The sequence below is a fragment of the Gilliamella sp. X-57 genome (assembly GCF_057063565.1).
Window position 1 is genome coordinate 1 of the sequence record NZ_JBXSQI010000002.1, and the last position, 57,671, is coordinate 57,671.

General features: G+C 36.1%; 52 protein-coding genes and 5 tRNA genes (1 of these 57 running past the window's edge). 36 read left to right on the forward strand and 21 right to left on the reverse strand.

Annotated features, from left to right (window positions below; genetic code table 11):
- The 8 genes from ACYIAL_RS01225 to ACYIAL_RS01260 form a co-directional block, all read left to right on the forward strand.
- Positions 1–554: DUF2345 domain-containing protein (locus ACYIAL_RS01225; RefSeq protein WP_483750757.1), on the forward strand; the 554-nt coding region annotated here is incomplete at its 5' end.
- A 2-nt stretch (positions 555–556) separates the two neighbouring features.
- Positions 557–1,486 (forward strand): hypothetical protein, encoded by a 930-nt coding sequence (locus ACYIAL_RS01230; protein ID WP_483750758.1) that lies wholly within the window; start codon positions 557–559, stop codon positions 1,484–1,486.
- 29 nt (positions 1,487–1,515) lie between these two features.
- Entirely contained in the window at positions 1,516–5,469 is a 3,954-nt protein-coding gene (locus ACYIAL_RS01235) for a toxin VasX (protein WP_483750759.1), read from the forward strand.
- Between the two features lie 17 nt (positions 5,470–5,486).
- The gene (locus ACYIAL_RS01240; RefSeq protein ID WP_483750760.1) at positions 5,487–6,311 is read left to right on the forward strand and encodes a DUF6708 domain-containing protein; all 825 of its coding nucleotides are present in this window, start codon (positions 5,487–5,489) and stop codon (positions 6,309–6,311) included.
- Positions 6,312–6,649: 338 nt separating this feature from the next.
- Entirely contained in the window at positions 6,650–7,465 is an 816-nt protein-coding gene (locus ACYIAL_RS01245; protein WP_483750761.1) for a DUF6708 domain-containing protein, read from the forward strand.
- A 338-nt stretch (positions 7,466–7,803) separates the two neighbouring features.
- On the forward strand, positions 7,804–8,637 hold the full coding sequence (locus tag ACYIAL_RS01250; RefSeq protein WP_483750762.1) for a DUF6708 domain-containing protein: 834 nt from the start codon (positions 7,804–7,806) through the stop codon (positions 8,635–8,637).
- A 342-nt stretch (positions 8,638–8,979) separates the two neighbouring features.
- Positions 8,980–9,819: a DUF6708 domain-containing protein gene (locus ACYIAL_RS01255; protein WP_483750763.1), complete on the forward strand. Its 840-nt coding sequence runs from the start codon at positions 8,980–8,982 to the stop codon at positions 9,817–9,819.
- Between the two features lie 516 nt (positions 9,820–10,335).
- On the forward strand, positions 10,336–12,054 hold the full coding sequence (locus ACYIAL_RS01260; protein WP_483750764.1) for a carbohydrate porin: 1,719 nt from the start codon (positions 10,336–10,338) through the stop codon (positions 12,052–12,054).
- A gap of 126 nt (positions 12,055–12,180) precedes the next feature.
- Here ACYIAL_RS01260 and ACYIAL_RS01265 read toward each other — a convergent pair whose 3' ends face one another.
- Positions 12,181–12,402: a hypothetical protein gene (locus ACYIAL_RS01265; protein ID WP_483750765.1), complete on the reverse strand. Its 222-nt coding sequence runs from the start codon at positions 12,400–12,402 to the stop codon at positions 12,181–12,183.
- Positions 12,403–12,515: 113 nt separating this feature from the next.
- Between ACYIAL_RS01265 and ACYIAL_RS01270 the strand changes: the two genes are divergently transcribed.
- The 6 genes from ACYIAL_RS01270 to ACYIAL_RS01295 all read left to right on the forward strand — a co-directional run bounded on the left by ACYIAL_RS01270 (position 12,516) and on the right by ACYIAL_RS01295 (position 14,903).
- Positions 12,516–13,127, forward strand: a complete 612-nt coding sequence (locus tag ACYIAL_RS01270) for a TIGR04211 family SH3 domain-containing protein (RefSeq protein WP_483750766.1) — start codon at positions 12,516–12,518, stop codon at positions 13,125–13,127.
- Between the two features lie 2 nt (positions 13,128–13,129).
- Entirely contained in the window at positions 13,130–14,227 is a 1,098-nt protein-coding gene (locus tag ACYIAL_RS01275; RefSeq protein ID WP_483750767.1) for a multifunctional CCA addition/repair protein, read from the forward strand.
- A gap of 116 nt (positions 14,228–14,343) precedes the next feature.
- Positions 14,344–14,420: transfer RNA gene (locus ACYIAL_RS01280), tRNA-Met, on the forward strand.
- Positions 14,421–14,457: 37 nt separating this feature from the next.
- Positions 14,458–14,542: transfer RNA gene (locus ACYIAL_RS01285), tRNA-Leu, on the forward strand.
- 25 nt (positions 14,543–14,567) lie between these two features.
- Positions 14,568–14,642, forward strand: a tRNA-Gln gene (locus ACYIAL_RS01290).
- A 186-nt stretch (positions 14,643–14,828) separates the two neighbouring features.
- A tRNA-Gln gene (locus tag ACYIAL_RS01295) sits at positions 14,829–14,903 on the forward strand.
- Positions 14,904–15,195: 292 nt separating this feature from the next.
- On the opposite strand, the gene ACYIAL_RS01300 is transcribed toward ACYIAL_RS01295, so the two are convergent.
- Together ACYIAL_RS01300 and ACYIAL_RS01305 are read right to left on the reverse strand one after the other, a co-directional pair.
- A complete protein-coding gene (locus ACYIAL_RS01300) occupies positions 15,196–15,996 on the reverse strand; it encodes a YdgH/BhsA/McbA-like domain containing protein (RefSeq protein WP_483747957.1) in 801 nt (266 codons plus the stop codon).
- Positions 15,997–16,349: 353 nt separating this feature from the next.
- Positions 16,350–16,964 (reverse strand): NUDIX hydrolase, encoded by a 615-nt coding sequence (locus tag ACYIAL_RS01305; protein WP_483750768.1) that lies wholly within the window; start codon positions 16,962–16,964, stop codon positions 16,350–16,352.
- An 89-nt stretch (positions 16,965–17,053) separates the two neighbouring features.
- Here ACYIAL_RS01305 and ACYIAL_RS01310 point away from each other — a divergent pair, with 89 nt between their 5' ends.
- The 9 genes from ACYIAL_RS01310 (at position 17,054) to ACYIAL_RS01350 (ending at position 28,290) form a co-directional block, all read left to right on the forward strand.
- Positions 17,054–19,558, forward strand: a complete 2,505-nt coding sequence (locus ACYIAL_RS01310) for a class I adenylate cyclase (RefSeq protein ID WP_483750769.1) — start codon at positions 17,054–17,056, stop codon at positions 19,556–19,558.
- A gap of 220 nt (positions 19,559–19,778) precedes the next feature.
- Positions 19,779–20,351 (forward strand): RNA polymerase sigma factor RpoE, encoded by a 573-nt coding sequence (gene rpoE / locus ACYIAL_RS01315; protein ID WP_174797574.1) that lies wholly within the window; start codon positions 19,779–19,781, stop codon positions 20,349–20,351.
- A gap of 50 nt (positions 20,352–20,401) precedes the next feature.
- A complete protein-coding gene (locus tag ACYIAL_RS01320; protein WP_483750770.1) occupies positions 20,402–20,962 on the forward strand; it encodes an RseA family anti-sigma factor in 561 nt (186 codons plus the stop codon).
- A 6-nt stretch (positions 20,963–20,968) separates the two neighbouring features.
- A complete protein-coding gene (locus ACYIAL_RS01325) occupies positions 20,969–21,952 on the forward strand; it encodes a MucB/RseB C-terminal domain-containing protein (RefSeq protein ID WP_483750771.1) in 984 nt (327 codons plus the stop codon).
- A gap of 167 nt (positions 21,953–22,119) precedes the next feature.
- Complete coding sequence (gene lepA / locus ACYIAL_RS01330; protein WP_085247418.1) at positions 22,120–23,916, forward strand: translation elongation factor 4; 1,797 nt, start codon at positions 22,120–22,122, stop codon at positions 23,914–23,916.
- A gap of 47 nt (positions 23,917–23,963) precedes the next feature.
- Positions 23,964–24,965 carry a signal peptidase I gene (lepB, locus tag ACYIAL_RS01335; RefSeq protein WP_174797577.1) on the forward strand — a complete coding sequence of 334 codons (1,002 nt, stop codon included), beginning with the start codon at positions 23,964–23,966 and terminating at the stop codon, positions 24,963–24,965.
- Positions 24,966–24,973: 8 nt separating this feature from the next.
- Positions 24,974–25,651: a ribonuclease III gene (gene rnc / locus ACYIAL_RS01340; protein ID WP_446718901.1), complete on the forward strand. Its 678-nt coding sequence runs from the start codon at positions 24,974–24,976 to the stop codon at positions 25,649–25,651.
- Positions 25,648–26,553 (forward strand): GTPase Era, encoded by a 906-nt coding sequence (era, locus tag ACYIAL_RS01345; RefSeq protein WP_483750772.1) that lies wholly within the window; start codon positions 25,648–25,650, stop codon positions 26,551–26,553. Before rnc ends, era begins: the two co-directional genes overlap by 4 nt.
- A 798-nt stretch (positions 26,554–27,351) precedes the next feature.
- Positions 27,352–28,290, forward strand: a complete 939-nt coding sequence (locus tag ACYIAL_RS01350; RefSeq protein ID WP_483750773.1) for a hypothetical protein — start codon at positions 27,352–27,354, stop codon at positions 28,288–28,290.
- Positions 28,291–28,709: 419 nt separating this feature from the next.
- Here the strand turns inward: ACYIAL_RS01350 and ACYIAL_RS01355 are convergent.
- Positions 28,710–28,797: transfer RNA gene (locus tag ACYIAL_RS01355), tRNA-Ser, on the reverse strand.
- 193 nt (positions 28,798–28,990) lie between these two features.
- Between ACYIAL_RS01355 and ACYIAL_RS01360 the strand changes: the two genes are divergently transcribed.
- The 6 genes from ACYIAL_RS01360 to ACYIAL_RS01385 are packed head-to-tail and all read left to right on the forward strand — an operon-like array spanning position 28,991 to position 32,505.
- Positions 28,991–29,308, forward strand: a complete 318-nt coding sequence (locus tag ACYIAL_RS01360; RefSeq protein WP_174797581.1) for a TusE/DsrC/DsvC family sulfur relay protein — start codon at positions 28,991–28,993, stop codon at positions 29,306–29,308.
- 21 nt (positions 29,309–29,329) lie between these two features.
- Positions 29,330–29,626 carry a cell division protein FtsB gene (gene ftsB / locus ACYIAL_RS01365; RefSeq protein WP_174797582.1) on the forward strand — a complete coding sequence of 99 codons (297 nt, stop codon included), beginning with the start codon at positions 29,330–29,332 and terminating at the stop codon, positions 29,624–29,626.
- The gene (ispD, locus tag ACYIAL_RS01370; RefSeq protein WP_174797583.1) at positions 29,626–30,339 is read left to right on the forward strand and encodes a 2-C-methyl-D-erythritol 4-phosphate cytidylyltransferase; all 714 of its coding nucleotides are present in this window, start codon (positions 29,626–29,628) and stop codon (positions 30,337–30,339) included. The genes ftsB and ispD overlap by 1 nt, the downstream gene beginning before the upstream one ends.
- Positions 30,340–30,343: 4 nt before the next feature.
- A complete protein-coding gene (gene ispF, locus ACYIAL_RS01375) occupies positions 30,344–30,829 on the forward strand; it encodes a 2-C-methyl-D-erythritol 2,4-cyclodiphosphate synthase (protein WP_483750774.1) in 486 nt (161 codons plus the stop codon).
- A gap of 21 nt (positions 30,830–30,850) precedes the next feature.
- Positions 30,851–31,873: a tRNA pseudouridine(13) synthase TruD gene (gene truD, locus ACYIAL_RS01380; protein WP_483750775.1), complete on the forward strand. Its 1,023-nt coding sequence runs from the start codon at positions 30,851–30,853 to the stop codon at positions 31,871–31,873.
- Between the two features lie 5 nt (positions 31,874–31,878).
- Positions 31,879–32,505: a protein-L-isoaspartate(D-aspartate) O-methyltransferase gene (locus tag ACYIAL_RS01385; RefSeq protein ID WP_174797585.1), complete on the forward strand. Its 627-nt coding sequence runs from the start codon at positions 31,879–31,881 to the stop codon at positions 32,503–32,505.
- Positions 32,506–32,608: 103 nt separating this feature from the next.
- On the opposite strand, the gene pnuC is transcribed toward ACYIAL_RS01385, so the two are convergent.
- Both pnuC and nadR read right to left on the reverse strand, forming a co-directional pair.
- The gene (pnuC, locus tag ACYIAL_RS01390) at positions 32,609–33,298 is read right to left on the reverse strand and encodes a nicotinamide riboside transporter PnuC (protein ID WP_483750776.1); all 690 of its coding nucleotides are present in this window, start codon (positions 33,296–33,298) and stop codon (positions 32,609–32,611) included.
- Positions 33,299–33,304: 6 nt separating this feature from the next.
- Positions 33,305–34,537 carry a multifunctional transcriptional regulator/nicotinamide-nucleotide adenylyltransferase/ribosylnicotinamide kinase NadR gene (nadR, locus tag ACYIAL_RS01395; protein ID WP_174797587.1) on the reverse strand — a complete coding sequence of 411 codons (1,233 nt, stop codon included), beginning with the start codon at positions 34,535–34,537 and terminating at the stop codon, positions 33,305–33,307.
- Between the two features lie 244 nt (positions 34,538–34,781).
- Here nadR and ACYIAL_RS01400 point away from each other — a divergent pair, with 244 nt between their 5' ends.
- Together ACYIAL_RS01400 and recD are read left to right on the forward strand one after the other, a co-directional pair.
- Entirely contained in the window at positions 34,782–36,365 is a 1,584-nt protein-coding gene (locus tag ACYIAL_RS01400) for a DUF4139 domain-containing protein (protein ID WP_483750777.1), read from the forward strand.
- 25 nt (positions 36,366–36,390) lie between these two features.
- Positions 36,391–38,241: an exodeoxyribonuclease V subunit alpha gene (gene recD / locus ACYIAL_RS01405; RefSeq protein ID WP_483750778.1), complete on the forward strand. Its 1,851-nt coding sequence runs from the start codon at positions 36,391–36,393 to the stop codon at positions 38,239–38,241.
- A 102-nt stretch (positions 38,242–38,343) separates the two neighbouring features.
- Here the strand turns inward: recD and ACYIAL_RS01410 are convergent, their stop codons facing one another.
- The 9 genes from ACYIAL_RS01410 to rsfS all read right to left on the reverse strand — a co-directional run bounded on the left by ACYIAL_RS01410 (position 38,344) and on the right by rsfS (position 45,569).
- Positions 38,344–39,069 carry an amino acid ABC transporter ATP-binding protein gene (locus ACYIAL_RS01410; RefSeq protein WP_174797590.1) on the reverse strand — a complete coding sequence of 242 codons (726 nt, stop codon included), beginning with the start codon at positions 39,067–39,069 and terminating at the stop codon, positions 38,344–38,346.
- Positions 39,066–39,767, reverse strand: a complete 702-nt coding sequence (locus ACYIAL_RS01415; protein WP_174797591.1) for an ABC transporter permease subunit — start codon at positions 39,765–39,767, stop codon at positions 39,066–39,068. Before ACYIAL_RS01415 ends, ACYIAL_RS01410 begins: the two co-directional genes overlap by 4 nt.
- A 1-nt stretch (position 39,768) precedes the next feature.
- Complete coding sequence (locus ACYIAL_RS01420; RefSeq protein WP_174797592.1) at positions 39,769–40,503, reverse strand: amino acid ABC transporter permease; 735 nt, start codon at positions 40,501–40,503, stop codon at positions 39,769–39,771.
- A 149-nt stretch (positions 40,504–40,652) separates the two neighbouring features.
- Positions 40,653–41,561: a glutamate/aspartate ABC transporter substrate-binding protein gene (locus tag ACYIAL_RS01425; protein WP_174797593.1), complete on the reverse strand. Its 909-nt coding sequence runs from the start codon at positions 41,559–41,561 to the stop codon at positions 40,653–40,655.
- Positions 41,562–41,788: 227 nt separating this feature from the next.
- Entirely contained in the window at positions 41,789–43,330 is a 1,542-nt protein-coding gene (gene lnt, locus ACYIAL_RS01430) for an apolipoprotein N-acyltransferase (RefSeq protein WP_483750779.1), read from the reverse strand.
- Positions 43,323–44,195, reverse strand: coding sequence for a CNNM family magnesium/cobalt transport protein CorC (gene corC / locus ACYIAL_RS01435; RefSeq protein WP_174797595.1), 873 nt, complete (start codon positions 44,193–44,195; stop codon positions 43,323–43,325). The genes lnt and corC overlap by 8 nt, the downstream gene beginning before the upstream one ends.
- Before the next feature lie 100 nt (positions 44,196–44,295).
- On the reverse strand, positions 44,296–44,763 hold the full coding sequence (gene ybeY / locus ACYIAL_RS01440; RefSeq protein ID WP_174797596.1) for an rRNA maturation RNase YbeY: 468 nt from the start codon (positions 44,761–44,763) through the stop codon (positions 44,296–44,298).
- 13 nt (positions 44,764–44,776) lie between these two features.
- The gene (rlmH, locus tag ACYIAL_RS01445; RefSeq protein WP_174797597.1) at positions 44,777–45,247 is read right to left on the reverse strand and encodes a 23S rRNA (pseudouridine(1915)-N(3))-methyltransferase RlmH; all 471 of its coding nucleotides are present in this window, start codon (positions 45,245–45,247) and stop codon (positions 44,777–44,779) included.
- 4 nt (positions 45,248–45,251) lie between these two features.
- Positions 45,252–45,569 (reverse strand): ribosome silencing factor, encoded by a 318-nt coding sequence (gene rsfS / locus ACYIAL_RS01450; protein ID WP_065585972.1) that lies wholly within the window; start codon positions 45,567–45,569, stop codon positions 45,252–45,254.
- 1,100 nt (positions 45,570–46,669) lie between these two features.
- Between rsfS and ACYIAL_RS01455 the strand changes: the two genes are divergently transcribed.
- Entirely contained in the window at positions 46,670–47,653 is a 984-nt protein-coding gene (locus tag ACYIAL_RS01455; protein WP_483750780.1) for a hypothetical protein, read from the forward strand.
- Positions 47,654–48,055: 402 nt separating this feature from the next.
- Here ACYIAL_RS01455 and ACYIAL_RS01460 read toward each other — a convergent pair whose 3' ends face one another.
- Positions 48,056–49,087 (reverse strand): AI-2E family transporter, encoded by a 1,032-nt coding sequence (locus tag ACYIAL_RS01460; protein ID WP_483747938.1) that lies wholly within the window; start codon positions 49,085–49,087, stop codon positions 48,056–48,058.
- Positions 49,088–49,740: 653 nt separating this feature from the next.
- Between ACYIAL_RS01460 and ACYIAL_RS01465 the strand changes: the two genes are divergently transcribed.
- Positions 49,741–51,219, forward strand: a complete 1,479-nt coding sequence (locus tag ACYIAL_RS01465; RefSeq protein WP_483750781.1) for a hypothetical protein — start codon at positions 49,741–49,743, stop codon at positions 51,217–51,219.
- Between the two features lie 1,465 nt (positions 51,220–52,684).
- Here the strand turns inward: ACYIAL_RS01465 and ACYIAL_RS01470 are convergent.
- Positions 52,685–53,623 (reverse strand): hypothetical protein, encoded by a 939-nt coding sequence (locus ACYIAL_RS01470; protein WP_483750782.1) that lies wholly within the window; start codon positions 53,621–53,623, stop codon positions 52,685–52,687.
- 143 nt (positions 53,624–53,766) lie between these two features.
- On the opposite strand from ACYIAL_RS01470, the gene ACYIAL_RS01475 reads away from it, so the two are divergent.
- Together ACYIAL_RS01475 and ACYIAL_RS01480 are read left to right on the forward strand one after the other, a co-directional pair.
- Positions 53,767–53,970 carry a heavy-metal-associated domain-containing protein gene (locus ACYIAL_RS01475; RefSeq protein ID WP_483750783.1) on the forward strand — a complete coding sequence of 68 codons (204 nt, stop codon included), beginning with the start codon at positions 53,767–53,769 and terminating at the stop codon, positions 53,968–53,970.
- A gap of 177 nt (positions 53,971–54,147) precedes the next feature.
- Positions 54,148–54,606 carry an STY0301 family protein gene (locus ACYIAL_RS01480; protein ID WP_483750784.1) on the forward strand — a complete coding sequence of 153 codons (459 nt, stop codon included), beginning with the start codon at positions 54,148–54,150 and terminating at the stop codon, positions 54,604–54,606.
- Between the two features lie 178 nt (positions 54,607–54,784).
- Here the strand turns inward: ACYIAL_RS01480 and ACYIAL_RS01485 are convergent, their stop codons facing one another.
- Positions 54,785–54,928: a hypothetical protein gene (locus ACYIAL_RS01485; RefSeq protein WP_483750785.1), complete on the reverse strand. Its 144-nt coding sequence runs from the start codon at positions 54,926–54,928 to the stop codon at positions 54,785–54,787.
- 307 nt (positions 54,929–55,235) lie between these two features.
- Here ACYIAL_RS01485 and ACYIAL_RS01490 point away from each other — a divergent pair, with 307 nt between their 5' ends.
- Positions 55,236–55,694: an STY0301 family protein gene (locus ACYIAL_RS01490; RefSeq protein ID WP_483750786.1), complete on the forward strand. Its 459-nt coding sequence runs from the start codon at positions 55,236–55,238 to the stop codon at positions 55,692–55,694.
- A 72-nt stretch (positions 55,695–55,766) separates the two neighbouring features.
- Here ACYIAL_RS01490 and thiD read toward each other — a convergent pair whose 3' ends face one another.
- The 3 genes in view from thiD to thiM are tightly spaced (at most 12 nt apart) and all read right to left on the reverse strand, a layout consistent with a single transcriptional unit that may run on beyond the window.
- Positions 55,767–56,561 (reverse strand): bifunctional hydroxymethylpyrimidine kinase/phosphomethylpyrimidine kinase, encoded by a 795-nt coding sequence (gene thiD, locus ACYIAL_RS01495; RefSeq protein ID WP_483747934.1) that lies wholly within the window; start codon positions 56,559–56,561, stop codon positions 55,767–55,769.
- Positions 56,562–56,572: 11 nt separating this feature from the next.
- Entirely contained in the window at positions 56,573–57,214 is a 642-nt protein-coding gene (thiE, locus tag ACYIAL_RS01500) for a thiamine phosphate synthase (protein ID WP_483747933.1), read from the reverse strand.
- Positions 57,215–57,226: 12 nt separating this feature from the next.
- Positions 57,227–57,671 carry the 3' portion of a hydroxyethylthiazole kinase gene (thiM, locus tag ACYIAL_RS01505; protein ID WP_483747932.1) on the reverse strand. 341 nt of this gene lie beyond the right edge of the window, so 445 of the gene's 786 nt are visible here — the last part of the coding sequence; its start codon lies off the right edge, out of view — the gene reads right to left on this strand; its stop codon occupies positions 57,227–57,229.

Here is a 57,671-nt window from a genome sequence, read left to right on the forward strand (position 1 = left end):
AGGCACACAGCGCCGATACCGACAGCCAAGACCAACTTAAAGCCAACTTAACTCAGCTAACCCAAAGTGGCATTTTAGCCTATGCGCAAGAAGGCATAGCTCTAACCAGCCCTGAAAATATTCAACTGACAACAGCGAGCAGCCTGACCTTAACCAGCGAACATCAAACCGATATTAACGCTTTAAAAAATGTCACTGTTTCATCGGGCGAGGCGATTGGCTTATTTGCCCAAAAAGCGGGCATGAAGCTGTTTGCCAACCAAGGTGATATTGAAGTGCAAGCCCAAAATGCTAACCTCAATATGGCCGCCAAGCAAGATATTAAAGTGGATAGCGTGGATGGTGAGATAACTATCACAGCGAGCGATGAACTAACGCTAATCTGCGGTGGCTCTTATATCAAAATCAGCAGTGAAGGCATCGAACTTGGCACACAGGATAATATCTATCTTAAATGCAATGTGTTGCAAAAAATGGGGCCGGCAAGCCAATCTAAAACAATTAGATTAAATTCAAGTGAACTGAATGTAAAACGCTGCGCAGAAACGGATTGAAAATGATTACTGAATTAAATAATCAAAATAACTTTAACAAATATCGCTATTTATTAGTTGATAATTTAGTCGTGCTTAATTCAATAAGCCCATTGTCACACGACTCATTAGTAAATTTATTTGGTGAAGAAAAACTATTTGGTGAACAGAAACTCACTCAGGTATTACGTACCGATTTAGATTATGATCCAAGCATATGCCCAACCCTGATTAAACTGGCAGAGCCCAATGAATTTTTAGACAGTCCCATCCTTGATGAAATTGGTAAACAGGCCGAAATCGAATGTTTTTGGTCAAAGCGTTATATTTGCGCTTATATTGTTAGCCCCCTTAAACCATCGATATTGGCAAAGCAGCTGATAACTATAGGTAATAACATCGCTAAAATATTGCAACAGCCTTATTATCCTTTCTTTGAACCGTTTCGTATGCAATTTTTGCACGAAGTTGCTACCAACCAAGACACCGCATGGCTAAAATCGCAATTAGCTCAAATTGAAAACTATTATTATCCGTCTATTTATGCTGGGCCGTTTATTCGTTTCACGGCCGATAGTGAACTGGAAACGCCAGACCGTTGGAGTACTCAGTATTGTCAGCGCTTAAAAAAACTGAGAATGATTCGAACCCTTGTTAAGGCATGGGCAAATAATCGAACGCAATTTGATGAGCAAAAAAATTTACCACTCCATAACCAAGTCATTTTGCAATCAACGCAACTGGTTGAGCAAGCGTATCAATTAGGTTTAACTGAGGCTACCGATATCTTATTTTGGGGATTAAATGGCTTAAGGTACCAAACTGCTTTTACTCAGCATCCTAAAGTACTTGAGCAAATTGTCAAAGCGCAAAAAGCGCCGAGCACATTGTCAAAACAGGTTATTGACGCCCATATTAACCTTGAAAGCCCATCACTTTCTATTAACGAATAACAAATAAGACAAGCATTAAAGAGTGTAAGATGAAGAAAACAGCAAACATCGCCATAGAAAATAAAAATGAAGCTGCCGGTCGTTGCCTTGCCTGTGAACGAACAGGATTACCGGTCTTTTTATTGCGTCAAGCCGTGATAAAAACAAAATTCAATAAAATTGAAAATGTTAACCAGACTTATCAAGAACTGGCGAATTATACTAAAACATTAGATTTTAAACAACGCATGCCAGATGAAGCTTTAGAATATTATGACTATGTGCTTCGCACTTTGCGTAACGGCTATGTTTATGTAATGCAACAACAAGGTGATGATATTGAGAGCCGAATACTCCATGTGTATGAATGCATTGACGGCGTACTACGTTTAAAAAACTTCCTTGAACTAACTAATACCGAGCCAAGACCGATATCAAAAGCGTGTAAAGATGCCTGCCACACCATTCCAGCATCGTTTATTAATCTTAATAATAAGGACTTTACGCAAGCTTGGGTGGCTTATTCTTCACAACCTTGGCCCAAAAAGACCCTCGACGATTACCTAAAAGAACAAAATAGCCAAGTGTTATCGCGTTTTACCAAAATTGATATACAAAAACTCAAAGACTCACCGTCTAAGGCAACGGGCAAACGAGCGGTGCCGTTTAAAGATATTTTTGGTTATAGTCATGAAAATGATGATAATGATAAAAGCAAAGTGCTCGAGTTTCGTTTTGGAGAGCGAGGTCTGGAGAATTTTAAATCGGCCCATCCCTTTACCAGTTTAAAAAGCCAAAGGCAAAAATTTGCCAATCACGCAAACCTTCTATATCAGGGGAATGGACCAATATCTTGTGGCGTAGTATTAGAAGACACCTTCGGTATCGCCGAAGAGCTTAACTCGCAACGGGTATCAGAGCTACATATTTTTTGCAGTGAGGCACCAAAACAAGACAAACCATTATCACCTTTTGATGGTGACGAAGCCAAAGTCTATCAACAGCGTGGTGAACAGATGTATAACCATGTTAATCCTACGTTAAAGCGTTGGTTTAAGTATTATCAAGCTGATATGTTTAAAAAGCGCACGATTTTACAGTTTATAGAAAATTATCGAACTTCAATTGAAGATGCTTACGACACCGAAATTGCACGGTTACAAGAACACTATGACTACCTAAAAGATATTGATGCTGCCTATGACTCAGGTGAAGAATTTTTACGAAAAGTCGAATATGAGATTAAAGAAGCAGAATCAGAAAAGGCAAAAAAAATTGAAAAAATAAACCAACATATTAATCATGGTGAAGTTGAGAAATTTAAAGGTGAATTAGAAACCGAATTTGAAGAAATAACTCGATATTATAAAGAGTGGTCACAAGACTATTTTACTTATGTTCGTTGGTTATTTGGCGATGCAAAATTTATCTCGCAATACAGCAAAATAAAACCGACTTCTTTTAATCAAAATCATTTTTGGCAGAAAGAGTTTGATTTTTCAAACGATACAAGCGCGCTCATTCATATAAAAGAAATTACCCAAATCCTGATTGATTCAACCCATGCAGAAGTGTGCCTTGACGAAGATAACGCCCTATGGGACGAGTTATTAAGTAACCCTGCCAGTATTTTTTATGTAATAGAGCATAAAAATAACCAAGGGATCGATCTTGATGCACCAGCATTTATCGATTTAGACACCGATACACCAGTAAAATGGCGTGATATTATCAACAAATCAATGGGTTTTGCTTCTGCTTATAATACGCATCAAGCGCAAAAGACCCAAAACACGCCAACCGATAAAGAAAAAGAACTGCAAAAGGCAAAAGAGCGTGTTGAGCTAGATATTGAAAAAAAACAGCAAGAGATTAATGCCAAACAAGAGGAGTTAAACAAAAATCGACAATATAACCCACAAGAGCATAGCAGGCTACAAAAAATAAGAGACCAAAAAATTAAAGAGCTCAAGCAATTAAAAGCGTTTTTGGCCTCGATTGACCGCAAACTTGCTGAAATGGCAAATGCCCCCAGTGCTGTGACCCATGTCGACAAAAATCGATACTTGCATCAACTTGCACTCAAAAAATACACCGTATTAAAAACCAATAAACAGCACCAACCGATTAAACCACGTTTAAAACTGCTTGATACGCTATCTTACTTGGGTGATTTTGGTGGGCATCCCGTTGAGTTTTCGATGCAAGTTAGGCAAGATAAAATCCGACAGGTTTATGCACTATTAACCCAATTACAAGGAAGTTTTTTCCGTGAAAATAGTTTAACCAGCCAAGAAGTGGCGTTTTTAGAAAAATTTGATGTCACCGATCCAAAATATGAAGTTGGGTCAAAAAAAACAACAACCAAAAAGCTTAAATTTACGCTTTGCTTTCCCGACGAGGCAAGTAAAGCGCTGGTTGTCAATTTTCTAAAAAATAAAGAGATACTTAACCCTTATGATTTTAAAAACTTTTTAACCAGTAAAATGGCGGATTATGTCACGTTAGTCAACCGTACTACCGTATTACAAGACAAAATTGACAAAGTCAATCAACAAAAATCTAGCAACGACGAAGCGATCAACGAATCGAACGAAAAGAAAAGAGAAGATAAAATCAAAGAGCGCGAGATAAACCGCGAAACCGAAGCGATGAATCAAAGCGAAATGGAAAAAGCGAAAATTGAGGAAAAAATTAAAATTGGCGAACAAGCAAAAGATACCCGTCAAAGTGCAAAAGCTGCTAAACTTAGCTATGGTGCCAATGCAATATCGGGCGTTGTTACCCTGCTAAGTATTTACGATAACCTAAAAGAGTGGAACACCGTTAAAGAAGGCGAAAGCCAAGATAAAAAAATGCGCCAACTGGCGATTGACTTGGGTTCGTTAGCATTATTAAGTGTTGATAGCGTTGCCCTATACCGTGACATCAAATTAAAAATGCAGTTAGTTAAAGCTATGCGATCGCGGGTTGCAACGACATTAGTACCCGAAATCGAAGCTAAACTGACATTAAATACCTTGATTTCTAAAACCGTAGCCAAAGCCTTTGCTGCCATAACTATTTTGGATGCATTAGGTGAGTTAAAAAGTGCCTTTGGTATGTGGAATATGGAGGATAAAAGTTATTTTATGGCTAGAGCTGGTGGAGCTGTATTATTAGGTGCTGGCGCTATATTTTTATTAGCCAGTTCAGGCTTTGTAATAGGATTGGGTGTTATATTATCATTGTGGGGCTTATATTTAATTGCATATAGCAAAAAATACGATAATTTTGCCCCTATCGATCACTGGTTAAACCGTTGTTATTTTGGGGTGCAAAAAGAGTTTGCTTTTTTGGGGTATGATGCTTATCACGAAGAGCAGCACTCATTTGTCGGTTTTGGTCATTCGGTGAATGATTATTTGGTTGCCTTGTCGGGCATTGAAACTTTTATCATCTTTAAAAAACCAAGTTCATTTAGTGGGATGAAGCTATATCACCGCCACCTCTATTTTTATTTAACATACCCAAACTGCGCTACTATTGCCCAAAAGCCGTTACAGGCTTCGGTTAAATTAGTTGGCAAAAATGGGCAAAGCGATGAGGATTTGATTGAATCTCGCTTTAGTATTAGTTCAACAGGGGTAAATAATGGCTCAGTAGAGGCGCATCCCCCAATCCACCTAAACGAAGATAAAGCCAAAGAAACCCTAAAAATCACAGAATATGTGACCCTCGACAAAGGTTATTTTATGGATCACTATGAAGCAAAAACCTTTAAAAACCTCACTCAGGGCAAAGCGGTATGGAAATCTAATTTTACCGATATTGAAAAAATCGAAGTGAAAAAAACCGATCCTAATCAGTCAGATAGCGACCTAACGGTGATAACATGGGTAGCGGGCACCTTTGCTTATGATCTAGTAAATAGCTATCAAATCAATATCAGCCCTAATGCACAAGATGATGACGAAATCCCACTCATCATAAATCGCAGCAGTAACCAATTTCACGATGAATAAATAAAAGGAGAGTCATCATGCCATCAAAATACCGTCCACAAATCTTTGGTTGGTTCGGCGATCTAGATAAAGGTCCACGTTTAGTGCCCCTGCATGATCGTCGCTTAAGCTATGCCAATAATAACTACTGTGCCTTTATTCGTAAGATTCCTTCTGATCAAGCTTTTTATTTATGTATTTACATTATTGCTGTTATTCTTTTATGCTCTGCAGTAGTTCTATTGTCTATATTGACTTATTTATGTAACCCAATTTTAGAAACCCATATATTTTTAGTTGCGTTAAGTGGTGTCATTTTATGCTTTGTTGCTATGTATCTTGTTATTCCAGAAATTTATCAGAATCTATTTTCCCGTCGTGGCAGTCCCATTATATTTAACCGTAAAACGGGTAAAGTCTATGTTAACGAAAGTTATTTTTTTAACTTTAAGTTTTTACGGCATCCGGCGGTATTTTTACAACCGAAAAAACGCCGTATAAAAGAGTATGATTGGGATGATTTGCATGGTGTTGTTATTCATAATATGTCACGTAATGCCCTAACTTCAACCGTACTAATGGTGTGCCAACCGGGAACGCATCAAGTGATTGATCATATTATGTTAGATCCTATTCGAGCCGGCGCTGGTAGTACATTTGTTTGGGGTTGGATTAATAGTTTTATGTTTTTTTGTGATGTTGCCAATATCGATGATGGCGAATATAAATCAGATCAAGAAGCGACATTTAAAGCCCATAGGATTGACGGTCAAGGCTGGCCCGAATGGATGGTTGAAGCGTTTAATGCCACATCATTAGAAGAGTTAGCTGAAATTAAACAACGGCATCATGTAAAACAATAAGGTTCAATGGCTCAGGGCGGGGACGGATCAAAAAGCCTATTTTGATAAGTATGATCGTAATATCGACGTACTGACTAGGCTCCCAATACCCGATTATAGCAAAATTGACGAGCCAGACGAATTTACTTTAACCACATCGGCTAATCATATTACTGATAAAACAATAACCAATAGCGACAAGCCAGTTCAAAATGGGCTTATTATCAATAAATGGATCGCCGGCACGATAGGTGTGCTTAATATTGTAAAATATCAAATTATTATTCAATACAATAACCGTGAAGACGTGCCATTAATCGTGGCTCAAAACAATAAAATTTAAATTAAGGAGCAGAACAATGCCATCACAATATCAACCCCAAATTCTTGGTTGGATAGGCGATTTAGAAAAAGGTGCCAACTATCTTACCGATGCCGATGATCGCTTGCTCTATGCCAATGATAACTACTGTGCTTTTATTCGTAAAACAAAATCTGATCAGGTTTTTTATGTATGTCTTTCAGGTGTAATTTCAATTGGATTAATGTTTATTATTCCTATATTAATATATTTGCTTACATGGATAAAATTGGCTTCTATGCTTATTCTTCCATTGGTGATCATAATTTTATTTATTATTACATTATATTTAATGTTACCAGAATTTTATCAGAATCTTTTTACACGCCGAGGAAGCCCCATTATTTTTAACCGTAAAACGGGTAAAGTGTATATCAATGAAAGTTATTTTTTTAATTTTAAAGTGTTACGTAATCCGCTAACCTTTTTGCACCCTAATAAAAAACGCATAAAAGAATATGACTGGGCCCATTTACAAGGGGTGGTGGTGCATAACTTTTCACGCTCTTCACTCAACACCACCATATTAATGGTGTGCAAACCCCATACCCATAAAACAATCGACCATATATTGCTAGACCCATTACGTGCTGGCATAGGCAGTTATCTGGTTTGGGGGTGGGTCAATAACTTTATGTGTGCTAACAAATTAGCAGGCCTAAACGACGGCAAATACAAATGGGAACAAGAAACCCAATTTAAAGACAACATTATTAAAGGACAAGGCTGGCCCGAATGGATGGTTGAAGCGTTTAATGCCACATCGCAAGCAGAGTTAGCCGAAATCAAACAACGGCATCATGTAAAACAATAAGGTTCAATGGCTCAGGGCGGGGACGGATAAAAAAGCCTATTTTGATAAGTATGATCGTAATATCGACGTACTGACTAGGCGCCCAATACCCGATTATAGCAAAATTGACGAGCCAGACGAATTTACTTTAACCACATCGGCTAATCATATTACTGATAAAACAATAACCAATAGCGACAAGTCAGTTCAAAATGGGCTCATTATCAATAAATGGATCGCCGGCACGATAGGTGTGCTTAATATTGTAAAATATCAAATTATTATTCAATACAATAACCGTGAAGACGTGCCATTAATCGTGACTAAAAACAATAAAATTTAAATTAAGGAGTAAAACAATGCCATCACAATATCAACCCCAAATTTTTGGTTGGATAAGCGATTTAGAAAAAGGAGGTAACTATTTAACGGGTGCGGATCAGCGTCTTCTATATGCCAATGATAACTACTGTGCTTTTATTCGTAAAACAAAATCTGATCAGATTTTTTATTCATTTAGTTGGTTTATATCAATATTTGGTCTTTCTTTTTATATAGGTATTTATTTTTATTTCGTTTTTACTATGACTCCTGCAGTTAATAATGATGAAAAAATTATGGATATTGTATTACTATTGATGAACATCACCTGTTTTTTTGCTTTATATCTTCTGATTCCTGAATTATATCATAACTTATTTACACGCCGAGGAAGCCCCATTATTTTTAACCGTAAAACGGGTAAAGTGTATATCAATGAAAGTTATTTTTTTAATTTTAAAGTGTTACGTAATCCGCTAACCTTTTTGCACCCTAATAAAAAACGCATAAAAGAATATGACTGGGCCCATTTACAAGGGGTGGTGGTGCATAACTTTTCACGCTCTTCACTCAACACCACCATATTAATGGTGTGCAAACCCCATACCCATAAAACAATCGACCATATATTGCTAGACCCATTACGTGCTGGCATAGGCAGTTATCTGGTTTGGGGGTGGGTCAATAACTTTATGTGCGCTAACAAATTAGCGGGCCTAAACGATGGCAAATACAAATGGGAACAAGAAACCCAATTTAAAGACAACATTATTAAAGGACAAGGCTGGCCCGAATGGATGGTTGAAGCGTTTAATGCCACATCGCAAGCAGAGTTAGCCGAAATCAAACAACGTCATCATGTAAAACAATAAGGTTCAATGGTTCAGGGTGGGGACGGACAAAAAGCCTATTTTGATAAGTATGATTGCAACTGTAATGTCATGACAGGACAGGACTGCCTGAGCCTGATTATAGCAAAATTGACGAACCTGACGAATTTACTTTAACCACATCGGCTAATCATTTTACTGATAAAACAAAAAACAATAGCGGCGAGCCAGTTCAAAATGGGCTTATTATCAATAAATGGATAGCTGGCACGATAGGTGTGCTTAATATTGTAAAATATCAAATTATTATTCAATACAATAACCGTGAAGACGTGCCATTAATCGTGACTAAAAACAGTAAAATTTAAAATAAGGAGTAGAACAATGCCATCACAATATCAACCCCAAATTTTTGGTTGGATAAGCGATTTAGAAAAAGGCGGTAACTATTTAACGGGTGCGGATCAGCGTCTTCTATATGCCAATGATAACTACTGTGCTTTTATTCGTAAAACAAAATCTGATCAGATTTTTTATTCATTTATTTTTGTTATATCTATGTGTCTAGGAAGTATAGGTGCTATTGCTGGTATTGATTTATGCATTCTTATTTTTTCAGAATTAAAAGACAAAGAGGATGAGTTTATGCTAATTATTATAGCAATAGGTTCAATATTTTGCATTTTTGCAATGTACTCAATAGTTGTTCCAGGTTTATACCAAAACCTGTTTACACGTCGAGGTAGCCCCATTATTTTTAACCGCAAAACTGGTAAAGTGTATATTAATGAAAGCTACTTTTTTAATTTTAAAGTGTTACGCAATCCGCTAACCTTTTTGCATCCTAATAAAAAACGCATAAAAGAATATGACTGGGCACATTTACAAGGGGTGGTGGTGCATAATTTTTCACGATATTCACTCAATACCACCATATTAATGGTGTGCAAGCCCCATACCCATAAAACAATCGACCATATATTATTAGATCCATTACGTGGTGGCATAGGTAGTTATCTGGTTTGGGGTTGGGTCAATAACTTTATGTGCGCTAACAAATTAGCGGGTCTAAACGACGGCAAATACAAATGGGAACAAGAAACCCAATTTAAAGACAAAATTATTAAAGGACAAGGCTGGCCCGAATGGATGGTTGAAGCGTTTAATGCCACATCATTAGAAGAGTTAGCTGAAATTAAACAACGGCACAGTATAACGGAATAGACCAAAAGCCGTTGCAGTTTGGTAAGAATGGGCAAAGCGGTATGGTAAGCTCCTTTTAACGATATTGAAAAAATCGATTTAGAGCAGTGTTCATATATTTCCCCCCAACGTATTCGGTTTACTATGTAATACTGATACAAATATCTTTATTGATTTTTATCAATTATAAGCTATATGTGATTAAAAATAGCGGCCTGACTAACATTTATGTAATCGTATACATGCTATTAAGTATACCTTTTATCGTTTTTAGTTGATTTAAAGATTGGCTATTCTATTGGCTGATGTTGTATATAAAATGACAATTTTTAATGTGATATCAATCACAATATTAGTATTTAGTTTTTGAATAGTCGTTTTTATTAGTTATATTGAAATTACCTATTAAAAGGTATTGGATTGTTACCGAATTATAGCGGGCAAAACCTAAAGAATAGTTATAACTATTCTTTAGGTTTTTTTGTCTCAAATTTAAAAAATATTTATCTATTTTTAAAATAATGAATAGGGGGAAAAATGAAAATTTCAAAAAAAATAGTATGTAAAATCAAGCCAAAACGAATTGTTTTAATGACTATGCTGGGGTTATGTTATTTACCAAATGCTTTGGCAGCAACTCAAGATGAGTTAGAAGCAAGAATTGCGTTATTAGAGCAAAAATTATTAGCACTTAGTCAAGAGTCTAATGATTTGAAAAAGCAAGTAATAGAGTCTAATAAACAGCTTGCTCAACTAAATAATCATCTTCAACAACAACAAATTGTTATCAATAATCAGAAAAAAGCGCTTAAAAATAGTCAAAAAGCAACAATTACAAAGCAACAGACGCCTGTTAATGCAGTACAAACAAGTAATAATCAACAAATTGTACTTATTAACACACCAAAAGCCGAAACTAGACAAGGTGAAAGCGCTCCAGAAAAGACATCATTTACTTTAGCTGAATTTAAAGACTATATTAAAGATGAAATTGGATTTTCTTATAACGGCTACTTCCGTGGTGGTTGGTCAACTTCAAGTAATGGCAAACCTAAAAATTATGCTGAAGGTGCATTAGGTCGATTTGGTAATGAATATGGCGGTTGGTATGATCTTATCTTTAAGCAAAAAGTCTATGATCAAGAGGGCAGAAGAGTTGATGCCATTGTTATGATTGATGGAAACGTGGCGACCAATAAAGCTGCGGGTTTATTTAATACTCAAGATGATAATCTTATGCAATTTTCAGATATCTATCTAGAAACTAAAGGTTTTGTACCACATTTTCCTGATGCGAAATTATGGGTTGGTAAACACTCTTTACCTTATAATGAAATACAAATGCTTGATTGGAAAACGCAAAAAACGCCAGCAGGCGGGGGAGTTGGTGTTGAAAATCTTAAATTCGGAATTGGTACTCTTGATTTAGCTTTAGTTAGAGCAGATGTAAATGTAAAAAATAAACAAGATGTCATTAAAGATGATGGTAATGGAAATAAAATTACCCAATATAAAAAAGAAGAAGTTGATTTAAACGAACTAGAAATCCGCTATCGCGATATTCCATTATGGAAAGATGCAACGCTTGGTGTGAATGCACGTTATTCAGCGCCAAATAAATCTAAAATCCAAGATAATGTATCTGTTAAAAATGCTTGGCTTGGTAGCTTTGTTTTGCGACAAAATCAGTTTTTTGGTGGATTTAATCAGTTTACATTACAGACAGCAACCAATTCTGTAGCTTCACAGTTAGCTAACATTAATACTAATAATCCAGAGTTTGCCAGTAATTCGGATAATGACTATATTGGAACGCATACTGGCGGTAAAGCTTATCGCTTTGTATCGGAAGGTGAAGCCTATTTAAGTGATGATATTATTGTTGCTCATGCTTTGGCGTTAACTTCGGGCAATGATGTTTATTCTTATGATCTTCATCTTGCTCATACCGATTTTACGAGTTTTAAATCAGCAATAAGACCTGCTTATATATGGGATACTTATAATCAAAGCGGTATTGAACTAGGTTACTTTAGGCAAAAGAATAAAGTCAAAAGTAAAACTTATGTTGAAGAGGGCTACAAAACAACACTTTATCATTCATTCAAAGTTGGAAAAAGTATTTTGTCTTCAAGACCTGATATCCGTTTTTATGTTTCTTATATAGAAGCGTTACAAAATGATATTAGTCAATTTGATTTTAATGGTAAAGATCATCAAATTAGTTTTGGTGTACAAACAGAAGTTTGGTTTTAAGTGCAAATTCATAAATATAATATCTAAACTATATTATAGGTGTAAGGTAATACCACTTACCTTACTTAGTTTAGATGTAAAATGAATACTTTGTTGATGTTTACCTACGTTATTCAGTAAATATTATTAATTAATCCTGTTTACTGAATAACGCTTAGTTAAGATTGGTATATAGACATTCATTAAATTTGGTGGAATATTTTCTTCTTTAGCAAGCTTTAATAATTTTGCAGCCAGTTTTGCTATTGTCAGTGATGGATAACGGGTGGTGACTAATTTAGGGTGTAAATAATGTGAATAATCCCTACGGTAATTAATATCCCATAAAGTGTAAACGATTTCACCCATAAGTTGCTTAATTCTATTTCAAGCTTTAAAACCATTTATTATAAGATCAATATGCGAATTGCCATTTTTTTATGTTATTATGTGATTATTTAAGGGTAATTATTGGTAATATAATGAAAAAACAAAATATTATTGGGCTAATTTCGCTTTTTGCCATTTCGTGTGATGGTTATGCTATAGACAAATATGTGACTGATAATGTTGATATCTATTTGCGACGTGGCCCAGGCTCGCAATATGCGTATTCTAACTCTGCTAAAGCTGGTGAAAAAGTTGTTGAACTTGAAAAAAGTGCGGATGGTAAATATACCCGCATTCAACTTAATAATGGCAATGCTGCTTGGATTGAAACGAGTAAACTAAATGAGCAGCCTAGCTATAAAGAACGCTTTCCTGCGTTAGAAGCAAAACTGGCAGAATACCAAGATAAAATTGATAATGCCGAAGCTAATCAACAAAAATTAGTGAGTGATTATGTCCAAAAATTGCAATCGGCTGAAAAATCAATTGAAACACTACAAAATAGAAATCAAGCTTTAGAACAACAAGTCAAAGAGCAGGGAGCACAAATTGAATCAATGCTAAATCAAGTGGATGATAAACGTCGTGATCTTATTGTAACTTGGTTTACTTATGGTGGTCTTGTTGCGGGCGGTGGTCTTATTTTAGGGCTTATATTGCCAAGAATTATACCTAGCCGACGTAAAAAAGATCGTTGGATGTGATTGTGAGTAAAATCTATCTTGTGGGTGGAAGTGTACGCGATAGATTATTGCATCTGCCCGTTGCTGACCATGACTGGATTGTTGTTGGCGCTACGCCAGACGAGCTTTTGGCGTTAGGGTATCAACAAGTTGGTAAAGACTTCCCAGTATTTTTGCACCCCGACACAAAAGAAGAATACGCATTGGCTCGCACTGAGCGAAAATCAGGTAAAGGTTATACAGGATTTATTTGCGATTTTGGTAAAGAAATCACATTAGAACAAGATCTGATTCGCCGTGATTTAACCATTAACGCCATTGCCATGGATGAAAACGGTAATATCGTCGATCCTTATCATGGTGTTGATGATATCAATCATAAAATCTTGCGCCATGTCTCACCTGCCTTTCGAGAAGATCCACTACGTATATTGCGTGTGGCTCGTTTTGCTGCACGTTTTCACCAATTGGGTTTTACTGTCGCGCCACAAACGCTAGCATTAATGAAACAAATGGTATCAGACGGTGAGGTTAGTTATCTAACACCAGAGCGAGTATGGAAAGAAACAGAAAAGGCATTGTCCACTTCAAATCCTCAAATCTATTTTCAAGTGTTAGAGCAATGTGGAGCTCTTACGTTACTGTTTCCATCATTAGACTTATCAGCCAATATTATTGATGCACTAAAAAAATCTACTTTGTTAACTGACGATTTAACTATCCGCTTCGCTGTTCTGTGTGCACTGTTAGCTAACAAATCAACGGTTGAAGCGTTATGTAGAAAAATTAAAGCGCCAAACAACTACACTAAAATTGCCATCATGGTTCAGCAATATCATAGCGATTTTGAACGAGTGCAGACACTCACCGCTGAGCAAATTGTTACTTTGCTAAATAGTCTTGATGTATGGCGCAATCCTTTACACCTTGACCAATTAATTATCGCAAGCGAAGCGTTTGTCAAAACAACCTCATTTGCACAAGCAAATTACTTGAAAGAAGCTTATAAAATTGCCAATAATGTCAATGTACAACACATTATTGCGGAAGGTTATACGGGAAAACAAATCCATGTTGAGTTACAAAAAAGGAGAATTGAAGCGTTATTAAACTGGATTTGATTGCATCTTAATCAATCATCACTTTTTTTCAAAATATCTTAAAAAAAGGGTTGACGATTTGGCGTAACACAAGCATAATGCGCCTCGCAGTGTTGCTTACGACGTTGCGAATAAATGGCTACGTAGCTCAGCTGGTTAGAGCACATCACTCATAATGATGGGGTCACAGGTTCGAATCCCGTCGTAGCCACCATTAAGATTAGGTAGTACTTTTACCGAAAGTGTTCAGTGCGGGTGTGGCGAAATTGGTAGACGCACCAGATTTAGGTTCTGGCGCCGCAAGGCGTGTGAGTTCAAGTCTCTCCACCCGCACCATTTAATCTTAATATCTATCCTTTATTGGGGTATAGCCAAGCGGTAAGGCAGCGGGTTTTGATCCCGCCACGCCCAGGTTCGAATCCTGGTACCCCAGCCATTCCAATATGCATAATTTTGGTATTTCATCCTTTGATTTGTATCAATGTTTGGTGTATTAATTATTCACTATTTTTATGTGAGCATAATGGAATTGGTGGACGCACTAGATTCAAGGTCTAGCTTAGAAATGTGTGCGAGTTCGAATCTCACAGCTCGTATCAAAAGTGATTTTCACTTTCTATAGTGGGGTATAGCCAAGCGGTAAGGCAGCGGGTTTTGATCCCGCCACGCCCAGGTTCGAATCCTGGTACCCCAGCCATCCAAAACACTCAAACAATGTAATAAAATCAATAATATTTCTAGCTAAATATTTTTCGACGTGATAAAAACGCGGTCTTGAATTAAAACTAGAATATCAATTAGTCTTTACTGAGTAAGATTTGCGAGATGAGCTATGGTTAGCTTACTGTTGTAGTATAAATGATTGATTTTAATTGAAAATGGTAAAAAAAGACCTAAAAAAGTCAATATTCCACCTGAAGCGATTTTAATCAGAAACCCATGGGGCAAACGAGTTGCCCACATGGGATTTATTTTAGCAATGTACAAGCTTATTTATATAAGTTAACAAAAACAGTTTGTGCTGTGCTTGCTGAGTTGGATGATACTTCTTTTACATAATAAAAATGTGCACCATTAGCAATGGCATGTTTTTGTGCTGCAGCGCTAATGTCGGCAGTATTGTTAAATACACCATGGAAGCTAATCATGTTATATGGGGTCATGTGTTTAAACGCTTCACTACTGATTTCGTAGGCATCTTGACCTTCTATTGCAGTTGTTACAATATAATTCCTAACAGGTGCATCTTGTTTGTATAAAGAAACTTCGATATCTTCTGCTTGGTTTTTGATATCAGCAGGCGATATTGAATCGATATAAAACGCATAGGCATTTTTTTCAGCGGCTAATTTACTCGCTGCTTCGGTAATTTCAGAAGTGTTATTGTAATTACCTTTAAATTTAACAATTTCAAATGGTAAATAGTAAAGGGCTTTTGAACGTTCATAAGAAACCACCCCATTATATGTAGTTTCATCTTTCTGTACGGCTATTGGTGCGTTAGATTGATAAATATTGGCATAAACGATAGCGCGATCAGACGAAGTCCCATTAGCCGGGCTTTCCATTGCTGTAATATGATAATATTTAGCACCTGCTTCGTCGGCAGCACGCGAAATATCATCAGCAGCATTATCGGCTTGTAAATAGCTCCCAGTCACCGAGATTTCTTTAAGTGGTACTAAAAGACTGCTTTCTTTAGCTGTTAACGGCTGAGCAGCATAAAGGTTGGCAACAGGTAAAGATAATAATACAGCTAAAGCAATAGATGTTTTGGTAAAACGTTTCATGATTGAGTCCTTCACTTTTTGATTATTAAAATAGAAAATCACTGTTTAACGCTTATTTAATTCGCAGATTAATGGTATTGCTTCGAGATTATTCGAACTTGTGGAGCTCCAGAATGCCTTGTCCTTGTCTACTTGTTAAAAGCGTTAAGACATCATATAGTTGTTTTGGCAGGAATGAATTGTAAAACAACTAACTACCTTTATAAGACGTTCCGTAATAATCCTCAAGAGCTTTTAATCAAATGGCAGATTGTCTAGCACAAATTGCTTAAAATGAAATAAATTGTTAAAAAAAGTGTTAATTTCGTATTGATTGAATCTGTTATCATTTTTTAATTATTTAGTCGATATAATTATTTGCCAATTGTTTCGATAAAACGTTTAAGGATCTGTGCGGTTAATCCCCAAATCACCCAATTATGATACTGATAAAAATAGATGGAATGTTCGGATCTTTTTTGCCAATTTGGTGAACGGTTAGTTATGATATCAAAAGGGAAATCATCGGCAGGTTTATGTCCAACAAACATTGTTGCACACTGTGGTGGATTATGAATAAACCACTCGATAGGCACGGTAAAAATTTGTTCAACTTCGGCATGGTTTAGTTGTAAATCATCCAGTGAGTTGATTGTGCCTACAAATGGATAAATAATCATGCCTAATGTGGCAATGAATTTGGGTAATTGTCCTAAAATTGTTATTTGATTAAGGGCTATACCTAATTCTTCAATGGTTTCACGTTTGGCGGTGTATTCAGGAGTAATATCAGCTAATTCAACTCGCCCTCCAGGGAAACAAATATCTCCCGGTTGCCATTTTAGTTTTTTCGATCTCACTTGGAATAAAAGATGCAATTGATGATCAATATCCACGATAGGCAATAACACAGCCGCTTTATTATCGACAAACTTAGTGCGTTCTTGTTTTTTAATCTGTTTAACTATATTTTCAATTGTGATCATCATTATTCATTTTATTTAGGGTTTAAAATTTTGTTCTATTTACCTTACACTAATAACATGCTAGATTTACCAAAGGCGTTAGTTTAATACGCGTGTTTTACCTAATTGAAGCTATGCAATATTATATCAATAACATTAAAAAAGAACTTGAAGATCTTGCCAATTTAAAACGTGAGCGTGCACTTATTGGAATGCCTGATGAATTTCAACAGGTATTTTTGTTACTTCCTGCTCTTTTTCATTATCATACCCCTGAATTACCAGGATATATGGAAGGGAATATACCTTCAGGTATTGCTTGTTATCAATTATCTGCTGATGCGAATAAACTGCTTAAAAGCAAATTCAATTTTTTAGCAACTAAAAACGAAACTACAGCCATCGCCTCTCCAGCAATATCAGCTTTATATTCGATGGGCAGTACTTGTTCTATTGGGCAATCGGTTCAATCTGATCTTGATATTTGGATATGTATTGAGAACAGTTTAACCGATCAACAAAAAAAAGTCTTACAACAAAAATGTCGTTTAATCGAAAACTGGGCTGCCAATTTGCAAGTCAAATTAACGTTATTTGTGGTCGATGCCGATCGTTTTATTAATAAGCATCATGAGTGTCTAATGGGCGAAAATTGCGGATCTGCGCAGCATATTTTGTTGCTTGAAGAGTTTTACCGTTCAGCAAATTTATTAGCAGGTAAGTTTTTACTGTGGTTTGCGGTACCTTACAATTTCACCGTGAATAACGTCACTTATCCTACTTATGAAAAGTGTGTTAATGCCATGGTTGATCTTAAGTTAATCGAACGAGATCAATGGATTGATTTTGGTCCGCTAACCAGTTTATCGGCTGAAGAGTATTTTGGCGCAAGTTTATGGCAACTTTATAAAAGTATCGATTCACCCTTTAAAGCAGTTCTTAAAACCCTGTTATTAGAAGCGTATTCATGGATTTACCCACAAAATAAACCAGTTGCTTATCAAATGAGAGAACTTATTCAAAACGGTGAAATACATAAAGGTATGTATCTAGATTCGTATTACATGCTGTTAGACAGAATTAGTAAATATCTCATTGAAATTAATGATTTTCAGCGGCTTGAGTTAATCCGTAACTGCTTTTATTTAAAAGTGAATGAAAAACTGTCCATTCCAATACAATCACCGTCATGGCGTCGCACTATTTTGAGTGATTTAGTGAAAGAGTGGGGATGGAATAAGCAACAAATTGCAAAATTAGACGCTTGTCAAACGTGGAAAATAGGGCAAGTACGAGAAATACACGAGATCTTATTGCATACCATGATGACAGGTTATCGAAATTTACTCAATTTTGGTCGTCGTAATAATTTAGATTCATTGATTAGTCCTCAAGATCTGGCGATCTTAACGCGTAAGCTCTATGCCGCTTTTGAAGTATTACCAGGCAAGATCACAACGTTAAAGCTTAATATATCTGATAATTTGCAAGAAGATGCATTAACATTTATTCATGTGTCTGAAGATCGCATCAATCGATCGGGGTGGTATGTTTATAATCAAAAACCCATGATGCAAACAATTATTGGTCATCAATATTTAGAATATAGCAAATACTTAGTAAAACTGGTAGGATGGTGTTATTTTAACGGCTTAATTGCGAATTCTACCGTATTTTATTATCACGACGGCGAAAATCGTAATAACGCAAAAATTAATCAACTGATCGCAGATCTCAAAAATTACTTTCCTATTGACGTGCCAGCAGCAACTGAAGAACAGTTATATGGTCCATGCGAAATCCGTCACTTAGCCATTATTTTAAATATAGAAGACGATCCGACAGTTAACATTGAATTAGATGATGAAGTGGCCAATAGTGTCCTTAATTATGGTAAATACGAACGAAGTTTGGTAGGATCGATTGATCTTCTGTATCGCAATTCATGGAATGAAATTCGCGTACTCCATTTTAGTGGCAAACTATCGGTACTTGAAGCTATTAAGGCATTATTAAATCGCATGCACAAAGATGCAGACTTGCCCAATTCAATCGAAATTTTTTGTTATAGTGAACATTTAAGCGGTGAAATCAAACAGCAAATGAAAAAGCTTATGGATGAATGTATTGATCTACGTTTAACGACGACCGAAAACAACTCAACGCAAGTCAAACCATTAAGAATAGGGGGTTTTTCGTGGTATCTATTTTTTGAGCGATTAGGCGTTTCATGTCATCAATTTGAAAATGCGATCGATTTTTATGGAGCGGTGTCAAATAACAAAGTACAAGGCAGACCGCTGAACATTTTAGACGAAACCAATGAATTACCGACAGAAATTGATAGCATTGCCTATGCAGGGATCATTCAATTCTTTTTTGAAGATACTGAGTCAGGTTTTGATCTTTACATCCTGAATGAACATAACCAAGTCGAAATTTACCGTAACTGCAATGGATCAAAAGACAACATGGTTAAAGATATCAATGAATTTTATGCTTTATCAGACGATCGCTTTACATTTACGACTAGTAGCTCGGTGAATTTTAATCTACCTCAATTTTATCAAATTACTTATAATAGCTGCAACGAACGTGAAATCATTCCGCTCAATTAAAAGATCGAAAACGATCTTATTTGAAAATAATCATGTCAAAAAGTTTCAGGAAAGTATGTGTTTTAGTATAAAAAGAGTAAAAATTTACAATTAATAAGTAAAATAATTAAATTTTTATTAAAATAATGGGAACTTTTTTTTAATTTAAGAATCTAACTGTATGTCAGCGCAAATTTTGGGGGCGATTGACAGTTATTAACATAATAAGGAAAGGCCTTTAATGGGGGAGCAAATAACAGACCAAGTATTAGTTGATCGCGTCCTTAACGGAAATAAAAACGCATTTAATTTGCTTGTGGTTCGTTATCAAAATAAATTGGCTCATTTGGTTTCTCGTTATGTCTTAGCATCTGAAGTCCCCGATGTTGTGCAAGAGACTTTTATTAAGGCCTATCGGTCATTAAGTCTGTTTAAAGGTGAAAGTGTTTTTTACACATGGCTGTATCGAATTGCGGTAAATACGGCAAAAAATTACTTGACCTCTCAAGGACGAAGGCCACCATTATCAGATATTGATGCTAGCGAAGCTGAAAGTTACGAAGGTGCGGATTCATTAAGGGATCTTGATAATCCCGAAAATTTAGCACTTTCAGATGAAGTAAAAAAAACCGTATTTGCAGCGATCGAAGCGCTACCTGATGATTTAAAAACCGCAATTACCTTGCGCGAAATCGACGGTTTAAGTTACGAAGAAATTGCTGAAATTATGGATGTACCCGTTGGAACAGTGCGATCACGTATTTTTAGAGCACGTGATGCGATAGATGAAAAAATTAAACCATTACTCAGTTGATGGCTACAAAATCATTGATAAAGAGTAGTCATAAATTTAAGGTATTTACTATGCAAATAGAACGCAAAGAACAACTTTCATTACTTATGGATGGCGAGTTTACAAACGATCATATTATCGATGAGATATCGCGTGATGAAAGTTTGCAATCATACTGGCATCGTTATCATATTGTAAGAGACACAATGCGCGGTCAGTTGCATAGTAGTTCATTAACTATAGATATCACTAATCAAATCGCACAAGCGATCGCAACCGAAGATTTATACAATCAACTTGCTGATCAACCTGATATTAACACAACCACGCCACCAAAAGCTGAAAATCTAATTTGGATTCACGTTAAAGATTTTTTTGCCAAAGTAAGCCAAGTCGGACTTGCAGCGTGTGTAACGCTTGGCATTATTGCAAGTGTACAATACCATCAAGGTCAAACAGATAATACCAGTACAAGCCCTACACTAAATACCGTACCTGTTGGTGTGAATGTGGCTCCGGTGGGGGGGATTCATCAACAAAACGATCAGCAATTACTTGAAAAACGACAATATGACAAAATCAGATTGCTGGTGCAAGATTATGAATTGCAAAAAAGATTAAATGCTCGCTAATTCGAAATGAAATTACCCAATTATTTCGTTGAACATTTTATAAAACAGAGTAGAAATATTATATTCGCTCTGTTTTTTGCGTTTTTTTCAGTATCCATTTATGCTAACGATACTGAGGATGCCTTAGCGTTATTAAACAAAATGAATCATGCAGTACAAACACAAGATTATCGAATTAATTTCTTGTCGCAAGATAAAAATCAGTATGCAACCACATTCGAATATTACCATTTAGGTGCTACCACAAAGGAAAATATTAACGCCTATTTGCGCTATCTTGAAGGTTCTGATAAGGAGATCATTTTGCATAATGGTGCAACTAGTTACTTTCAACCTGACAGTCCTGCATTTTCTATTACTAGTTCGCGCATTGTTGAGGCTTTTCCTGATGTTATTTATAATAATTTTAACGAACTTAAAAAGATTTATGACTTTATTACATTGGGCAAAGCAAGAACCGCTAATCGCAGCGCGCAATTGGTCAAAATCATCGCTAAAGAACAGGATCGTTATAGCTACGTGATTTGGATTGATGATGACACCTATTTACCGATCAGGATCGACTTATTAGATCAAAATAGCGATATTATCAACCAGACAAAAGTGCTCAACCTTGACAAAAATTTTGACAAAAAAGGTCTGATGAACAACATCAATAGCCGAACGTACCCGATTTTATTATCGATTGAAAAACAAAATAATGCCCTCGACCAATGGCGACTAGCTTGGTTGCCTAAAGGATTTAAAGAAATAGCCGCCTATAATTTAAATTTTTACAGTTCTGACATTGCGACTAAACTATTTTCAGATGGTGTATTTTCGTTTACAGTTAACATCTCGTCTGAACAAGCTAAGCAATCTCACCAAATTATTCAACAAGGTGGGCAGACCATTTATTCAACTAACTTAGGTCACAAAAATATTATCGTCATTGGTAATTTACCACGTAACACGGTTGAACGTATTGCACAAAATATCATCCAGAAATAAGCGCAAACTTCTCGATATCGCTATGCTTAGTTGCGATAAATGTGTAAAATGTTCCTCTTTCTGACTATATAATTATTTGCAATGCTGGTAATAACCAAAAGGCATTTTAGGTAGTTAATTAGATAGTTAACCGTTAATAACCAAGATACTAATTATAATTTATTAATATGAATAAAAATATCCGCAATTTTTCAATCATTGCCCATATTGACCATGGTAAATCAACGCTTTCAGACCGCATAATTCAGATTTGTGGTGGACTGTCAGATCGCGAAATGGAAGCCCAAGTGCTCGACTCAATGGATCTCGAGCGTGAGCGAGGGATCACCATTAAAGCACAAAGCGTCACGCTTGATTATCATGCTAAAAATGGCGAAACCTATCAGCTCAATTTTATCGACACGCCAGGTCATGTTGATTTTTCGTACGAAGTCTCGCGTTCACTAGCTGCTTGTGAAGGGGCATTATTAGTTGTGGATGCAGGGCAAGGCGTTGAAGCGCAAACACTAGCAAATTGCTATACTGCGTTAGATATGGATCTTGAAGTTGTCCCTGTTCTTAACAAAATTGATTTACCCGCTGCCGAACCAGAGCGGGTAGCGGCCGAAATTGAAGACATTGTTGGCATTGATGCAAGCAATGCCGTTCGCTGTTCGGCTAAAACTGGTGTTGGTGTTATTGATGTGCTTGAACAATTAGTTAGCGATATCCCTCCACCAGAAGGTGATTCAACAGCGCCATTACAAGCACTCATTATTGATTCATGGTTTGATAACTACTTAGGTGTTGTCTCATTAATTCGCATAAAAAATGGCGAATTAAACAAAGGCGATAAAATCAAAGTTATGAGCACAGGCATGACTTATAACGTTGATCGACTTGGCATTTTCACGCCTAAACAAGTTGACAAACAATGCCTACATTGCGGTGAAGTGGGCTGGGTTGTTTGTGCTATCAAAGATATATTAGGCGCCCCAGTCGGCGATACTTTAACCTTAGCAAAAGCACCTGCACAAACCCCATTACCGGGATTTAAAAAGGTCAAACCGCAAGTTTATGCTGGGTTATTTCCAACCAGTTCTGACGATTATGAAGCTTTTCGTGACGCCCTTGGCAAATTAAGTTTAAACGATGCTTCGTTGTTTTATGAACCTGAAAATTCTGGCGCTTTAGGTTTTGGATTCCGCTGTGGTTTTCTTGGCTTACTGCATATGGAGATCATCCAAGAACGTTTAGAGCGTGAATACAATCTTGATCTCATTACCACTGCACCAACGGTAGTTTATGAAGTGCTAACCACATCGAACGAAACAATTTATGTTGATAGCCCGGCAAAATTACCTGCAGTGAATAACATTCAGGAGTTACGTGAACCGATTGCCGAATGTAACATATTAGTTCCGCAAACTTATTTGGGTAACGTCATCACACTATGCGTTGAAAAACGCGGTGTACAAACCAACATGGTTTATCATGGTAATCAAGTTGCCTTAACGTACGAAATTCCAATGACTGAAGTTGTATTAGACTTTTTTGATAAACTAAAATCGACTTCGCGTGGGTATGCCTCATTAGATTATAGTTTTAAACGATTCCAAGCTGCTGACATGGTAAGATTGGATGTATTAATTAACGGTGAGCGAGTGGATGCATTAGCCTTAATCACCCATAAAGATAACGCACCCTATCGAGGGCGGGAACTAGTTGAAAAGATGAAAGATCTGATCCCTCGTCAACTATTTGATATCGCCATTCAAGCGGCTATCGGTAATCATGTCATAGCACGATCAACCGTAAAACAGCTACGTAAAAACGTATTGGCCAAATGTTATGGTGGTGACGTAAGTCGTAAAAAGAAACTTTTACAGAAGCAAAAAGAAGGTAAAAAACGCATGAAACAAGTGGGTAATGTTGAATTACCACAAGAAGCGTTTTTAGCGATTTTGCATGTAGGAAAAGATTAACTAATTAAAACAAATCCATAAAAAGATTTATATAAAGAGGAAAAAAAATGGCTGGAACATTTGCCATCATATTAACATTAGCAACTTTCATTACGGGTATCTTCTGGTTTTTAGAAAAGTTCAAATGGAAACCAGCAAGACAGCGCAAGGTTGAAGAAATTCGCACCCAAAGTAATGGCGAAGTAGATGGAAAAATACTTGCCGAAGTTGGTAAACCCAAAGGTTGGGTTGAAAACTTAGCGTCGTTTTTTCCCGTTTTGTTTGTGGTATTTGTTATTCGCTCATTTATATATGAACCGTTTCAAATTCCATCGGGGTCAATGATACAAACACTATTAATCGGTGACTTTATTGCGGTTGAAAAATTTTCGTATGGTATGCGTGATCCTATTACCAACACCGTTATCATTCCAACAGGGCACCCTAAACGTGGTGATGTAGCGGTATTTAAACACCCAACTATTCCCCAAATGGATCTGATTAAGCGCGTTGTCGGTCTGCCCGGCGACAAAATCGTCTATCTGATTAAAGAAAAGCAAATTTTAATCTATCCAGCGTGCCAAACAACGGATAGCAATTGTATAGGGCAACAATCACAGCCACTTGATTTACATTACAGTGAACCCAAAGCAAGTAACTGGAAAGAAGTTCATGAACAGTTCAAATCAAATCCAAGTTTTTATACTTTAGACCAATATGCCGACAAAGGCATTGTTGATTCTAACTCTATTGTGACATTGAATATGAACATTCAACAAGAAACCCTAGGTGACACACAGCACGATATTTTAACAACGCAAGGTTCGCAAGAAGATCCAAGATATTATTATCATCAAGAAGGTCAACCTATAGCGACTTGGGTTGTACCACAAGGTCATTACTTTATGATGGGTGATAACCGCGATAACAGTGGCGACAGTCGATACTTTGGTTTTGTGCCCGAAGGTAATTTTGTTGGTAAAGCAACAGCGATTTGGATCAGTTTTGAAAAGCAGCCCAACGAATGGCCAACTGGAATCCGTTTTAGTCGTATTGGCAGCATACATTAATAACTATAATCATGAAAAAATTTAGTCAAATTCAACAATCAATCGGCTATCAGTTTCAAGATATTTCCCTACTTGAATTAGCACTTACTCATCGAAGTGCTAATAAACTACATAACGAACGTTTAGAGTTTTTAGGGGATTCTATTTTAAGCGTTGTCATTGCCGACGAACTCTATCACCGTTTTGTCAAACAAGACGAAGGTGATTTAAGCCAAATGCGAGCAACGTTAGTTTGCGGGCAAACACTTGCCGAAATTGGTAAAGATTTCAAATTAGGCGATCACCTTATTTTAGGGCAAGGTGAGTTAAAAAGTGGCGGATATCGTCGCGAATCAATTATTTCTGATGCCGTTGAGGCCATTATTGGTGCCATTTACTTAGATAGCAACATCGATACTATTCGTCCGCTAATTTTATCGTGGTATCAAAGTCGCTTAAACCAAATCCAACCAGGCATTAAACAAAAAGATGCCAAAACAAGATTGCAAGAATATTTACAAGGAATTCATCGTCCACGCCCATGTTATTTAATTGTCGAAGTAACTGGTGATAACCACGAACAAGAATTCTTAATTCAATGTAAAATCGACAACGATAGCCACGAATATTTAGGTCGTGGTTTAAGTCGCCGAAAAGCAGAACAAGCAGCTGCACAAGAAGCTCTCAACCAATTAGGTATAAAATGACAGAAACAATACAACATTGTGGATTTGTCGCCATTGTTGGGCGACCAAATGTAGGTAAATCAACACTATTAAACCAATTACTTGGTCAAAAAGTCTCGATTACATCACGCAAGGCACAAACGACTCGTCATCGTATCGTCGGTATTGACACACAGAATAACGACCAAATTATCTATATCGACACACCTGGGCTCCATATTGAAGAAAAAAGAGCCATTAACCGCTTAATGAATCGTGCTGCAAGCAGTTCAATTGGCGATGTGGAGCTAGTGATTTTTGTGGTTGAAGGAACTCATTGGAATGACGATGATGAAATGGTCGCCAACAAACTAAAAGACTGCAAAAGTCCAGTTTTGCTAGTCATTAATAAGATTGATAATGTCAGCGACAAAACACAATTATTACCACATATTCAAGCGATAAGCCAAAAAGTTAACTTTCTAGATGTTGTGCCAATTAGCGCTGAAAAAGGAGAGGGTGTTGAGATTATCAAAGATATCGTCAAAAAACACTTACCTGAAGGCGAACACCATTTTCCTGAAGATTACATTACCGACCGCTCGCAACGCTTTATGGCATCGGAAATCATCCGCGAAAAACTTATGCGTTTTTTAGGCGATGAATTACCTTATTCCGTGACCGTTGAAATTGAACAATTTAAAGTTGACGAACGTAACGGAATGTATCGTATTAATGGATTAATCTTAGTTGAACGCGATGGACAAAAGAAAATGGTCATCGGCAATAAAGGCGAAAAAATCAAAAAAATAGGCATAGAAGCCCGCAAAGATATGCAGTCATTTTTTGACAATAAAGTGCATCTAGAGCTTTGGGTAAAAGTCAAAGCTGGTTGGGCGGATGATGAGCGAGCATTGCGGAGTTTAGGTTATAGTGATGATTAAAGATCTTATTTGATCTTTTGTGATTAATCAGGCATATTTATGCCTGATTTTTTAATTCTATTTTAAAATTTTGTGAAAATTCAATAAAATTAATATGTTGATTGTTTTTTCTGTTTTTCAAAGCTTTTAAATCTAGCCTATGTTTTGTCAGGAACAAAGCAAAAATGGTGCGTTAAAATTGCATCCAAATAGACTTTAAACAAAATATCAAATCCGTGAAAATATCTTATAAGCACTTGGTTTTACTAAAAGACTATTAAATAAAAACTTTAATAAAATAAACATGATAACTGAATGATTTTTGAAAGTTCTTCAGGTCTTTCTACAAAGCTATTTGGGACTTTATTATTGTTGCTATTTATTTCATCAAAAGGTCAAAATCTTTGAAAACCTTCTGCTGCAAAATTATTTCTATCAAAACAGAAATTTTTCAATCCTTTAAACCTTTGCGCAAAGCTTAACAAAATAACCCTTAAAAAATCTTTAAAAAAATTCCTCCAAAAAACTAGCCAAGCTTTTTTTAAACGGTTATACTTTCACCAATTTAAAGTAACAGCTTATTTAGTAAGCAAGAAAATGCATAAAAGGCAAATAAAACAATAATTTACTTGACAGGTGAACCATAATGCATTATCATTTTAAACACCAAACACCAAACACCAGCACTGGCAAACCTATGTCTTGAATTTCGTAAATAATCACATTAGACGAGTTTTTTCTCTCATCTCGTTGATATCCTCGAAGTTATCCTCTAAACAATTATCTAAATTATCTTCAAAAGTTCCGTTGGCATTGTTCTTGTTATTGTCGTCTTCATGGCATTCACAGGCATTGGTCGCCAAAAAAGGAAATCGTAGTGATGCAATAATATTATCGCCATCACCATTTATCAACTTCGTTAGGCCAAATCTGATTTGGGGCGAAGGTGAAAACGCTGGCCCCATTGATATATGGAATCCAAAGAAAGGATTTTTTGTGAAATCAATCAATCCCTCATCATATGCGCTTAATTTTCCGACCACGGGTGCTGATGGATTATATTTTGATTTAGATATAGAGGGCATTGATGCAAGTCAATTGACTTGGGAACCTGTTACGCATGAGGGCATAACTGCCACAGTAAGATGGGAACATATAACAAATGGGTGGGATATGTGGATGGATGGTCCAGAAGATGTGACACGAGTTACCCTAGCAGGTCCTAATCTGCATGATTCGTTGCTAGCAGAGAGTCCATCATACCTAGGTCTAGTTTATAAGCCAAATTTACCGCAGACATTCGAATTAGTGGGTAAAGATAGCGAGGGCAATGGGGTTGTAACATATGGATTTGTATTACAGCAATGGTATCTTGGCCGTGATGTAGACGACAGACCAGATAATATTCCAACCCACGCAGAGTGGTGTGATGGTTTAGGCTATCGACTTCCGAAAGTGAAAGATCTCACTAATGCAGTCTGTCGTAATAACGATCCAGACAACAGTGATTGTTATGGTGCCGTTGGTGCTACGCCGTCATCAGAAGGTAATTATTACCAGCGTCGAATTGGAGCTGGATTCTTCACAGAATGGGGAAAATTGTATTATTACTTCGGAACAACAAGATACAGTAACGATGGCTACCCAGCAAGCGATCCTACTGGTGACAATACGTACTTTGCCGTTGCCCCGTTTGACGGTCAAGTGATGCACACCCCTTTGAATATTGGTTATGAGGGGCTTTGCGTCACGCCTTAGCTTTTGTTTTTTATTCTTAATTTTTAGTCATGGTGCTAATCAAGAATAATCTATCAAAGATCAAAGCTCCTGCGTTATGCGGGGCGCCGAATAGGTTAGAGCCTGCTAGCCTGCACTTTAATGACAGAAAGTCACAAAATGCTCATGACTTTTAACAGCTCTGATTCAGGGTTACCTTCTATTCTTGATTAAAAAGCCGTTAAATCGGCACTAGTGCATCTTGATAATCTTTTTCGTTCTTAGTTGATTTAATTAGTAGCTTTAGCATACCATCAATACATAAGCAAAATTAACTAGTAAATAATTTAGATTAGCTAGCAAAGTACTATTAGCTGTTTGAATGATATATCATATTATATGGTATACTAAGAAATATTTATTTTCTATCTTGTGGAGTTTTAATTGATACATAAAGAAGATGGCGGAAGCGCAGAGATTCGAACTCTGGGAGGGTCGCCCCTCGCCGGTTTTCAAGACCGGTGCTTTCAACCGCTCAGCCACACTTCCGCAATGGCTGTGAATATTAAAGGAGACTTGCTGATTTGTAAATAGCTATTTTAAGATTTTTTATCGTTTGCTTTAAATTTCGTCAAATTTTATGGGAATTAAGCAATCGATGAGGTATTTGCCTGCAAAATTAGTGTTGGATTTTGATTAATTGGGTATAATACAACATAAATTAAATAGCGTACTTTGAAAAATGTTAGAACAGATAGAAACCGATGATAAAGGTTATTTAAAAAATTGGCAGGATTGGAGTGTTGATTTGGTTCCTAAATTGGCAGCCAAAGAGTCCATTGAATTAACCGATGCACATTGGGAAGTGATTTTATTTGTTCGTGATTTTTACTTAGAATATAAAACCTCACCAGCTATACGCGCGTTAGTTAAAGCGATGGAAAAAAAGTTTGGTGCAGAAAAGGGTAATAGTCGTTATTTGTATAAGTTATTTCCCGAAGGCCCAGCTAAACAAGCGACTAAACTTGCTGGCTTACCAAAACCAGTTAAATGTATATAGATAAGGGATAAGACTAAATTCATGAGAAGATGGAAGCTCCCTTTATTGCTATTGGTTATACTAGGTTATCTACAGTATTCTTTATGGTATGGAAAAAATAACGTGTACGACTATCAAGGCAATGTAGAAATGTTAGTCAATTTGCGAGCTGATAACGAGAAGTTAAAGGCTCGTAACGAACAGATGTTTGCTGAAATTGATGATTTACAACGTGGCTATGAAGCAATAGAGGAGCGTGCGCGTAGCCATTTAGGGATGGTTAAATCTAATGAATATTTTTATCGAATTATAATTGATTCGGATACAAAAAAACGATAATGCATAACATAAATAATCTTCATGATATCATCGCTATTGTGCCGGCAGCAGGAATTGGTTGCCGTATGAATAGCCAAACCCCCAAACAATACCTAGAAATTGGTTCAAAGACGATTTTAGAACATACACTGAATAAATTATTAACGCACCCTCAAATTGCGAAAGTTATTGTTGTAATCAGCCCGGAAGATAACTTATTTAATACCCTTTCGATCGCCTTACACGATAAGATTAAAGTTACTTTAGGTGGCAAAACTCGCGCTGATTCTGTGTTAGCCGGATTACAACTGTTAAATGATCAGCAGTGGGCTTTAGTTCATGATGCAGCAAGGCCTTGTGTTGATCATGATGATATTACGCGCCTAATTGAAATGGTAACAAATAAAAAACAAGGTGGCATATTAGCCACCCGTATTAGTGATACGATAAAACGAGCGTATCAAAATAATGACACTGTTATTGATTATACTGAAGATCGAACTTATTTATGGGGCGCAGCAACGCCTCAACTATTTAATGCCGGTGAATTAAAATCATGTTTGCAACAAGCTTTAAATCATCATGTTGCCATTACAGATGAAGCTTCAGCGATTGAATATTGTGGCGGGCATCCTTTATTGATTGAATGCCGCCGAGATAATATAAAAATAACGCGTCCTGAAGATTTAGCATTGGCTACTTTTTATTTGACTAAGCAGATTCCAAATAGGTGAAAATATGAGAATAGGCCATGGATTTGATGTTCATAAGTTTGGTGGTGAGGGTCCAATAACTCTTGCTGGCGTAAAAATTCCTTACCAATATGGTCTTGTTGCGCATTCTGATGGAGATGTCGTATTACATGCAATAACCGATGCCTTAATTGGTGCATTGGCATTAGGTGATATTGGTAAGCTATTTCCAGACACTGATCCTAAATATAAAGGCATAGATAGCCGTATATTATTGATAGAAGTATACAGCCTAGTTCAAGCTAAAGGTTATGAACTTGTGAATCTGGATACTACTATCATCGCACAAGAACCCAAAATGCGGCCTCATGTAGATCAAATGCGGGTTAATATCGCTGAAGATCTAAAAGTGCATTTTGATCAAATTAGTGTAAAAGCGACAACGACTGAGCAATTAGGCTTTACAGGACGTAAAGAGGGCATCGCGTGCCAAACGGTTGTTTTATTAACCAAAAAGTCCAAAGCAGATTAAATTTAAATATAGGCAATACAAGTGTTAGCAAAACTTAATTATTTATATGGAAAACCAACCACGACAGGACAGTATAAACAGCAACATGAAGATTTTATGGTTACAGAAGATCTTGGTTTTGAGTTGACTGGCGATGGTGAACATGTTTTAGTTTTTTTGCAAAAACGTGATTGTAATACTATTTTTGTGGCTGAGCAGTTAGCTAAATATGTTGGTATTTCAGCCAAGCTTGTGAGTTATGCTGGATTAAAAGATCGTCAAGCGATAACTACGCAGTGGTTTAGCTTACATATGCCTGGTCAGCAAACGCCTGATTTTGCGGCATTTGATTTAGCTGGTTGCCAGATACTAAAAGTCACTCGGCATAATAAGAAATTAAAAATAGGTGCATTAAAGGGTAATTATTTTAAAATTAGATTAAGAAATTTAAATACCCAATCTGAAATCGAATCTAAATTAGTCTTAATCGAACAACATGGCGTGCCTAATTATTTTGGTGAGCAGCGTTTTGGTCGAGATGAAAATAATATTACCCAAGCCATAAAATGGGCTAGTGGCGAGATTTCGGTTAAAGATCGTAAAAAGCGTAGCTTTTATCTTTCTGCTGCACGTAGTGCGATTTTTAATGATATTGTCAGCCAACGAATAGCTCAAAATTTACATCAAATTGTGTTAGATGGCGATATATTACAACTAGCACAGCGTGGTAGCTGGTTTGTTGCACAAGAAGATGAACTCGATTTATTACAGCAACGACTTGAAAATGGTGAAATTAATATTACCGCACCAATGGTGGGTGATTCACCACTCGGAACACGCTTTAAAGCATTTGATTTTGAACAAAAATGTTTAGAAAGTTGGTCTGAATTTAATAATCTATTCAAAAAAGAACGTGTCGAAACAGCAAGACGGTCAATATTATTACGAGCAGATGAGCTTAATTGGCAATGGTTGGATGATAGCACTCTTGAGATCGATTTTTATTTGCCATCAGGTTGTTATGCAACAAGTGTGATACGTGAATTAATAATGGAAAATGAGTAGCCCAAATGCAAAATCTAAAAATGCAATCCCTAATTAAATTCTTGCGTCAGCAAGGAATAAAAGACGAGTATGTTTTAGATGCTATCGCTTCAATTCCACGGGAGCATTTTGTTGATGAAGCCCTTTCGCATCAAGCTTATGATGATCGTCCACTTCCAATAGGCAATGGTCAAACTATTTCTCAACCCTATATTGTAGCGAAGATGACGGAACTATTAAAATTAGAGCCTAATTCTAAAGTGCTTGAAATTGGGACTGGCTCTGGGTATCAAACCGCTGTTTTGGCAAAGTTAGTTGAGCATGTTTGTTCAGTGGAAAGAATTAAAAGCCTACAGTGGAATACGAAACGTCGTTTAAAGCAACTTGATATTCACAACATTTCAACGCGTCATGGTGATGGCTGGTTAGGTTGGCCTGAACGAGGGCCCTTTGATGGCATCATCGTTACCGCAGCTGCATCCGAAGTGCCACAAAGCTTGTTAGAACAACTGGCAGATAAAGGACGATTAGTTATTCCTGTTGGTAAAAATACACAGGCTCTACAATTAATTGAGCGTGATGGCAATAACTTTGTAGCCAAAAATATGGGCAAGGTGATATTTGTACCTTTGGTTAAAGGCGATATAGAATAATTGCTGTTGATGTCAAATAAAAAATAGAAAATAAAATACTTATTTTCTATTTTTATACTAAAACATAGTGTTTTCTGAAACTTTTTGACAAAATCTGGTATATTTATTCTTCTTGTTCAGAACGTTTCCATTCACAAATCCCATAAATAGCATTAAACAGATAAATTAAGTACTGTGTTGCGATAATGATATTGTCGGTATAGATATTTAAACCAATCACCAATACGTTTAATATGACCCATAAATACCAGTTGAAATAGTATCTCAACATTAATAATAACTGAGCAACAACGCCTAATCCAAAAATGAAACAGTTAGCCATGAGCTGGTAGCTTGTATTGGTTGCACCTATTTCATTGGTTAAATAAATATTGAAAAAAGCAGCAACAATCAAAAAAATGAGTGCATATAAAAATGCAGTTTCATTAAGTGAACGGACTTTAACATTTTTATAGTTATCAAGATTTTTTTGCCAAGTGAATAAACCGTAGATGTGTGAACAAAAATAGTAAACAGGCGGTAGTCCTGCACCAATATTGCCTCCAAGAACATTAGCACAACATTCTGCAACTACGGCAAACATACCTAATACATTGCCCATATTTTTACGTTTTGCTAATAAAATGACACAGAGTAGGCCACAAAAAGCGCCTATGTAAGAAGCCGTATAGCGTAAATTAAATTGAGTAAATGGATCGGTGTATAAGAATGCTAACGTGACACATAATATACAAAAAAATGGATAAAATTTATTGCGTCCGATTGAAATGGTAAGATCGTTTAATTTATTCATAATTTATTACTCTTCATCGTTGATAAGTTGATTAACTAGTTCAATACAGCGTAAATAACGCACTTCGTAATCAGGAGAATCTATTTGTATATAGTTAATGTTGTTTTTTTCTAATAATGTTATCAATAACTGTTGAAAATCTTTGCGCTGTTTGGGACTGCCTAAATGGCGTAAACCATCGGCAACCCATGGTGTGTTATTACCTAACAAAATAACCAAATCAAAACGATAATTATTGATCATCGCCTGTAAAAAAGGATGTTCTTTACCCTCGTATTTTTTACAAAAAGCTTGAGTTGTGACAAAATCAGTATCAATAAACGAAACTTTATTGGCATGTTTTATCGCAAAATCAATATATTGAGCATGTCCTAGTGCAATTTTGTCATAGTCGGCATATTGTAAGGCGCGCTCATCACCGCCTAAGTGTGAAAATACATAATCGCGTCCATACTCCCACGCACTAGTAGTATTAAATACGTTCGCTAGTTTATTTACTAACGTCGATTTACCACTGGACTCGCCACCTAAAATGGCGACAGTTCTGACAAAAAATGGTCTAACTTCAGTTGGAATGTACTGCCAGTTTTTCAGTGGTGCTTGGCGAATTTGAGTGCCACTGACTTGCATAAATTGTCGTTTTGGATCAATGAGCATTGTGTCTAAATCAAATAAATCTTTATACATCTTAACGTCTTGTGGTTCACTTGAGTAAACGCAATCTGGCTTGATGCCTTTTTCTTGAAACAGTTTTTTAACTCGTTCACTCCACTCATGCCACCCATTAGGATAAGTAGGAATGCCGTCTTCTTCTAATAATTCAATATGGATATTTTTTTGATATTTAAAGGTTTGCAGTAGCCAGCGAATTCTATCATTGATCGTGGGCTGGCGAGACATTGCACTTTGTTCAAATAATGCCATATCACGAATGGTATCGGAACAAAGCACGACATACAGTTCATCAACTTGGCTAATTGCGCGCTGAATAAGATAGATATGTCCAGTATGTAAAGGATAAAATTTGCCAAAAATGATGCCTACTTTCTTATTTTTGGTGGATTCTTCGATTTGTAAATATTGGTGGAGCGATTGTAATTTTTGTGCGCTAGGGTTTTTAATTTTATCATTAATGAGCTGACTTAAGTAACCCTTAGTCATTTGGCAAGCATCGGCAACTGTTTGCAATGATATATTTTTCCGTTTTATTGCTTTTTTTAGATAACTGAAGCTATTCATAATAGTCTCCTTATTTTGGTGTTTTTTATTTTAAACAAAATATAAACCATTTTAATCTATTGTTCAATATGCTAAACATAAAATAATTTATTTTTATTTAGCTTTATTAAAATTTATAGCAATTAAGCTGAAAATAGTGAATACTCTTTTACCATTAATGATTTTAGGTAGTGGCTGTTTGTTGTTTGCTTATAACCTAAATATATTCCAATAATTAACTTTCTAATTCGATTGAAAAGAAAATATGAAAATTCAAAAATTAGCTTTTTTTATTGCATTTACCTCTAGTAGTGTCTTAGCAAACAATAATGTCACACTCAATAAAGTAACGCTTTTTTTACAAGGAGCTGAATTGCAGGGGCAATCAACGGTATTACTAAGTAAAGGGGAAAGTGAAATTTTATTGACTGGCATTGCCGATGGTGTCAAAGCAAATTCAATTAATGTAGGATTTGGTAATGATGCTAACGTGAAAGTATTATCAACGTCATTAAATGATAACTATGTTGGCGATAATAAACCAAGCGCAGATATTAAACCTTTACTTGACGAGTTAAAGCAATTACAAGAAAAACATGATACCGTCGAAATACAATTAAAAGCCGTATCTGAACAAGTTACCCTTTTACAGGGGAATCGCTTAGATTTGTTAGTTAAAAATTTAAATAACGATTTAGACGGAATGAAAAATGCGTTGGAATTTGTTAAAACAAATTTAGTGACGGTCTTAAATGAACAAAACAAACTACAGAAAGAAGTCGATCAGATTGATGCACAAATCGCACAATGCCAAGATAAGATTGATAAACAAAAAGCGTTGACCAAGCCTTTGACCAATGCAATTACCGTAAAAGTTTATTCTGATAAAGATATTAGCTTGCCAGTAACTTTATCGTACGTCACCAATAAAGCTGGTTGGGCGCCTGTTTATGATGTGCGCGTTGCGGATATCAATTCTCCATTACAACTCACTTATAAAGCAGACATTTATCAAAATAGTGGTTTAGATTGGCAAAATGTGGATTTTAGTTTATCGACATCTAATCCTAGTGATGGAATAACTGCCCCTGATTTAATGCCTTGGTATATCGATTTGTATACCACAAAAGGTGGATTCTTTTTTTCTAAGAGCGAAAAAGATTATGATGAAATAAGTGCAAAAGCGTCAAGATCAGTGCGTCCTGATGATAATGTATTAACTAAAACGTTAGGTATCAATACCCGCTTTGAGGTCAAATTGCCTTATACCATTAAATCCAATAGCCACAGTAATATTCTTACTTTACAAAACAAAGAAGTGGAAGCGAAATATCATTATATTGCTATTCCTAAATTAGATAGCAGTGTGTACTTACAAGCGCAAATTGCTGATTGGGATAAACTTAACCTTTTGCCAGGAAAGTCTACGGTATTTTTTAACGGTAATTATATTGGCGAAAGTTTTATTACTACTAAAGATATAAAAGAAACACTAGATATCTCTTTAGGAAAAGATAACAATATTTTTATTTCACGTAATCGTAATATTAATGAAACATCAAAACCTTCGTTATTTGGCAATGATATTTCACAAAAATATGCCTATACCATTGATGTAAAAAATGCCAAATCGCTACCCATTGATATTGTTGTTTATGATCAGCTACCAAATATTATCAATAAGGCAGTAGTACTTGATGAGGCTAAATATGATAGTGCAAACTATAATAAAGAAACCGGTCAATTAATGTGGCAGTTTAAGTTGAATCCAAATGAAAATAAAAATCTTAGTTTAAGCTTTAAACTGACTTATCCAAAAGATAAAGTTAACGATATAATTGGATTATAAATGAGTGAATCACAGAAAATACAGTATGTTAAACGAATGGTTAAACCAATTTAAACAAGACAATCAAATTAGTTTGCTGGATATTCATTTGGCAGTATTTTTAACGAATAAAGCAAAGCTAAATGATGATATTACGATCAAACGATTCAGTTTTTTAGTGATAACGCTAAGTAAAGAAGTAAGATCTGGTCATGTTTGCTTGGATCTTAGTTACCTAAACCAACCTACGATTGAACCGCAGCTTTGGTTAGCCTTAGGCTCGCCAAACGAGCAAGATTGGATAAACGCACTTAAACAAGCACAAAATAGTCAAATTGTGAGTGATGGAACAAATTTATCTCCGCTTATCTTTATTGAAAATAAACTCTATTTTCAAAGAATGTGGATGGATGAAAAAAATGTTGCTCAATATTTCAATCACACAATCCTTAATAAAAAATCAAATTGCGATGCTGATTTAAATACTATACTTAATCAGCTTTTTACCGATAATCACGCTGAAATTGATTGGCAAAAAGTGGCGGTTGCTGCGGCATTAACGCGTAAAGTCGCGATTATTTCGGGCGGACCTGGTACAGGTAAAACAACCACTGTCGCTAAAATTTTAGCTGGAATTTTGTTAACTGCGCCGAATGCGCGAATTATTACGGCGGCCCCGACAGGGAAAGCGGCATCAAGATTAACCGAATCATTGAGTCGCACAATTGAACAACTCGCTTTTGTATCACTCAATATAAAAGCAGAAGCGATCACTTTACACCGTTTATTAGGTGCAAAAGCAGATAATCGTTCATTCAAGCATGATAAAAATAACCCGTTGCATGTTGATGTGTTAGTCATTGATGAAGCCTCAATGGTGGATTTAAATATGATGGCAAGAGTCATTGAAGCCTTACCCACGTCTGCGCGTTTAATTTTGTTGGGAGATAAAGATCAGCTCTCATCGGTCGAAGCTGGTGCGGTATTTGGTGATCTGTGTACCTTTATTACGCATGGTTATAGTGAGCCACGAGCAAAAGAGCTAAGTCAATTAACGGGTTATGTTGTGCCTGCTTGCGAGCAAACAGCGACAATCACTGACAGTATTTGCTTATTACAAAAAAGCTATCGTTTTAACAAATCGTCTGGTATTGGATTGTTGGCTAATGCAGTTAAAGAGGGGCGCTCAACTGTCGTTAAAAAATTATTAAACGATGAGTCATTAAGTGATATCCAATATCATGCACTTTCATCCCAACAAGCTTATGAAGATGTTTTACATGATAGTATTAATCACTATAAACATTATTTAAATGTCATTAAGCAATATGGAACTAATGATATTGCGGCAGTTTTAGCTAAATTTGCCGAATATCGCTTACTTTGTGCCGTAAGAGAAGGATATTTTGGTGTAGAGGGTTTAAACAAGCAAATTGAGTTGCTATTAGCCAAAAATAAATTGATTCACTTAAAAAGCAAAGAAACTTGGTACGTTGGTCGGCCAATTATGATTTTACGCAATAGTGCTTCACTAGGGCTGTATAATGGTGATATTGGCATTACATTAATGGCCGAAAAGGATAGCGCAAAATTACGTGTATATTTCCCGTTTGCTGATGGATCTATTAAAGGATTTTCGCCATTTCGATTACCTGAGCATGAAACAGCTTACGCTATGACAATCCATAAATCGCAAGGTTCAGAATTCGATGATGTGAATATTATCTTACCGACTGATTATTCGCCGTTGCTTAACCGTTCTTTGCTTTATACAGCAATTACACGCGCTAAAAAAGCCGTTTCAATTTATGCGACTGAAGCAATCTTGTCACAAGCAATTAAATCACAAACACAAAGGCATAGTGGTTTAGTTAGTTTATTGCAGAACAATGGTTGAGTTGATTTTCTAAATGCGCTAATACAGATAATTCTTTATAAAATGATGGATAAATCAAGGAAGAAACACTAAAACAGGGCGATAAGCCCTGTAATAATTAACTTAATGAATAATCTTAGCTAAAAAGTCTTTAGCTCGATCTGATTGTGGATTAGTAAAGAACTGCTCTTTTGACGTATCTTCAATAATTTCACCTGCATCCATAAAGATAACCCGATGTGCAACTTTACGTGCAAAGCCCATTTCGTGCGTAACAACCATCATGGTCATTCCTTCATAAGCAAGCTCAACCATCACATCTAATACTTCATTCACCATTTCAGGATCAAGTGCTGAGGTTGGTTCGTCAAACAACATTACAATCGGATCCATACATAGCGCACGAGCAATGGCAACACGTTGTTGTTGACCGCCAGAAAGCTGTGCAGGGTATTTATCTGCATGAGCAAGTAAACCAACGCGCTCTAACAAGTTAAGCGCTTTTTCGCGAGCTTCTTCATCGGCTCGACCTAACACTTTAATTTGTGCAAGGGTGAGATTTTTTAAAATAGTTAAATGTGGGAATAGTTCAAAATGTTGAAATACCATACCCACTTTAGAGCGTAACTTTGCTAAGTTAGTCGCTTTACTTGTAACTTCAGTTCCATCAATAATAATTTTGCCTTTTTGTACAGGCTCTAAACAATTTACTGTTTTTATCAAAGTTGATTTACCTGAACCTGAAGGACCACAAACCACCACAACTTCGCCTTTACCGACTCGAGTTGTGCAGTTTTTTAATACTTGAAATTGTCCATACCATTTTGATATATTTTCTAAGGAGATCATCGACTTATCCCTTTCTTGAAATAATTAACTAAACATGAAGCAGTGAAACAAATTATAAAATAACTTGCAGCTGCAAAAATAATCATAGAATACTTGACGGTACCACCTTGTGTATTACCGATTTGCGACACACTTGCGCCAAATAGATCAATTAAGCTCATGACATAAACCAAAGAGGTATCTTGAAATAAGATAATACCTTGTGTCAATAACAATGGCACCATAGATCTAAAGGCTTGAGGTAAAATAATCAAACGCATTGCTTGGCTTTTGGTCATACCTAATGCATAAGCTGCATGATATTGACCTTTAGCAACAGCATTGATACCCGCACGAATGATTTCAGAATAATACGCAGCTTCGAACAGCGCAAAAGCAATCATCGCTGATGCAATACGCACATCTGCATATGGTGGCAAGTTAAACAGGTATTTAATGACCTGAGGAAGTGCTAAATAGAACCATAACAACACTAATAATAGTGGAATGGAGCGGAATAAATTGACATAGCATTTAGAAAAAACGTTAAGTACCTTATTATTTGATAAACGCATTAATGCCAGTACTGTTCCCCAAATAATACCGAAAACCACAGCTGTAAGGGTGATTTTAGTTGTTAACCATAATCCACTTAATAATAAGTGATAATTATCTAATACTAGTGAAGGTATATCGGCAATCCAATGAAATAACTGCATTTTATCCTCCGTGATTCATATTAGGTAAACGAGTATGTTTTTCGACAATTCGCATGACAGTAATTACCACATAGTTAATCAGCATAAAGGCAATCGTGACACCGCATAATATTTCGATAATGCTATTGGTTGACTCATTAATGCGATCAATTTCACCAATTAAATCAATTAATCCTATCGTTGAAGCAACCGATGAATTTTTAATAATATTGGTCATTTCTGACGTTAATGGCGGAATAATACGTCGATAAGCATTTGGTAATAATACGTACATATAAGCTTGTCGATTAGTTAAACCAAGTGCAATAGCAGCATATCGTTGACCTTTAGGTAAAGTTTGAATACCTGTTCTTACTTGTTCTGCTATACGCGCAGATGTAAATAGCCCTAACGCAATAGCGGCAGTGATAAATGCGCTTATATTCGGTGATAAGTCAGATGTAAACCAAGTTCGTACACTACCACTTAATATTACTGGTAGTATCATATACCACAAAAACATTTGCACCAGTAATGGAATATTACGAAATAGCTGAATATAACTTGCCGCAAAGTTATTTAGAAACTGATTTTCTAAAGTTCTACATATCCCTACCAGTGACCCCAGCACAAAGGCGATGATCCAAGCAGTCACAGCTAATGAAACTGTCACAACAATGCCATCTAATAGCCAATTTAAGTAAACTCCATCACCATAAGGTGTGGATTGAAAAAATAGCATCCAATTAAAGCTCATAATGGAGTCTAAAAAACTCCTCAATAAAGCTGTAATAGGTTCAAAAGAGAGTGTCCAATTAAAACTCATAATATATTTAATTCACTAAATTAGATCATGTACTAAATGTAATTCATTTAGTACATTGGATTAGAAAGATAAGAAAAGTATTAATCTAATGCTTTATCATTAGGATTGGCAAATAGCTCAACCATTTTTGGCGAAATTTCAAGACTCATATTTGCGCCTTTTGGCGGAACAGGTTGAGTAAACCATTTGTTATAGGATTCTAAAGCCTTTCCTGATTTTTGTGCATCAGCAATTGTCTTGTCCATCAATTGTTTAAATTGAGTATCGCCTTTTCTCAACATACAACCATAAGCTTCATAAGAAAGCGGTTCACCAACAATTTTCCATTCAGCAGGATTAATTGCACGAGAACGTTCGCCTGCAAGTAGCGCATCGTCCATTAAAAATGCTGCAGCTCGACCTGTTTCTAACGCATTAAACGCATCACCATGATCTTTTGGTGTAATGATTCGAATACCTAAGTTATCTTTATTGTTGATTTGGTTTAAACGGATTTCAGAAGTTGTACCTGCTGTCGTTACCACATTTTTACCTTTTAGATCTTCGATACTATTGATATTGCTATCCGCTTTAACTAGGAAGCGCGTACCAACAATAAAAATACTGTCTGAAAAATCAACTGTTTTTTGACGTTCAAGATTATTAGTTGTCGAACCACATTCGAAATCATAGGTATAGTTGTTAAGTAGTTGAATACGCGTCTTAGAAGTAACTGGTAAATATTTTACTTTAAGATCAGGTAAGTTTAATTCTTTTTTAACCGCATCGACGATTAAATTAGAATAATCTTGTGAGTAACCAATAACTTCTTGATTATCACCATAATAGGAAAATGGAATAGAAGATTCTCGATGACCAACAACAATAACACCACTATCTTTAATTTTTGCTAATGTACCACTCAGTTCTTCTGCAACAGCCGAACCAGTCATTAGTCCTAACATTGCAAATGATAATACTAATTTGGTTAATTTTGTCTTTTTGTTCATGCTTGTCTCCTACTGTTTAGTTTGTATCATATTAAATAATTTTAATATTTTTACAAAGGGCGTATATTATAACTTATTTTTTACCATAAAAGTACTTTTTACTGTTTATTTATCTATCATTGGAGCTAGATGTAACCAATAATTAACGCAATATTACGATGATTGATTACACCAATACTTAGTTAAATCCAATTATATTTAAGCAATAATTATGCCAGTATCGTTAATTATGAACGTTTTTTTATAAAAAGTGAGATAAGCATTAGTGCCATCATAGCAAAATAAGGCCAATTTCCCCATCTTGCATAAGGCGTTAAACCCGTTGTGGGCGATACAGTTGCCGATAAAACCGCTGTTTTAAATTGTGGTAACTGTTTAACAATATTGCCGTGTGGATCGATAATTGCGGTAATGCCTGTGTTTGTGCTACGGATTAAAGACCTACCAAATTCTAATGCTCTAGCTTGCGCCATTTGCAGATGTTGCTTAGGACCAATACTATCACCAAACCATGCATCATTTGATACGGTCAGTAAAAAATCGCTGTCTGCGGTAAAATTTTGCCACATTAAATGTGATAAAATCACTTCATAGCAAATGGCCGTGGTAAATTTAAAGTCTTTTATTTGTAATTGAGGCTGTTTTGCTTCGCCAGATTTCATCGATGACATAGGAATATTGAGCAATTCAGCAATTGGTTCAAGTACTGATTCTAGTGGTGTAAACTCTCCAAAAGGCACTAAATGGTGTTTTTGATAACGATTAGTTGTTGGATATTGATAAGGTTCTTTTTCACCTAATACCAACAAAGTATTGTAGAGATCTCCGTTAGCTTGATATCCTGTTTCACCAAAGCGATAATCTATAATACCTACAGCGATTTCAGTATTATGAGCTCTAGCTTCATTATCGAGATATTGTAAAAAAGATTGCTGATTTATTTCGTAATCGGTGATACTGGCTTCTGACCAAATGATAATTTTATCTTTTTCAATTTTTTCTTGAGTTAGTTTTGCATAGGTTTGTAACGTGTCATTGAGTTGCTCTTTTGTCCAACGAATTGACTGCGAAATATTTCCTTGAATTAAAGCAAAATTAGCCGAACGAGTATTATCTATCGTAGTCCAATTAATATTATTGAATGAAATTGGTGCAAAAAAGATCGTAAACAGTGCAATAATTGCACCAAGTGCGTGCCGCTTTGGTGTTTTGCTGGTTATGGTCTTTATACAATAAACGAATAACCCACATAAAATAGTTAACAATAAATTAACGCCATCTATCCCAATTAGAGGGAAATAGGCTCGTAAAGAACTATCAAGCTGGCTATAACCAAGTTGCAACCAAGCAAATCCGGTTAAGATATAACCACGTAAAAATTCGGTTACTTGCCAAAGTACTGGAGATACAAGCACAAGCTGTTTAAATGAAAATTGCCCAGTAAAACGATTTGCTATGCTTAACAAAACAGTAAATAGCATCGGGTAAAGCGACAAATATACAATTAAAAGGCCTAAAACGATAATGGCAACCAGAGTAGGTAACTCGCCATATTGTTGAATACTAACATAAACCCAGTGTATCCCTGCCGTAAAATAGCCAATGCCCCAACTTAATCCGAGTAACATGGCTTGTTTTTTCGTTTTGTCGGCAATAAGCCATAAAAGCCCAGCAAACGAGACAAAAGCTAAAGGCCAAATATGAAATGGGGCATAACTAAAAACCGCTATACCACCAAAAATTAGGCTTAATAAGATTTGTTTAAACATTTTCAGGTAGCTCTAAATTGGGCACAGTTGCTCCTTCAGGAATAGTTACATGCAATTGGATGATTCGCCTTCGGTCTGCAATGGTGACTTTAAATTGATAACCATCAATAGTAATGCTTTCACCGCGTAAAGGTAACCGTCCAAAATGTTGCATCACCAGCCCGCCAATGGTGTCCATTTCGTCATCACTAAAATCAGTGGCAAAAATTTCATTAAAATCTTCAACTGGTGTAAGGGCTCGCACCGTATAAACTGAAGGTGTTAAGCGGCGAATATCCCGATCTTCTACCTCATCATATTCATCTTCAATATCGCCAACAATAAGTTCTAAAATATCTTCGATAGTCACAAGTCCTGACACACCGCCAAACTCGTCGATAGCCATCGCCATATGGTAACGCTGCATACGAAACTCTTTCAACATATGATCGACACGCTTACTTTCTGGTACGACAACGGTTGGTCTAAGGATTTTTTTGAGATCGAAATTATCAACACCTTGGCGAATAAAAATCAAAAGATCTTTAGCTAATAAAATGCCTTCTATATGATCTCTATCTTCACTAATGACAGGATAACGTGAGTGGCCATGTTCAGAAATAATATCAAGACATTCATCAAGCGAATAATTATCTTTGATCGTCACAATTTGAGAGCGGGGAATCATAATATCGCGAACGCGCTGCTCTGCTATATCCATTACGCCTTCAATCATATCAAGGGTATCTGGATCGATAAGTTCGTTTTCTTCGGCTTCGCGAATCACCTCGATAAGTTCTTCTTTATCTTTTGGCTCTGAATTAAATAACTGACTTAACCATAATGCAAACCCTTTTTTAGGCCTCCGGTGATTATCATCACTCATTTGCTCTTTTCCTTTCTTGCTTTGTTATTAATGTAACTTATTTTATATGCTTGTTGAGTTAGTTTAATTGCCATTTAACTAAACGGTTAATTGCATATTTTTATTCGTCAATCGGTTGATAAGGATCTTCAAATCCTAATTGCTGCATAATAGCAATTTCAATATTTTCCATTTCTTCGGCTTCTTCGTCAAGAATATGATCATAACCCAGTAAATGTAAACAACCATGTACAATCATATGAGCCCAGTGTGAAGTTAATGATTTATGTTGTTGCTTGGCCTCGGCTTCAACAACTTGTTTACAAATAATGAGATCGCCCAATAAAGGGACATCAATCTCAATGGGAGATTCAAAGGGAAAAGATAATACATTGGTGGGTTTATCTTTATGACGATAGGTATTATTTAATTGCTGGCTTTCTTGTTCATCAACAATACGGATAGTGAGTTCGGCATTATCCATAAATTGAGGTATAATAACATTTAACCACTGCAAAATTTGCGCTTCGGTTGGTAAATTTAGTGTATCTTCTGTAGCAATTTGCAAATCTAAAATAATGGCGCTCATTTTATTACCTTAATTATTCACGATGATAAGGATGATTAGTGGTTAAACTCCATGCACGGTAAAGACTTTCAGCCACAATGACGCGTACTAAAGGGTGGGGAAGGGTAAGTGGCGACAGCGACCAACTCTGCTGTGCTGCCGCTTTGCAAGCAGCAGATAAACCTTCAGGCCCGCCGATTAATAAACTCACATCACGTCCGTCTATTTTCCAACGTTCTAATTGTTCAGCTAAATTATGCGTTGTGTAAGGTTTACCTGGAATATCAAGAGTCACAATGCGATTGCTTTTACCGCAAGCATTTAACATCAATTCGCCTTCTTTATCCAAAATTCGGGCAATATCAGCATTTTTAGTGCGCTTACCTGCGGGGATTTCAACAAGTTCTAAAGGCATATCTTTAGGAAACCGTGACTGATAATCATCAAAAGCAGTCGTAACCCAGTTTGGCATTTTATTGCCAACAGCAATAAGCTGTATCTTCACGCAATTAACTCCAAAGCTTCTCAAGTTCGTAAAGCTGACGGCTTTCTTCTTGCATGATATGCACAATCACTGAATCCATATCAACCACGACCCAATCAGCATCACTTTGCCCTTCACTGCCTAACACCAAATGGCCCTGTTTTTTGGCTTCATCAAGCAAATGCCCTGCGATAGACGAAACATGACGGTTTGAAGTACCCGTACAAATAATCATATAATCGGTAATACTTGATTTACCGCGGACATCAAGGGTGACAATGTCTTTGCCTTTTAGATCATCAATCTTATCAATAATAAAATCTTGTAACGACTGCTGCAAAATAATCTCTCTTTTTATTAAAAATAAAGCACCATTATAGCATATATTTCAAAAATAACGGCGATGAAAAATTTACATGTAGGAAAACGTCGGGTTTTTACATGTCATGATTAAAATAATCTTCTAAAAACTCATAAGATGTTTTACCGAAAATGGTTTAAATTTTTGTTTTTTATCTTTTTAATCACTAATGATTTGCTGATTATGCTACATTGCCATTAAAGTACATATTACTCTTTCGGCTTACCCATTCATTTGAAGGCTGGCTGTTTTCGTGAATTTTTGCTGAATAAGATAGTGATCACTCTGTTTTCTCAAATAGCTACTGTGAAGTTTCAATTAATGACCAAACGGTATAGATTCCTGAATATTTTTTACAAAAAATATAACCTAAAAAGTGAACCGTTGTGTAAATACTTCATAGTGAATACACGATTCACGTACCAAATTATGCTATCAGTTTTCGTGTTTTATATGCAATGGGAGTCATGCAATTTAATGTCTCATGAGGCCTTTCGGTGCTATAAATGGTTGGACGACTGAACATAAAATGTTTAGACAAATCGGTAACGGTTATTTTTTTTATGATATAAACGCTATATTTATTGTCTGTGATAGGGCGTTAGTTTTGTTTTTTTATGTATATTCATTGCTGTCGTTTCTCAAATTACTGTAAACAACGCGAGTAATTCCTACACTTAATAAAAATGGATATATTGGGTTGTCACTTACAGACAGATAGATCCTAAATGATGCAGCTTCCGTAATATTTGCTTTAAATAAAGAACAAACATTTCAATTAATTAAATCTTTTTATAAAACCTAATCAAAGTTACGCCTAACAAATTTTTCCAAAAAATACCCCAAAAAACTAGCCAAACTTTTTTTAAACGGTTATACTTTCATCAATTTAAAAAATAGCTTATTTAACAAGCAGGTAAACAAGCAAAATATAAATAAAACAACAATTTACTTGACAGGTGAACCATAATGCATTATCATTTTAGACACCAGACACCAGACACCAGCACTGGCAAACCTATGTCTTAAATTCCCAGAATAGCCCTATTAGACGAATTTTTACTCTCATCTCGTTGGTATCCTTGAAGTTATCCCCAAAAGTTCCGGTGATGTTGGTACTGTTCTTGTTATTGTCGTTTTCATGGTATTCACAGGCATTGGTTGGCAAAAAAGGTAATCGTAGCGATGCAATCATATTATCGCCATCACCATTTATCAACTTCGTTAGACCAGATCTGGTTTGGGGCACAGAAGATTATTACGCAGGTCCCGTTGACATATGGAATCCAAAAAAAGGATTTTTTGTGAAATCAATCAATCCCTCATCATATGCGCTTAATTTTCCGACCACGGGTGCTAATGGATTATATTTTGATTTAGACATAGAGGGCATTGATGCAAGTCAGTTGACTTGGGAACCTGTTACGCATGAGGGTATAACTGCTACAGTAGAATGGAAGATAGGAATACGGGATGAGTGGTTTGATGGTCCAGAAGATGTGACGCGAGTTACTCTAACAGGTCCTAAGCTGAATGATTCTTTGCTAGCAGAGAGTCCATCATACCTAGGTCTAGTTTATAAGCCAAATTTACCGCAGACATTCGAATTAGTGGGTAAAGATAGCGAGGGTAATGGAGTTGTAACATATGGATTTGTATTACAGAAATGGTTCGTTCTCCGCGATGCAGATGACAGATGGCCTGGTGTTCCATCACACGCAGAATGGTGTGATGGTTTAGGCTATCGACTTCCGAAAGCAAAAGACCTCACCAATGCCATCTGTCTTGATTACGATCAAAACCCAGACAATGATTTATGTAGAGGTGTTGTGGGCGCTACGCCGTCATCAAGTGGTAATCATTATCAGCGTCGAATTGGGGCAGGATTTTTCACAGAGTGGGGCAAAATGTATTATTACTACGGGGCAAGATTCGGTAACGATGGCTACTCGGTAAGTGATCCTTCAACAGATAACAAAACGTACTTTGCTGTGACCTCGTTTGACGGTGAAGTGTTGCGTACCCCTTTGAATGTTGGTTATGAGGGGCTTTGCGTCACGCCTTAGCTTTTGTTTTTAGTTCTTGATTTTTTGGGCTTCGGGTGGGATTATGGTGCGAATTAAGGATAATTTAGCAAAGAACAAAGCCCTTGCGTTAGGCGGGGCGATGAGGCTAGCTATGCGCTTTTGCTACTAGATAGTAAAAGCGCTTATTCCAGAAAAATAAATCCCACCGCAATAATAAACAGAAATAGCCTGTAATTTATTGATTTTATTAAAAAAATAACAAGAAAACCTAAATAAAATCAATTTTCTACCTGAAAGAATTCGAAAAGATTCTAAGGCTTCTTTTCGCCCGCTTAGTTTAGCCGATTAAGTTAATTTACATAGAGCATTTAGCTAGCAGCCAAATTCGCTTTGGCTGCACGTTAATGAATTACATTATTGAAGTTCAATATAGAAATTTGTTTAAATAATCCGTAGTTCTTTTAAAGATAATTTAATAAATGCATAAAAAATAGGTGCAAAAATTAAACCAATAACGCCAAAAAGAGTCTCTAAAAATAGCATCGCAATTAATAATTCACAGATACCAGCGTGAATTTTTGTTCCTACTATTTTAGCGTTAAGTACATATTCCATTTTATGAATTAAAATTAAATAAACAATAATTACCATTGCAACGGTGAATGATACTGTAAATGCAACAAAAAAGATTAAGACATTGACAATTAAATTGCCAATAATTGGAATAAGGCCAAAAATAAATGTTGCTAGTACTAAACTTTTGCTAAACGGTAAATGAATACCAAACACAGGCAAAATAATAAATAACAAAATGGCGGTCATGATAGTGTTAAACAATGCAATCACAACTTGAGACATCGCTACATATTGGAATACTACCACTAATCGATTTAAACTGGTTTTTAGGGCTTTAGTTAATGCTCTTTGTTTAATTTGATTATCACTGCTACTGCGTTGATTTTCTTTATAACCTAAGATTAATCCAATAATCATTCCCACAATTAATATAACTAAATCATGGAATACTTTTTTGATGATAGATTGTAGATAAAAGACATGATCTTTAAGATAAACCATTATAGTTGATTCAATTTCATCAATATCATCAGGTAAATAATGGGTCACGCTTGACGGCAGACTGTTTACTACATTATTTACTACTAATTTCATATTTGTTAATGTTTCGGTAGGGTGCTTCGCCATATCAACAAACCAAGCAAATAAATACCAAAAACCACCAATAAAAATACTCATAATCAGTGTTGTGAGTACTAGTACCGAAACTAATTTTGATTGATGGCTAAAACGTATCATTTTTCGTGATAAAAATTCATCTAATTTTTGCGTTAATGTATAGGTTAATAAACCGGCAATCACAGCTGGCATTAAATGAACTTGCATTAAAATAATAAAAAAAACGGAAAACAGCGTGAGGCAAAATAGGCCTAATTTTTGATTATTACTTAGTGGCATAAAGAAAATTTTCCTTTAATAAAAAATTTATTTAATTAAAACACGATACGTGGTAACGGTAAAAATTGACAGAATTATAGCAGATAGTTCATTGTTTGTCCTTTTTTGTTACTAATTAAACATGAAGTGTTCATAATTTAGTTAAGACTTTTTAACAGGTTAAAAAAGACTCTTATACAACCTAGGCAGAACGCTAACAACTAACAAACCAGCAAACTCAAGAATAGCGAGCCTTAATAATTGTCATCTAATCAACCAAAAATATGCCATAAAAGTTATTGATTTAATTAAAATTTTATTGTTTTTTGTTCAAAAAACACTATCAAAACTATTCCCAAAAATACACCAACAAAAGCTTAACCTTACCTATTTAATAAAAATTTATAAAATTTTAGCAAAAAAAAGTAGCACATTATTAATCAATAGTTTATGATTCAAACGCCATTTAAAGCAATGGAATGTTCGCTAATTGAGCAGATAATTTTAAAAAATTAAATAAAGACATAAATTTACTTAACGGTGCAATCGGAATGCGTTATCATAACTATCATAGCTGGTATAAGGTCTGCCAAACCTACGCCTTAAATTTTTTTCATTTTGGTCATAGTCAAAATCAGACTCATTTCTTATTTTTATCACCAAAGCTCTTGAAGTTGTCTAAATTACCTAAATTTTCGTTGTTGTTATTGTCGTATTCGGAGGGTTCGCAGGCATTAACAGCGCATACATCAAAGATAATTGAGGGTAGTGCGCCGTATTTAACGTTTGATGAGGGGCTGACAAAGGCGACTTCAACGGATAGTTTATTGTATATTAAGTTACGGGATGGTGAAGTTATTACGCCGTCGACAAATATATCACATGAGATGTATCCAATAAGTTTGCCTTATGCGGGAAATACTTTGGGTGATATAGATATGTTAATTCCATCATCAGTCAGTTCAGTGAGTTTAAATGATTTAGTGAAAAAATATAATTATTGGCGGGATGATGATGGAGATGGGCAGAGTACAAATGGAGTAACAGCTACTGGGAGTATATCGGTGAGTTTTACTGATAGGGATGGTAATACAGTAAGTCGTAGCGATACATTAGATGCTTGTAAGGCTCCTTATAAGGTAACATTAAGTGGTACCGGAGGAAGTTTAACTACCCAGTATGGCTTACCGAATAGCAGTACTTTCAGTGGAAATACTGTGACGTATTATATCAATCCAAATATACAACAGGCTAGAGTTTGTCACGTAAGGCCGAATTTGCTATTAGGTGGCACTACTGGCATCGTTGGTTTTGATTTTCCTTTCTTCGCAGGCCCATCTAGTATATGGAATTCTGAAAGGGGCTTTTTAACTCAATCTACAAATCCATCCTCTTACGGTCTTAATTTTCCTACAACTGGTGCTGATGGTTTGTATTTTGATTTATTAATTGGTGGAATAACAAGCACTTGGGGCTTTAAGTGGTCTTCTGTTTCTCATGGTGGTATAACGGCTACAGTGAGTCCGATAAATATTCGTTCAGACTCACACGAAGACCCTCATTGGGGAACCATTAAACACGATAAGTGGATTGTATATACTAACTCTAACGCTTTTCGAGTAACGTTAAGAGGGCCTAGGGCGGATAGTAGTCAAATTAATTCAAGTAGTCCTAGCCCTTTAACTGTACCATCTTTGCCGCAGACCTTTGAGTTGGTGGGTAGGGATCGTCAAGGTAATGAGCTGAGGTATGGATTTGTGTTGAGGCAGTGGTTCGTCAATCGGGGTAATAAACAGGATACTCAGCCTAATCAATCATCTTGGTGTAGAAATTTGGGTTATCGATTGTCACAAGTGAAGGATTTAGTTAATGCGAAGTGTGGTGTGGATAATGATTATTTCCCATGTATAAATGGCATAGATGGCGCCACGCCGTCCTCAGGAACTTTATTTTACCAGCGTCACATAGGTGCAGGTTTTTTTTCAGAGTGGGGTAGCACCCCCTATTACGCCGATGCAGACTTCTTCTTTAACTTCTATTGGACGAGAGATGCATCAGGTGATAGTGGCTTAGCTGTCTTCGAGGGCAAGGGCAGCGTAAGCCACGGCGACGTGGCCCATCCTGGTGGTTATGCTGTTTGCACCACACCTTAGCTTTTATTTCTTAGTCCTTAATCTTTGGGTTACGGGGGCGGTTATGGTACAAATAAAGGATAATCTATCAAAGAATAAAGCCCTCGCGTAAGTTGGGGCATTTTCCCTTAGGGCTGCGCTGTTGCTGCGAAGCCACAATCGCACCTCCCTCCACCGCCAACGCTAAAAGCGCGGCTGGCAATCCTAGTGATTACGCTGTGGTGGTTTAAATTTGTAGTCTATTTATAGTAAGGCAAAGTTTCGGACGTTTTGACCTTAGGTGAACAAAATAGCCACAGTGACCACGTCCGAGCAAAGGGAATTAAAGCGAATTCCCTTTGCAATCCCACGCTTTGGCTACAGAATGTGGCCTACGGCTGCCCTCCGCAATTACTCGTATCATCCTGATACTCGCCTCTTAGAGGCCATCTTCGCTTTGCTAAGATGTTCAAATTTGTTCCAGACAAATTTGTCAGACGCAGCACAAACTCGCCAAACATCCTTGTTTGGCGTGCTAACCTCACTCTGTTGTCGGCACATTCCGACGCCGGAACAAGACAAATAACATAATCTTAGGTGTTTTTTGTGAGTTGTTTTTGTGTTAAAAAGCAATGAAATTGCATCCAAAAAGTGGTCAGGAAAGGTATTGATTTATTGAAGTTTTTATTTTGTGTTTTCAAAGAAAATCAAACGCTTACACAACCTAAGCAAAGCACCTGCATGCAGCAAATCAACAAAACCACGAATAGTGCCTTAATAACAGCAATTTAACCGCTCCAAACCCTTTTTTTACGATAATTTAAAATTAAATAAAATCAACATATTAAAAAACAGCTCAAAAAAAGGGTTTTCAAAGATGAAATTGTTGTTTATCTTTATATAGCAAGATTTATCAAATCTTGAGCTCTACCTTAACGCCGTGCAGGCGGTTTAGAAAAGTGCATAACTTGATTAAGTGAATCGATCGGACCTTAACGCCGTATAGGTGTTTAATTTAAATAAAATCAAACATATAATTATAAAACCACAATATCCCATCCCAAAAACAATGGTTATGTTGTTTGTCTTATTCCGGCGTCAGAATGTGCCGACAACAGAGCGAGGTTAGCACGCCAAACAGGGATGTTTGGCGAGTTTGTGGTGCGCTTGGAGCGCGTCCACAAACGGTGCGTTAAGACCGAGCGCCGGCGTCGGGCAGCCGTAGGCCACATTCTGCAGCCTTGCGAGGGGTTTTTAGGGGATTTCGCAAAAAATCCCCTAAATCGGACGTGGTCGCAGTAGCTATTTTATTCATCCAAGGCCAAAACGTCCGAAACCACCACACCCAACCCATCCTATTCAGCAACCCAAAAAGGCCTGATTTTCCGCTCAAAAATAGGTCAATAAAGGTATTGATTTTATTAAAGTTTTAATTTAACAACCTTTACTCAAAAACAAAAAAAAGGCTGCAAAGCAGCCTCTTTCCAGTAAAATAATACCACCAATACTATTTAATTACATAAAAGTTCACATCACGAGTATTTCTGAGAGCATCAACAAATTGCCTCAATTCTTTTCTATAAGTTTTCTCAGGATCGTTTTCTTCTGTACATTTGTCTTCTGAACCATAGCTTTTAGCCATTGCATCATTTGATGCCAAATTGTCGTATGGTTTTGTAAAATCACTACCTTTTAATGTCATAAGGTGATTCCAATCATTTAACAGACTTTCCATATATTGGCGACCTTCTTCGCATTTTATGCTATTTAAGTCAATCTTAGGAATAACATATTGGCTTATCTCACTGAACTTTTTAGGTTGGTAAGGGAAACTAATGTCGCCTTGCTCATCTTCTTTTAATAACTCAATAAAGTCACTTTCACGATATAATTTTCTTAATCGTTCTTGATAAGATTGGTTTTTCTTTAATCCTAGTTCTTGAGTTATTTCTTTTGGGAAAGGCTGATCATAAGAATAATCCCAATGATATTGGCTTTTTTCAATAAATACATCATTGATTAATTTTGCTGGCATCTCTATTTCTTGCTCTTTACCATCAATAATGGCTGGAATGTTATTGATTTCTCTGTTTTCTCTTAAGATCTTTTCGTATTGTTCATTATTCATCTCAGACGTTGAATAGATGACAGTGTATAAGTAGTAGTTGCTTTGTGTTGGGTTAATCAGACCTGATTCTCCAAATTGAGCCGGTTTTACGACAAAATTGAAGTTGTCATTATTATACGATAAGGTATGTTTGCCATATTCAAATGTATAATTAACACCTGATTTAGCTGGAATAGTTAATTCATTGCCATCAATTGTGACTTTTATTTCGTTAGCGGTAGGGTTATCAATCCAACGGTCGATAGAACTAGGTTCAGAACAGCCAACAAGGATTAAACTGCAAACTAACAATAAAGAATATTTTATTTTTTTCATCATAATATTTTGTTATAAATATAAAAAGGAAGTAAATATTATCATGTTTGTGAAAAAAAATTAAATGTAATCAAATAAAATAGTGTTATAAATAGGCATATTACTTGGTTGTTTATTAAATATACGTTAGAAATAGAGAGATTTTTATGAAATTAATAGTCGATAATATGAGTTGTCAGCATTGTGTGAAAATGATAACAAAAGCGATTAATGATATTGACCCAAATGCAAAAGTGACCATTGATTTAACCAAACGAGAGGTTGAGATCGAAAATAGTTCTATTTCGCAAGAAGCTGCTATCACTGCTGTTAATGAGGCTGGTTATAAGTTTGTTAGGACTGCATACTGACTACCTCTATATTTGATGACACTAGGTTTTTTGGGGACTTCTTTGTTATGCTATCTTGTTGAAATTTCACTTTAAAACAGAAATAACAAAAAATTTGTTTAAGATATTGGCATATTTTTGGGAATGCTAGAATGCTTTTATCTGTTTATTAAAAAGCTATTGTTAGAAGGATATATTATGAAAGGTAAAATATTGAGTGTTACTGTGGCTATTATGACTTGGTTTGGTGCGGTTTTTTTTGTTAATGCTTATCAGATTGATTGCCCACAAAAAATCAAGGTTAAAGAAGAGGTTGAAAACATGCCTGATGGGTGGGAGGTTTCTGATGATATAAATAGTTTGACTGTATCATTTAGCAGCATGATTGTTTATCACGGTAAGCCTTCTAAAAAGGTGAGTTTAAAACCAGCAAAAGGAATGGTTGATGGTAAGAAACATGAGTTAATATGGGAAGTCGATTTTAAAGCAGATGTTGAACCTTATTATGTTGTTTGCTCTTATAATGTAAGCAGAATTGAGTTAATAAAAAAAATTGATTTATCAATGAAAAGTTGTTGGGCTGACTACTCTAAAAATGAACAAGGAAAAAAAGGGACACTTACCTGTAGCACAAGTGAAGCAAAGGACTTGTATTAGTTAAAATATGGGATTTGTTGTTATATGTAATAGCCGATAACTCAAATCCCACTAAAATTTTGAACCATAGTTTATTTTTTCAATACATTATTTTGATTTAAGTTTTAATGCTTTAGCGATACTTTTCATAGAATTATATAAAACGTCTTAAATCAAATTAATTCTAATCATTTACTTGTTACCACCATTGATAAAAATGATGTGTAGGACCAATGCTTTTGCCAATGGTTAAATTATCGGCATGGTTAATTACACCTTGCAAATAGCTTTTAGCTGCTTTATGGCTTCTTCTAGGTTGTAATATTTCGGTTATAATGCGCAATTGCGGTAGGGTGTGTGCAATCCGTTCCGTAGATATTTTGAGTTTGAATTGCGTATGGTCGTGATGAGTCTTATTTTATGGTATAGGGCTTTTTTGGCGACACCTTCGTTATGCCACATTATTGAAATTTCACCCCAAAACAGAAATAATAAAAAAATTGTTTAATTTAGTTAACATGGTGAAAATAGCTTAATTACTTATAACTAATTAATTATAATTTTTTTTTATTTAATATATTGGCATGATTTTTGAAATTTTAGAATGCTTTTATCTGTTTATTAAAAAGCTATTGTTAGAAGGATATATTATGAAAGGTAAAATATTGAGTGTTACTGTGGCTATTATGGCTTGGTTTGGTGCGGTTTTTTTTGTTAATGCTTATCAGATTGAGTGCCCACAAAAAATCAACGTTAAAGAAGAAGTTGAAAACATGCCTGATGGGTGGGAGGTTTCTGACGATATAAATAGTTTGACTGTATCGTTTAGCAGCATGATTGTTTATTACGATAATCCTTCTAGAATGGGGGCTTTAAAACCAGCAAAAGGAACGGTTGATGGTAAGAAACATGAGTTAATATGGGAAGTTAATCACTATACGGACGCTGAACCTTATTATGTTGTTTGCTCTTATAATGTAAGAAGAATTGAGTTAATAAAAAAAATTGATTTATCAATGAAAAGTTGTTGGGCTGACTATTCTAAAAATGAACAAGGAAAAAAAGGGACACTTACCTGTAGCACAAATGAAGCAAAGAATCTGCATTAGTTAAGGTATGGGATTGGTTGTTATATACAATAGGTGACAACTTAAATCCCATTTAGTTTGTTTATTGTGCGATTACCACCAACGGTAAAAATGGTGTGTTGGTCCAATCCCTTTCCCTATATTTAAATCGTTAGCATGACTAATTGCGCCATGTAGATAATTTTTGGCTTGGGCTATTGTCTCTGATAAGCTGTTTTTAGGTAATAATGCGGCAATCGCTGCGGATAATGTGCAGCCTGTACCGTGGGTGTTTTTTGTTTGAATGCGTGGAGCGGTTATTTTAACTGTGTTATTTTGAGTGATTAAATAATCAGGGCTTTCATTGCTGGGCAAATGTCCTCCTTTCATTAATACCGCTTTACAGCCTAACTTGAGTAATTCATGCCCTTGCTTTTGCATATCATCTTCGTTTTTTGCTTCGTCACAATCAAGTAGTGCAGCGGCTTCTGGTAGATTGGGAGTGATGATGGTCGCTAGGGGGAGTAAAAGTTCACGAATGGCTGTGATGGCGTCAGGTTTTAGTAGCGAATGTCCCCCTTTGGCGACCATGACGGTGTCTAAGACGATGATCGGGATTGGATTGGTTTTTAGCAGGTGGTGGACGGTTGTGACTATTTCTTTATTCATGAGCATTCCCATTTTTACGCTATCAATTTGAATATCTTGATAAAGCGTATTAAATTGGGCTTCAATAAATTCGGGCGAGATCGCTAATACCGCATCAACCCCTTGTGTGCTCTGTGCCGTTAGGGCCGTGATGACCGACATGCCATAGGCGCCAAGTACAGAAAAGGTTTTTAAATCGGCTTGAATACCTGCACCACCGCTAGGATCAGATCCTGCAATGGTCAATGCAATTGTTGTCATAATAGTATTTCCTATTTAACCTGCTTGATTTTATTAATAAGCGATAACGTTGCTTGTTGAATATCTTTTTTGCCACATATAGCCGAAATCACCGCAACACCGTCAATACCTGTTTGGATAACATTAGTTACATTGTTTTCATCAATGCCTCCAATAGCAACCGCAGGGCGCTGCTTTAGTACTACTAACTTGGTTAACTGTTCGATTCCCAGTGCTGCCGTTGCATCTTTTTTGGTTGTTGTTGGAAAGATAGGACCAATACCAATATAATCAACCAGTTGCCAAGGAGTAGTATCAAGTTGTTGGCGGTTAGATACTGAAAACCCTAACCATTTGTCTGTGCCAATAAGTTGGCGAGTGACATCAGCTGGCAAATCACTTTGTCCAATATGTACGCCATCGGCATTAACTGCTAAAGCAATATCCACATGATCATTTATAAATAGTGGGACAGGCGTATCACTTAGTGTTTCTTTCAATGCTAATGCTGCTTGATACCAATCTTTACCTGCCAGTTCTTTTTCTGATCTTAACTGTATAGCGGTTACGCCGTTTTTGACAGCAATTTTTGTTGTATTGACCATACCACTAATACCACCACAGAGTAGTGGATCGAGCACTAAATAAAGGGTTAAATCCAGTTGTTTTTTCATCTTCTATCCTTATTAAAGCGATGGGTTAAATAGTGAGAGTTGATCTAATAGAGATACTGCAAAGGTGCCTAATCCTTGCTGTTTATTGGCAAGTTCAGCGGCCTTTTTCATCATAAAACATGCCGAGGCGGTAGCAGATAAAATGTCAGGCGAATTGGCTATAAAGGCTGCTACCATGGCGGATAACGAACATCCTGTTCCAGTCACTTTTGTTAACGCTATATCACCACCTATTATGCTATAGATGATGTTGCCATCGGTGATGTAATCGATATCTCCTGTCATTGCAACGATAGTTTGATATTTTTGCGCAAGCTCTTGGGCAGCGGTTAAAGCTGATTGGGTTGAGTCTTGACCGTCAGGTCCTTTTGCCGATGAGTTTTGACCGTTTAGCGCTAATATTTCTGAGGCATTACCACGAATTACCGTTGGTTTTAACGACAATAATTGATATGCA

What these genes read in the sequence shown, in the direction of transcription:
- ACYIAL_RS01230 (WP_483750758.1), top strand. Translation starts at nt 557, where the DNA reads ATGATTACTGAATTAAATAATCAAAATAACTTTAACAAATATCGCTAT.
- ACYIAL_RS01235 (WP_483750759.1), top strand. Translation starts at nt 1,516, where the DNA reads ATGAAGAAAACAGCAAACATCGCCATAGAAAATAAAAATGAAGCTGCC.
- ACYIAL_RS01240 (WP_483750760.1), top strand. Translation starts at nt 5,487, where the DNA reads ATGCCATCAAAATACCGTCCACAAATCTTTGGTTGGTTCGGCGATCTA.
- ACYIAL_RS01245 (WP_483750761.1), top strand. Translation starts at nt 6,650, where the DNA reads ATGCCATCACAATATCAACCCCAAATTCTTGGTTGGATAGGCGATTTA.
- ACYIAL_RS01250 (WP_483750762.1), top strand. Translation starts at nt 7,804, where the DNA reads ATGCCATCACAATATCAACCCCAAATTTTTGGTTGGATAAGCGATTTA.
- ACYIAL_RS01255 (WP_483750763.1), top strand. Translation starts at nt 8,980, where the DNA reads ATGCCATCACAATATCAACCCCAAATTTTTGGTTGGATAAGCGATTTA.
- ACYIAL_RS01260 (WP_483750764.1), top strand. Translation starts at nt 10,336, where the DNA reads ATGAAAATTTCAAAAAAAATAGTATGTAAAATCAAGCCAAAACGAATT.
- ACYIAL_RS01265 (WP_483750765.1), bottom strand. Translation starts at nt 12,402, where the DNA reads ATGGGTGAAATCGTTTACACTTTATGGGATATTAATTACCGTAGGGAT.
- ACYIAL_RS01270 (WP_483750766.1), top strand. Translation starts at nt 12,516, where the DNA reads ATGAAAAAACAAAATATTATTGGGCTAATTTCGCTTTTTGCCATTTCG.
- ACYIAL_RS01300 (WP_483747957.1), bottom strand. Translation starts at nt 15,996, where the DNA reads ATGAAACGTTTTACCAAAACATCTATTGCTTTAGCTGTATTATTATCT.
- ACYIAL_RS01305 (WP_483750768.1), bottom strand. Translation starts at nt 16,964, where the DNA reads ATGATGATCACAATTGAAAATATAGTTAAACAGATTAAAAAACAAGAA.
- rpoE (WP_174797574.1), top strand. Translation starts at nt 19,779, where the DNA reads ATGGGGGAGCAAATAACAGACCAAGTATTAGTTGATCGCGTCCTTAAC.
- ACYIAL_RS01320 (WP_483750770.1), top strand. Translation starts at nt 20,402, where the DNA reads ATGCAAATAGAACGCAAAGAACAACTTTCATTACTTATGGATGGCGAG.
- ACYIAL_RS01325 (WP_483750771.1), top strand. Translation starts at nt 20,969, where the DNA reads ATGAAATTACCCAATTATTTCGTTGAACATTTTATAAAACAGAGTAGA.
- lepA (WP_085247418.1), top strand. Translation starts at nt 22,120, where the DNA reads ATGAATAAAAATATCCGCAATTTTTCAATCATTGCCCATATTGACCAT.
- lepB (WP_174797577.1), top strand. Translation starts at nt 23,964, where the DNA reads ATGGCTGGAACATTTGCCATCATATTAACATTAGCAACTTTCATTACG.
- era (WP_483750772.1), top strand. Translation starts at nt 25,648, where the DNA reads ATGACAGAAACAATACAACATTGTGGATTTGTCGCCATTGTTGGGCGA.
- ACYIAL_RS01360 (WP_174797581.1), top strand. Translation starts at nt 28,991, where the DNA reads ATGTTAGAACAGATAGAAACCGATGATAAAGGTTATTTAAAAAATTGG.
- ftsB (WP_174797582.1), top strand. Translation starts at nt 29,330, where the DNA reads ATGAGAAGATGGAAGCTCCCTTTATTGCTATTGGTTATACTAGGTTAT.
- ispD (WP_174797583.1), top strand. Translation starts at nt 29,626, where the DNA reads ATGCATAACATAAATAATCTTCATGATATCATCGCTATTGTGCCGGCA.
- ispF (WP_483750774.1), top strand. Translation starts at nt 30,344, where the DNA reads ATGAGAATAGGCCATGGATTTGATGTTCATAAGTTTGGTGGTGAGGGT.
- ACYIAL_RS01385 (WP_174797585.1), top strand. Translation starts at nt 31,879, where the DNA reads ATGCAAAATCTAAAAATGCAATCCCTAATTAAATTCTTGCGTCAGCAA.
- pnuC (WP_483750776.1), bottom strand. Translation starts at nt 33,298, where the DNA reads ATGAATAAATTAAACGATCTTACCATTTCAATCGGACGCAATAAATTT.
- nadR (WP_174797587.1), bottom strand. Translation starts at nt 34,537, where the DNA reads ATGAATAGCTTCAGTTATCTAAAAAAAGCAATAAAACGGAAAAATATA.
- ACYIAL_RS01400 (WP_483750777.1), top strand. Translation starts at nt 34,782, where the DNA reads ATGAAAATTCAAAAATTAGCTTTTTTTATTGCATTTACCTCTAGTAGT.
- recD (WP_483750778.1), top strand. Translation starts at nt 36,391, where the DNA reads ATGTTAAACGAATGGTTAAACCAATTTAAACAAGACAATCAAATTAGT.
- ACYIAL_RS01410 (WP_174797590.1), bottom strand. Translation starts at nt 39,069, where the DNA reads ATGATCTCCTTAGAAAATATATCAAAATGGTATGGACAATTTCAAGTA.
- ACYIAL_RS01415 (WP_174797591.1), bottom strand. Translation starts at nt 39,767, where the DNA reads ATGCAGTTATTTCATTGGATTGCCGATATACCTTCACTAGTATTAGAT.
- ACYIAL_RS01420 (WP_174797592.1), bottom strand. Translation starts at nt 40,503, where the DNA reads ATGAGCTTTAATTGGATGCTATTTTTTCAATCCACACCTTATGGTGAT.
- ACYIAL_RS01425 (WP_174797593.1), bottom strand. Translation starts at nt 41,561, where the DNA reads ATGAACAAAAAGACAAAATTAACCAAATTAGTATTATCATTTGCAATG.
- lnt (WP_483750779.1), bottom strand. Translation starts at nt 43,330, where the DNA reads ATGTTTAAACAAATCTTATTAAGCCTAATTTTTGGTGGTATAGCGGTT.
- corC (WP_174797595.1), bottom strand. Translation starts at nt 44,195, where the DNA reads ATGAGTGATGATAATCACCGGAGGCCTAAAAAAGGGTTTGCATTATGG.
- ybeY (WP_174797596.1), bottom strand. Translation starts at nt 44,763, where the DNA reads ATGAGCGCCATTATTTTAGATTTGCAAATTGCTACAGAAGATACACTA.
- ACYIAL_RS01460 (WP_483747938.1), bottom strand. Translation starts at nt 49,087, where the DNA reads ATGCCACTAAGTAATAATCAAAAATTAGGCCTATTTTGCCTCACGCTG.
- ACYIAL_RS01470 (WP_483750782.1), bottom strand. Translation starts at nt 53,623, where the DNA reads ATGATGAAAAAAATAAAATATTCTTTATTGTTAGTTTGCAGTTTAATC.
- ACYIAL_RS01475 (WP_483750783.1), top strand. Translation starts at nt 53,767, where the DNA reads ATGAAATTAATAGTCGATAATATGAGTTGTCAGCATTGTGTGAAAATG.
- ACYIAL_RS01480 (WP_483750784.1), top strand. Translation starts at nt 54,148, where the DNA reads ATGAAAGGTAAAATATTGAGTGTTACTGTGGCTATTATGACTTGGTTT.
- ACYIAL_RS01490 (WP_483750786.1), top strand. Translation starts at nt 55,236, where the DNA reads ATGAAAGGTAAAATATTGAGTGTTACTGTGGCTATTATGGCTTGGTTT.
- thiD (WP_483747934.1), bottom strand. Translation starts at nt 56,561, where the DNA reads ATGACAACAATTGCATTGACCATTGCAGGATCTGATCCTAGCGGTGGT.
- thiE (WP_483747933.1), bottom strand. Translation starts at nt 57,214, where the DNA reads ATGAAAAAACAACTGGATTTAACCCTTTATTTAGTGCTCGATCCACTA.